The 57,025-nt window shown below is 56.2% G+C and carries 52 protein-coding genes and 1 riboswitch (2 of these 53 cut by a window edge); of the genes, 24 read left to right on the top strand and 28 right to left on the bottom strand.

Annotation, left to right across the window (positions count from 1 at the left end):
* Together eptA and yvcK are read right to left on the bottom strand one after the other, a co-directional pair.
* Positions 1–534, bottom strand: partial view of a phosphoethanolamine transferase EptA gene (gene eptA, locus ACH1XZ_RS09890; protein ID WP_395595403.1) — the start only. 1,098 nt of this gene lie to the left of the window's left edge; 534 of the gene's 1,632 nt are visible here — the first part of the coding sequence; its start codon is at positions 532–534; its stop codon lies off the left edge, out of view.
* A gap of 59 nt (positions 535–593) precedes the next feature.
* Positions 594–1,517 carry a uridine diphosphate-N-acetylglucosamine-binding protein YvcK gene (yvcK, locus tag ACH1XZ_RS09885; RefSeq protein WP_035892239.1) on the bottom strand — a complete coding sequence of 308 codons (924 nt, stop codon included), beginning with the start codon at positions 1,515–1,517 and terminating at the stop codon, positions 594–596.
* Positions 1,518–1,757: 240 nt separating this feature from the next.
* Positions 1,758–1,894: riboswitch (molybdenum cofactor riboswitch) on the top strand.
* On the opposite strand from yvcK, the gene moaA reads away from it, so the two are divergent.
* From moaA to ACH1XZ_RS09850, 7 genes are all read left to right on the top strand, one after another.
* The gene (gene moaA, locus ACH1XZ_RS09880) at positions 1,882–2,871 is read left to right on the top strand and encodes a GTP 3',8-cyclase MoaA (protein WP_333500148.1); all 990 of its coding nucleotides are present in this window, start codon (positions 1,882–1,884) and stop codon (positions 2,869–2,871) included. Its footprint overlaps the riboswitch before it by 13 nt.
* Before the next feature lie 22 nt (positions 2,872–2,893).
* A complete protein-coding gene (gene moaB / locus ACH1XZ_RS09875; protein WP_035892242.1) occupies positions 2,894–3,406 on the top strand; it encodes a molybdenum cofactor biosynthesis protein B in 513 nt (170 codons plus the stop codon).
* 3 nt (positions 3,407–3,409) lie between these two features.
* Positions 3,410–3,895: a cyclic pyranopterin monophosphate synthase MoaC gene (gene moaC, locus ACH1XZ_RS09870; protein ID WP_395595402.1), complete on the top strand. Its 486-nt coding sequence runs from the start codon at positions 3,410–3,412 to the stop codon at positions 3,893–3,895.
* Positions 3,888–4,133: a molybdopterin synthase sulfur carrier subunit gene (moaD, locus tag ACH1XZ_RS09865; RefSeq protein WP_395595401.1), complete on the top strand. Its 246-nt coding sequence runs from the start codon at positions 3,888–3,890 to the stop codon at positions 4,131–4,133. The genes moaC and moaD overlap by 8 nt, the downstream gene beginning before the upstream one ends.
* A 1-nt stretch (position 4,134) precedes the next feature.
* A complete protein-coding gene (gene moaE / locus ACH1XZ_RS09860) occupies positions 4,135–4,587 on the top strand; it encodes a molybdopterin synthase catalytic subunit MoaE (protein WP_035892247.1) in 453 nt (150 codons plus the stop codon).
* Positions 4,588–4,640: 53 nt separating this feature from the next.
* On the top strand, positions 4,641–5,345 hold the full coding sequence (locus ACH1XZ_RS09855; RefSeq protein WP_395595400.1) for a Bax inhibitor-1/YccA family protein: 705 nt from the start codon (positions 4,641–4,643) through the stop codon (positions 5,343–5,345).
* Positions 5,346–5,654: 309 nt separating this feature from the next.
* On the top strand, positions 5,655–6,065 hold the full coding sequence (locus ACH1XZ_RS09850) for a YbhQ family protein (RefSeq protein ID WP_395595399.1): 411 nt from the start codon (positions 5,655–5,657) through the stop codon (positions 6,063–6,065).
* Here the strand turns inward: ACH1XZ_RS09850 and ACH1XZ_RS09845 are convergent.
* The 5 genes from ACH1XZ_RS09845 to cecR form a co-directional block, all read right to left on the bottom strand.
* Entirely contained in the window at positions 6,027–7,133 is a 1,107-nt protein-coding gene (locus tag ACH1XZ_RS09845; protein WP_395595398.1) for an ABC transporter permease, read from the bottom strand. The two genes, ACH1XZ_RS09850 and ACH1XZ_RS09845, sit on opposite strands and share 39 nt — an antisense overlap.
* 99 nt (positions 7,134–7,232) lie before the next feature.
* Entirely contained in the window at positions 7,233–8,366 is a 1,134-nt protein-coding gene (locus ACH1XZ_RS09840; protein WP_395595397.1) for an ABC transporter permease, read from the bottom strand.
* Positions 8,356–10,095, bottom strand: coding sequence for an ATP-binding cassette domain-containing protein (locus ACH1XZ_RS09835; protein WP_395595396.1), 1,740 nt, complete (start codon positions 10,093–10,095; stop codon positions 8,356–8,358). The genes ACH1XZ_RS09840 and ACH1XZ_RS09835 overlap by 11 nt, the downstream gene beginning before the upstream one ends.
* Complete coding sequence (hlyD, locus tag ACH1XZ_RS09830; protein WP_395595395.1) at positions 10,088–11,083, bottom strand: secretion protein HlyD; 996 nt, start codon at positions 11,081–11,083, stop codon at positions 10,088–10,090. The genes ACH1XZ_RS09835 and hlyD overlap by 8 nt, the downstream gene beginning before the upstream one ends.
* Positions 11,080–11,757, bottom strand: a complete 678-nt coding sequence (gene cecR, locus ACH1XZ_RS09825; RefSeq protein WP_395595394.1) for a transcriptional regulator CecR — start codon at positions 11,755–11,757, stop codon at positions 11,080–11,082. Before cecR ends, hlyD begins: the two co-directional genes overlap by 4 nt.
* A gap of 229 nt (positions 11,758–11,986) precedes the next feature.
* Here cecR and rhlE point away from each other — a divergent pair, with 229 nt between their 5' ends.
* The 3 genes from rhlE (at position 11,987) to ybiB (ending at position 16,660) form a co-directional block, all read left to right on the top strand.
* The gene (gene rhlE, locus ACH1XZ_RS09820) at positions 11,987–13,366 is read left to right on the top strand and encodes an ATP-dependent RNA helicase RhlE (protein ID WP_395595393.1); all 1,380 of its coding nucleotides are present in this window, start codon (positions 11,987–11,989) and stop codon (positions 13,364–13,366) included.
* A gap of 96 nt (positions 13,367–13,462) precedes the next feature.
* Positions 13,463–15,616, top strand: coding sequence for an ATP-dependent DNA helicase DinG (dinG, locus tag ACH1XZ_RS09815; RefSeq protein WP_395595392.1), 2,154 nt, complete (start codon positions 13,463–13,465; stop codon positions 15,614–15,616).
* A gap of 75 nt (positions 15,617–15,691) precedes the next feature.
* Positions 15,692–16,660: a DNA-binding protein YbiB gene (gene ybiB / locus ACH1XZ_RS09810; protein WP_395595391.1), complete on the top strand. Its 969-nt coding sequence runs from the start codon at positions 15,692–15,694 to the stop codon at positions 16,658–16,660.
* A 215-nt stretch (positions 16,661–16,875) separates the two neighbouring features.
* On the opposite strand, the gene ybiJ is transcribed toward ybiB, so the two are convergent.
* The 3 genes from ybiJ to ACH1XZ_RS09795 form a co-directional block, all read right to left on the bottom strand.
* Positions 16,876–17,136, bottom strand: a complete 261-nt coding sequence (ybiJ, locus tag ACH1XZ_RS09805; protein ID WP_395595390.1) for a DUF1471 family protein YbiJ — start codon at positions 17,134–17,136, stop codon at positions 16,876–16,878.
* Positions 17,137–17,591: 455 nt separating this feature from the next.
* Positions 17,592–18,269 (bottom strand): PKHD-type hydroxylase YbiX, encoded by a 678-nt coding sequence (gene ybiX / locus ACH1XZ_RS09800; protein ID WP_395595389.1) that lies wholly within the window; start codon positions 18,267–18,269, stop codon positions 17,592–17,594.
* A gap of 46 nt (positions 18,270–18,315) precedes the next feature.
* Positions 18,316–20,598, bottom strand: coding sequence for a catecholate siderophore receptor Fiu (locus ACH1XZ_RS09795; protein ID WP_395595388.1), 2,283 nt, complete (start codon positions 20,596–20,598; stop codon positions 18,316–18,318).
* Positions 20,599–21,023: 425 nt separating this feature from the next.
* Here ACH1XZ_RS09795 and ACH1XZ_RS09790 point away from each other — a divergent pair, with 425 nt between their 5' ends.
* Positions 21,024–21,515 carry an REP-associated tyrosine transposase gene (locus ACH1XZ_RS09790; protein ID WP_395595387.1) on the top strand — a complete coding sequence of 164 codons (492 nt, stop codon included), beginning with the start codon at positions 21,024–21,026 and terminating at the stop codon, positions 21,513–21,515.
* 92 nt (positions 21,516–21,607) lie between these two features.
* On the opposite strand, the gene ACH1XZ_RS09785 is transcribed toward ACH1XZ_RS09790, so the two are convergent.
* Positions 21,608–22,222, bottom strand: coding sequence for a flavin reductase family protein (locus ACH1XZ_RS09785; RefSeq protein ID WP_395595386.1), 615 nt, complete (start codon positions 22,220–22,222; stop codon positions 21,608–21,610).
* Between the two features lie 96 nt (positions 22,223–22,318).
* Here ACH1XZ_RS09785 and rlmF point away from each other — a divergent pair, with 96 nt between their 5' ends.
* Entirely contained in the window at positions 22,319–23,245 is a 927-nt protein-coding gene (rlmF, locus tag ACH1XZ_RS09780; protein WP_395595385.1) for a 23S rRNA (adenine(1618)-N(6))-methyltransferase RlmF, read from the top strand.
* A gap of 41 nt (positions 23,246–23,286) precedes the next feature.
* Here rlmF and glnQ read toward each other — a convergent pair whose 3' ends face one another.
* From glnQ to rhtA, 5 genes are all read right to left on the bottom strand, one after another.
* Positions 23,287–24,009: a glutamine ABC transporter ATP-binding protein GlnQ gene (gene glnQ / locus ACH1XZ_RS09775; RefSeq protein WP_395595384.1), complete on the bottom strand. Its 723-nt coding sequence runs from the start codon at positions 24,007–24,009 to the stop codon at positions 23,287–23,289.
* Complete coding sequence (glnP, locus tag ACH1XZ_RS09770) at positions 24,006–24,665, bottom strand: glutamine ABC transporter permease GlnP (RefSeq protein WP_035892271.1); 660 nt, start codon at positions 24,663–24,665, stop codon at positions 24,006–24,008. Before glnP ends, glnQ begins: the two co-directional genes overlap by 4 nt.
* Positions 24,666–24,786: 121 nt before the next feature.
* Entirely contained in the window at positions 24,787–25,533 is a 747-nt protein-coding gene (gene glnH / locus ACH1XZ_RS09765) for a glutamine ABC transporter substrate-binding protein GlnH (RefSeq protein ID WP_395595383.1), read from the bottom strand.
* A 363-nt stretch (positions 25,534–25,896) separates the two neighbouring features.
* Positions 25,897–26,400, bottom strand: coding sequence for a DNA starvation/stationary phase protection protein Dps (gene dps, locus ACH1XZ_RS09760; protein ID WP_123651747.1), 504 nt, complete (start codon positions 26,398–26,400; stop codon positions 25,897–25,899).
* A gap of 291 nt (positions 26,401–26,691) precedes the next feature.
* A complete protein-coding gene (rhtA, locus tag ACH1XZ_RS09755) occupies positions 26,692–27,579 on the bottom strand; it encodes a threonine/homoserine exporter RhtA (RefSeq protein WP_395595382.1) in 888 nt (295 codons plus the stop codon).
* 356 nt (positions 27,580–27,935) lie between these two features.
* Between rhtA and ompX the strand changes: the two genes are divergently transcribed.
* Complete coding sequence (gene ompX, locus ACH1XZ_RS09750) at positions 27,936–28,445, top strand: outer membrane protein OmpX (protein ID WP_395595381.1); 510 nt, start codon at positions 27,936–27,938, stop codon at positions 28,443–28,445.
* Positions 28,446–28,507: 62 nt separating this feature from the next.
* Here the strand turns inward: ompX and ACH1XZ_RS09745 are convergent, their stop codons facing one another.
* From ACH1XZ_RS09745 to mntS, 3 genes are all read right to left on the bottom strand, one after another.
* Positions 28,508–29,461, bottom strand: coding sequence for a nickel/cobalt transporter (locus ACH1XZ_RS09745; protein WP_395595585.1), 954 nt, complete (start codon positions 29,459–29,461; stop codon positions 28,508–28,510).
* Between the two features lie 117 nt (positions 29,462–29,578).
* Entirely contained in the window at positions 29,579–31,159 is a 1,581-nt protein-coding gene (locus tag ACH1XZ_RS09740) for a phosphoethanolamine transferase (RefSeq protein ID WP_395595380.1), read from the bottom strand.
* 256 nt (positions 31,160–31,415) lie between these two features.
* Positions 31,416–31,541: a manganase accumulation protein MntS gene (gene mntS / locus ACH1XZ_RS09735; protein WP_185666683.1), complete on the bottom strand. Its 126-nt coding sequence runs from the start codon at positions 31,539–31,541 to the stop codon at positions 31,416–31,418.
* Positions 31,542–31,722: 181 nt separating this feature from the next.
* Between mntS and mntR the strand changes: the two genes are divergently transcribed.
* The 4 genes from mntR to ACH1XZ_RS09715 all read left to right on the top strand — a co-directional run bounded on the left by mntR (position 31,723) and on the right by ACH1XZ_RS09715 (position 35,647).
* Positions 31,723–32,196 (top strand): manganese-binding transcriptional regulator MntR, encoded by a 474-nt coding sequence (gene mntR, locus ACH1XZ_RS09730; protein WP_035892280.1) that lies wholly within the window; start codon positions 31,723–31,725, stop codon positions 32,194–32,196.
* A complete protein-coding gene (locus tag ACH1XZ_RS09725; protein WP_395595379.1) occupies positions 32,193–33,311 on the top strand; it encodes an anion transporter in 1,119 nt (372 codons plus the stop codon). Before mntR ends, ACH1XZ_RS09725 begins: the two co-directional genes overlap by 4 nt.
* A 227-nt stretch (positions 33,312–33,538) precedes the next feature.
* Positions 33,539–34,915 carry a glycoside hydrolase family 1 protein gene (locus tag ACH1XZ_RS09720; RefSeq protein ID WP_395595378.1) on the top strand — a complete coding sequence of 459 codons (1,377 nt, stop codon included), beginning with the start codon at positions 33,539–33,541 and terminating at the stop codon, positions 34,913–34,915.
* A gap of 15 nt (positions 34,916–34,930) precedes the next feature.
* Entirely contained in the window at positions 34,931–35,647 is a 717-nt protein-coding gene (locus tag ACH1XZ_RS09715) for a GntR family transcriptional regulator (protein ID WP_395595377.1), read from the top strand.
* Between the two features lie 64 nt (positions 35,648–35,711).
* On the opposite strand, the gene ldtB is transcribed toward ACH1XZ_RS09715, so the two are convergent.
* The gene (gene ldtB / locus ACH1XZ_RS09710) at positions 35,712–36,632 is read right to left on the bottom strand and encodes a L,D-transpeptidase (protein ID WP_395595584.1); all 921 of its coding nucleotides are present in this window, start codon (positions 36,630–36,632) and stop codon (positions 35,712–35,714) included.
* 218 nt (positions 36,633–36,850) lie between these two features.
* On the opposite strand from ldtB, the gene ACH1XZ_RS09705 reads away from it, so the two are divergent.
* Positions 36,851–38,443, top strand: a complete 1,593-nt coding sequence (locus tag ACH1XZ_RS09705; protein WP_395595376.1) for an ABC-F family ATPase — start codon at positions 36,851–36,853, stop codon at positions 38,441–38,443.
* Positions 38,444–38,549: 106 nt separating this feature from the next.
* Here ACH1XZ_RS09705 and ACH1XZ_RS09700 read toward each other — a convergent pair whose 3' ends face one another.
* Both ACH1XZ_RS09700 and ACH1XZ_RS09695 read right to left on the bottom strand, forming a co-directional pair.
* Positions 38,550–40,910: a glycoside hydrolase family 31 protein gene (locus tag ACH1XZ_RS09700; RefSeq protein WP_395595375.1), complete on the bottom strand. Its 2,361-nt coding sequence runs from the start codon at positions 40,908–40,910 to the stop codon at positions 38,550–38,552.
* 14 nt (positions 40,911–40,924) lie between these two features.
* Positions 40,925–42,226, bottom strand: a complete 1,302-nt coding sequence (locus ACH1XZ_RS09695; protein ID WP_395595374.1) for an MFS transporter — start codon at positions 42,224–42,226, stop codon at positions 40,925–40,927.
* Between the two features lie 300 nt (positions 42,227–42,526).
* On the opposite strand from ACH1XZ_RS09695, the gene ACH1XZ_RS09690 reads away from it, so the two are divergent.
* The gene (locus tag ACH1XZ_RS09690; RefSeq protein ID WP_395595373.1) at positions 42,527–43,630 is read left to right on the top strand and encodes a LacI family DNA-binding transcriptional regulator; all 1,104 of its coding nucleotides are present in this window, start codon (positions 42,527–42,529) and stop codon (positions 43,628–43,630) included.
* Here ACH1XZ_RS09690 and ACH1XZ_RS09685 read toward each other — a convergent pair.
* The 4 genes from ACH1XZ_RS09685 to ACH1XZ_RS09670 all read right to left on the bottom strand — a co-directional run bounded on the left by ACH1XZ_RS09685 (position 43,597) and on the right by ACH1XZ_RS09670 (position 49,447).
* A complete protein-coding gene (locus ACH1XZ_RS09685) occupies positions 43,597–44,862 on the bottom strand; it encodes a DUF1479 domain-containing protein (RefSeq protein ID WP_395595372.1) in 1,266 nt (421 codons plus the stop codon). The genes ACH1XZ_RS09690 and ACH1XZ_RS09685 overlap by 34 nt on opposite strands.
* 211 nt (positions 44,863–45,073) lie before the next feature.
* Complete coding sequence (locus tag ACH1XZ_RS09680) at positions 45,074–45,883, bottom strand: Cof-type HAD-IIB family hydrolase (RefSeq protein WP_395595371.1); 810 nt, start codon at positions 45,881–45,883, stop codon at positions 45,074–45,076.
* 224 nt (positions 45,884–46,107) lie between these two features.
* On the bottom strand, positions 46,108–48,540 hold the full coding sequence (locus ACH1XZ_RS09675) for a formate C-acetyltransferase/glycerol dehydratase family glycyl radical enzyme (RefSeq protein ID WP_395595370.1): 2,433 nt from the start codon (positions 48,538–48,540) through the stop codon (positions 46,108–46,110).
* A 4-nt stretch (positions 48,541–48,544) separates the two neighbouring features.
* On the bottom strand, positions 48,545–49,447 hold the full coding sequence (locus tag ACH1XZ_RS09670; RefSeq protein ID WP_395595369.1) for a glycyl-radical enzyme activating protein: 903 nt from the start codon (positions 49,445–49,447) through the stop codon (positions 48,545–48,547).
* Positions 49,448–49,580: 133 nt separating this feature from the next.
* On the opposite strand from ACH1XZ_RS09670, the gene fsa reads away from it, so the two are divergent.
* Positions 49,581–50,243 carry a fructose-6-phosphate aldolase gene (fsa, locus tag ACH1XZ_RS09665; RefSeq protein WP_395595368.1) on the top strand — a complete coding sequence of 221 codons (663 nt, stop codon included), beginning with the start codon at positions 49,581–49,583 and terminating at the stop codon, positions 50,241–50,243.
* Positions 50,244–50,339: 96 nt separating this feature from the next.
* On the opposite strand, the gene moeB is transcribed toward fsa, so the two are convergent.
* Both moeB and moeA read right to left on the bottom strand, forming a co-directional pair.
* Complete coding sequence (gene moeB, locus ACH1XZ_RS09660; protein WP_395595367.1) at positions 50,340–51,101, bottom strand: molybdopterin-synthase adenylyltransferase MoeB; 762 nt, start codon at positions 51,099–51,101, stop codon at positions 50,340–50,342.
* The gene (gene moeA / locus ACH1XZ_RS09655; protein ID WP_395595366.1) at positions 51,101–52,336 is read right to left on the bottom strand and encodes a molybdopterin molybdotransferase MoeA; all 1,236 of its coding nucleotides are present in this window, start codon (positions 52,334–52,336) and stop codon (positions 51,101–51,103) included. Before moeA ends, moeB begins: the two co-directional genes overlap by 1 nt.
* A gap of 178 nt (positions 52,337–52,514) precedes the next feature.
* On the opposite strand from moeA, the gene iaaA reads away from it, so the two are divergent.
* The 4 genes in view from iaaA to gsiC are tightly spaced (at most 52 nt apart) and all read left to right on the top strand, a layout consistent with a single transcriptional unit that may run on beyond the window.
* Positions 52,515–53,456, top strand: coding sequence for a beta-aspartyl-peptidase (gene iaaA, locus ACH1XZ_RS09650; RefSeq protein ID WP_395595365.1), 942 nt, complete (start codon positions 52,515–52,517; stop codon positions 53,454–53,456).
* 11 nt (positions 53,457–53,467) lie between these two features.
* Positions 53,468–55,327, top strand: a complete 1,860-nt coding sequence (gene gsiA, locus ACH1XZ_RS09645; RefSeq protein WP_395595364.1) for a glutathione ABC transporter ATP-binding protein GsiA — start codon at positions 53,468–53,470, stop codon at positions 55,325–55,327.
* Between the two features lie 23 nt (positions 55,328–55,350).
* On the top strand, positions 55,351–56,889 hold the full coding sequence (gene gsiB, locus ACH1XZ_RS09640; protein ID WP_395595363.1) for a glutathione ABC transporter substrate-binding protein GsiB: 1,539 nt from the start codon (positions 55,351–55,353) through the stop codon (positions 56,887–56,889).
* Between the two features lie 52 nt (positions 56,890–56,941).
* A protein-coding gene (gene gsiC, locus ACH1XZ_RS09635) for a glutathione ABC transporter permease GsiC (protein WP_395595362.1) crosses the window boundary here: on the top strand, positions 56,942–57,025 show its start. It continues 837 nt past the right edge of the window; only the first 84 of its 921 coding nucleotides appear in the window; the start codon lies at positions 56,942–56,944; its stop codon lies off the right edge, out of view.

The raw sequence follows: 57,025 nt of genomic DNA, 5'->3' as shown, positions 1-57,025 counted from the left end.
ATCTTTATAGAACAGGCCAGCGACCAGGAGGATTAACAACGCCGATATGACCACGGTGCCTGCTCGCATTATGGTGCCGCGCCATACGCTTGCTGCGGGCTTAATTTTGAACCACCAGGCCAGCGCAATGGCGAGCAGGGCGGTAAAAGCAAACACCATAATCATCTGCCCGGAAAGCAGCGCGTAGCTTTCCGCAGGCGTGGTATCGAGAATATTGGTGATCATCGAACGGTCAACAATAATGCCGAAGTTCATCATGAAATACTGCGCGCTGGCGCTGAGCAAAATAAACAGCGTGGCGGCGACTTTCTCTAAGCGAATCACCGAAGCTAGGGCCAGCAAAATGGCCATTACCGCGAAGGCCACCATCGGCATGGACAGGAAAACCAGCGCGTTGTGAAGGCCATCGACCGGCAGCAGGGTATAGGCCTGGCGATAGAACGCGATGTTCAGCGCCAGAGCGATATACAGCGAAAACAGGATGATATAGGTCAGTCGGCTGACGACAGGCCGTTGACGAAACAGGCGAAGCATAACGTTGAATCCAGGGAAATTGATGTTCGCTATGCTGCCCGACGTTTTTTAAGACAACCTTAAGATTTTAATGAAACTCGACCAAAGGCCTGAAGCGCTTCTTCTAACGCGGCGCGCAAAAGGTGGCGATCGTGGCGATAAGGAATATCGCTTGCCTCCAGCGGTTGCTGAATCACCAGCTTGCCCTCGGTGCCACAGACTTCTGTCTTCGGACCGACAATCACGGCATCGATAACCGGCTTGCCAATATAGTGTTCCAACAGCGCAAGGCGATCGCCAAGCGTTAAATGGCCAGCAGGGCTGTGCTCGCGGCCCAGATTTTCGATATAGACCATCTGTGCAGGGGTACGCCGCAGCGCCTGCGCAATTTCAGGTAGCAGTAAAATAGGCAGCAGACTGGTATAAAAGCTGCCCGGCCCAATGAGAATCAAATCGGCTTCGGCAATGGCCTGCACGGCCTCCCGGGTGGCCGATACCGACGGCGTGAGCATAAGCTCCTGCGGTGGCAGGGCGAGTTGATCAATATTCACTTCGCCGTAGATTTCATGCCCCTCGCTGTCGATAGCCATTAAATCGACCGGCTGCTCGGACATGGGTATCAGTGAAGCCTCAACTTTAAGCAGATTTCTTATTAAATTGATGGCTTCTAAAGGCCGGACGCTCAGGTGATCCAATGCCTTTAACATCAGATTTCCGAGGTTATGACCAGAAAGTTCACCATTACCGCCAAAACGATACTCAAACATTGTTGAAGCGACGCTTGGTTCGGTAATTAACTGGTTGAGGCAGTTGCGCATATCGCCCCAGGCAATGCCGCCTTCAGAACGGCGAATACGCCCGGTAGAGCCGCCGTTATCGGTGGTGGTGACGATACCGGTCAGGCGAGAACCGAGCGATGACAGGGAGGACATCACGCGTCCAAGACCGTGCCCGCCGCCCAGCGCTACAACGCGGTCGAGATCGGCAAAAGTGCGATTGCGCATACAACTTCCTTATGACTGAAAAACCTGCTTACATTAGCCTAACTACCTCTAAAAGACGATGCTCCACCCCCATCAAAATGACGTATATCAATGCAAAAACGTGATTTTTACGTATTCTGTAGGGAAATTGCACGATAGGCTCGCTATATATAACTTTATACAGCGAAAGCGAAAATGGCGAAACTGTTATTCTCGCGCTACTATTCGGCATAACATGGTTCAGTCACCCTGCCTTGCAGGTTGAACAACACACTCTAGCCTCTGCGCCTAAGTTGAAAAATACGGCGCTTTGGCCGCAACGGCAAACGCTGTTGCCAGGGCGAAGGAAGAAATGATCTCGCCTCCCGTATTTGGAAAGGTGTCTATGGCTTCACAACTCACTGATGCGTATGCACGCAGCTTCTACTATCTGCGTCTTTCGATTACCGACGTGTGCAACTTTCGCTGCACCTACTGCCTGCCAAACGGCTACCAGCCAAATGGGGTCACCAACAACGGCTTTCTGTCTCTCGACGAAATTCGCCGGGTGACGCGCGCCTTTTCGGCGTTGGGTACGGAGAAAGTGCGTCTGACGGGCGGCGAGCCATCGCTGCGTCGTGACTTCACCGACGTTATCGCCGCAGTGAGAGAGAATGCCGCCATCCGCCAGATTGCCGTGACCACCAACGGTTATCGTATGGCGCGTGACGTGGCGGGCTGGCGTGATGCTGGCTTAACCGCGATAAACGTCAGCGTCGACAGTCTGGACGCGCGTCAGTTTCATGCCATCACTGGCCAGGATAAATTCCGCCAGGTAATGGACGGCATCGATGCCGCTTTTACCGCGGGCTTTGAAAAAGTGAAGGTCAACACCGTGCTGATGCGCGATGTGAACCATCACCAGCTCGACACCTTTCTGGCGTGGATCAAACCGCGCCGCATTCAACTCCGCTTTATTGAACTGATGGAAACCGGCGAAAGCAGCGAGCTATTCCGCAAACACCATATCTCTGGCATGGTGCTACGCGATCAACTGCTCAAGCGTGGCTGGATCCATCAAATCCGTCAACGCAGCGACGGCCCGGCGCAGGTCTTCTGTCACCCCGACTACGAAGGGGAAATCGGCTTAATTATGCCGTATGAAAAAGACTTCTGCGCCAGCTGTAATCGTCTGCGCGTATCGTCCATTGGGAAGCTGCATCTGTGCCTGTTTGGCGACGGCGGCGTTGATCTGCGTGAACTGCTGGCGGATGACGCCCAGCAGCAGGCGCTGGAAGCGCGTATTGCCGAAGCGTTAACCCACAAAAAGCAGACCCACTTCCTGCATCAGGGCAATACCGGAATCACGCAGAATTTGTCCTATATTGGTGGATAATTCCAAATCAAGGAGCACGTAAATGAGTCAGGTGAGCGCTGAATTTATCCCGACACGCATTGCTATTCTTACTATTTCCAACCGTCGCGGCGAAGAAGATGACACCTCCGGTCACTTCCTGCGCGACTCCGCCCAGGAAGCCGGGCATCAGATAGTCGACAAGGCTATCGTCAAAGAGAACCGCTATCAGATTCGCGCCCAGGTTTCAGCCTGGATTGCCCGCGACGACGTACAGGTGGTGCTGATTACCGGCGGTACCGGTCTGACCGATGGCGACCAGGCCCCGGAAGCGCTGCTGCCGCTGTTTGACCGTGAAATTGAAGGTTTTGGCGAAGTGTTCCGCATGCTTTCCTTTGAAGAGATTGGCACCGCCACGCTGCAGTCTCGCGCCGTCGCTGGTATGGCAAACCGCACGCTGATTTTCGCGATGCCGGGTTCCACCAAAGCCTGTCGTACCGCATGGGACAACATTATTGCCCCACAGCTGGATGCTCGTACGCGTCCGTGTAACTTCCACCCTCATCTGAAGAAATAAACGATGTCGCAACTGACCCATATCAACGCGGCGGGTGAAGCCCACATGGTGGATGTCTCCGCCAAGGCGGAAACCGTTCGCGAAGCGCGCGCTGAAGCGTTTGTTACCATGCAGCCGGAAACTCTGGCGATGATTATCGAAGGCAGCCACCATAAAGGTGACGTGTTCGCCACGGCGCGTATCGCCGGGATTCAGGCGGCTAAGCGCACCTGGGATCTTATCCCGCTGTGCCACCCGCTGATGCTGAGCAAGGTTGAAGTTAATCTGCAGGCCGAGCCGGAACACAGTCGCGTGCGTATTGAATCGCTGTGCCGCCTGACCGGGAAAACCGGCGTCGAAATGGAAGCGCTTACGGCCGCTTCAGTTGCCGCGCTGACGATTTACGACATGTGTAAAGCGGTGCAAAAAGATATGGTCATTGGCCCGGTTCGTCTGCTGGCGAAAAGCGGCGGCAAATCGGGCGATTTCAAGGCGGATTCCTATGATTAATGTGCTGTTTTTTGCTCAGGTCCGCGAGCTGGTGGGCACTGACTCGCTGGCGCTAGCCCCTGAGTTTTCAACGGTTGAAGCCGTTCGCCAGCATCTGGCGGCGCAAGAAGGGCGCTGGTCGCTGGCGCTGGAAGAGGGCAAGCTGCTGGCGGCGGTCAATCAGACGCTGGTGAGCTTTGACCATCCGGTCGCAGACGGTGACGAAGTGGCGTTTTTCCCACCGGTAACGGGAGGCTAAGATGAGCGAGACCCGAATTATCGTTCGCCACGAACGCTTCAGCGTTGGTGACGAATACCCGTGGCTTGCCGAGCGGGATGAAGACGGCGCGGTTGTCACTTTTACCGGCAAGGTGCGTAACCATAACCTGGGCGATAGCGTCAAAGCGCTGACCCTGGAACACTATCCGGGCATGACCGAAAAAGCGCTGGCCGAAATCGTTGATGCCGCGCGCGAACGCTGGCCGCTTGGCCGCGTGACGGTCATTCACCGTATTGGTGAAATGTGGCCCGGTGAAGAGATTGTGTTCGTTGGCGTCACCAGCGCGCACCGCAGCAGCGCGTTTGACGCTGGCGAATTTATCATGGATTACCTGAAAACCCGCGCGCCGTTCTGGAAGCGTGAAGCCACGCCGGAAGGCGAGCGCTGGGTGGAAGCCCGCGACAGCGATAAACACGCTGCCGAGCGCTGGTAAGCCGTGGATGTGATACGCTTAGCATAAGTCCTACTCACACTCAGGAGAAAGTCATGGAACGATTCCCTCGATCCGATTCGATTGTGCAGGCGCGTAGCGGTCTGCAAACCTATATGGCGCAGGTATATGGTTGGATGACCTGCGGGTTGCTGCTGACGGCGTTTATCGCCTGGTATGCGGCTAACACTCCCGCGGTAATGATGTTCGTCTTTTCCAGCAAAATTACCTTCTTTGGTCTGATCATCGCACAGTTGGCGTTGGTGTTTGTGCTCTCGGGCATGGTACAGCGTTTGAGCGCAGGCATGGCGACGACGCTGTTTATGCTCTACTCAGCGCTCACCGGGCTGACGCTATCGAGTATTTTCCTCGTCTATACCTATTCATCGATTGCCAGCACCTTCGTAGTGACCGGCGGGATGTTCGGTATCATGAGCCTGTACGGCTACACCACGAAGCGTGACCTGAGCGGCTTTGGCAACATGCTGTTTATGGCGCTGATTGGTATCGTGCTGGCATCGCTGGTGAACTTCTGGCTGAAAAGCGATGCGCTGATGTGGGCCATTACCTACATCGGGGTGATTGTGTTCGTTGGCCTGACCGCCTACGACACCCAGAAGCTGAAAAATATCGGTGAGCAGATTGACGTTCGCGATTCGTCGAACCTGCGCAAATACGCCATTCTTGGCGCGCTGACGCTGTATCTCGACTTCATCAACCTGTTCCTGATGCTGCTGCGTATTTTCGGCAACCGCCGCTAACGTCGCATTGAACGTGTAGGCCGGATAAGGCGTTTACGCCGCCATCCGGCAATGCGCGTCGGTGGCCTGATGGCGCTGCGCTTATCAGGCCTACAGGCGCGAATTGGTAGCCCGGCCGAGCGCAGCGACGCCGGGAATATCACCTAATCCCCTGCATTTTCCTCTTCGTTAAATGAATGTTTAGGCACAATTCCTCACTCTGTTGGTGAAAATAGTGACAACAGCGTCACAAAAAGCACCACTATTACGGAATTTTCCGTAGACTTGAGTACTCTGAATAAGCGAATAAAATTCTTCAGGAGAGAAGCCATGAAGTGGCAACAACGAATTCGTGTCGCAACAGGACTCAGTTGCTGGCAGATTATGTTGCATTTGCTGGTCGTCGCCGCACTGGTGATGGGCTGGATGGGCGGCGCGCTGGTACGCGTAGGCCTGGGGCTCTGCGTGCTGTATGCCGTGACCGTCGTATTGATGCTGGCGCTGCAGCGCCACCCTGAGCAGCGCTGGCGCGCCTTCGCCGACGTGCTCGAAGAGTTAACCACCACCTGGTATTTTGGTGCAGCGATGATTGTCGTCTGGCTGCTGTCACGCGTGCTGCACAATAACTACCTGCTGGCGCTGGCCGCTCTGGTCATCCTTGCGGGTCCGGCCGTGTTCTCGCTGCTGGTAAAAGAGAAAGCCTCAGGCGATCTTGCGGCGAAACATCGCGTACGCCACTGAGCCTGTCGTGGCCGCTATAAACAGTAGCGGCCACAAACTCCCCCAGATAATCGACAAACTCGCATCCTTCAAATAGATTTGCTTGGTGATATCGGTAAAGTGCCGAATCGGATTTATCCACGTCAGATGCTGCAACCACACCGGCATATTCTCCACCGGCGACACGTAACCCGACAGCAGAATGGCGGGCATCATAAAGACGAACACCCCAATAAACGCCTGCTGCTGCGTTGAACACAGCGACGAGATAAGCAGCCCGAAGCCCACCAGAGACAGCCCGTAAATCACCATCGTAAAGTAGAACAGCGCCAGCGACCCGGCGAACGGAATTTGATAGGCCCATATCCCGATAGCCAGCACGATGCTTGCCTGAAAGGTGGCGACAATCAGCGCGGGCACCGCCTTGCCGATAAAAATTTGCCAGGTGGCAAGCGGGGAGACCAGCAACTGGTCGAGCGTCCCTTGCTCGCGTTCACGCGCCACCGACAGCGAGGTAACGATCATCACCCCGATGGTGGTGATCATGGCGATAAGCGACGGCACCACGAACCATTTGTAATCGAGATTAGGGTTGTACCAGTTGCGCACCACCAGTTCGCTATTGTTCGGCTTCGCTTTGCCTTCCAGCAGCTCCTGCTGATAGTTTTTGACGATCTGCTGTAAGTAGTTGGCGGCAATCTGAGCGCTGTTCGAGTTACGCCCGTCGAGCAAGAGTTGCATTGGTGCGGTCTGGAAGGTATCGAGATTACGGGAGAAATCAGCCGGGAAGCGCACCAGCAGCAGCGCCTTTTGAGTGTCGATAGTCGGCTGGATCTCCTGCGGGCTTTGCAGCAGCAAAACGTGGGTAAAGGCTTTGGCGCGGGCGAAGCGTTGAGTCAGCTCCACCGAATGCTTGCCGTTATCTTCGTTATAGACGGCGATGGTGGCGTTAGTCACCTCAAGCGTGGCGGCAAAAGGGAACAGCAGCACCTGAATCAGCACCGGCATTATCAGAATGGCGCGCGTCTGCGGCTCGCGCAGCAGCGACTGTAGCTCTTTGCGGATTAGCGTCCATAAGCGGTAAAACATAGTGCCGTCCTCATGTCGGGTGGCGCTGCGCTTACCCGACCTACCAGGCTAGTAGGACCGGTAAGCGCAGCTCCACCGGGCAATATGCGAGCACGAAAATTAATCTAACCGACGTTTGGTTTTCATCCACGTCAGGCCAATAAACATCACTGCCGAAGCAATCAAAAACAGCGTATTGACCATCAGCACCACCGGAATATTCCCCGCCAGAAACAGGCTTTGCAGCGTGCTGACGAAATAACGCGCCGGAATGATATAGGTCACCACGCGAATCGCCGCCGGCATACTGTCTATCTGGAAAATAAACCCGGACAGCATAATCGACGGCAGAAACGCGGCGTTTAGCGCCACCTGGGCGGCGTTAAACTGGTTGCGAGTGATGGTCGAAATCAAAAGCCCCATCCCCAGCGTGCTGAGCAAAAACAGGCTGGTGATGAAAAACAGAATCACCAGCGAGCCGCGATAGGGCACGCCGAGCACAAACACCGACACCAGCATACAGAGCAGCATCGCCAGCATGCCGAGGAAGTAGTAGGGGATAAGCTTACACAGCAGCAGCTCGACGCGGGTGACTTCGGTGGAGAGCAGCGCCTCCATGGTGCCGCGCTCCCACTCGCGGGCGATCACCAGCGAGGTCAGAATCGCGCCGATCACCGTCATAATGATGGTTATCGCCCCCGGAATAATAAAGTGCTGGCTGATGGCCGCCGGGTTAAACCAGTAGCGGGTCTGCACGTCGATTAACGGTTCGAAGCTCTGGCCGTTATCTTCCGCGCGCTGTTTCTGCCACAATTGCCAGATACCCTCGACGTAACCCTGCACAAAGTTGGCGGTGTTGGGCTCGCTGCCGTCGGTGATGACCTGAATCGGCGCATCGTTGCCCGGCCGGACCATATTTTTGTCGAAGTCGACCGGCACCACCACCAGGCCGCGAATGCGCCCGGCCTGCATCATCTCAATCAGCTGCTGGCGGTTGTCGCTGATCGTGGCGTCGATATAGGGCGAGCCGGTGAGGGTATGGGTAAAATCCAGCGCCTCTTTGCTTTGCTGTTCAAGCAGCACGCCGACCCGCAGCTTGCTGGAGTCGAGGTTGATGCCGTAGCCAAAAATAAACAGCAGCATCAGCGGGATCACCACCGCAATCAGCCAGCTGCTGGGATCGCGGACGATCTGCCGCGTCTCCTTCACGCACAGCGCGCGCACGCGCCGCCACGATAGCCCTTTAGCGCTCATCGGCATGCTCCTTATCCCAGTCGTGGATGAGGGTGATAAACGCCTGCTCCATGGTCGGGTCGGGCTGTTGTTCATCGGCGGCTTTGGCTTTTAAATCGTCCGGCGTGCCGCTGGCAATCAGCTTGCCGCGATAGACCAGGCCGATACGGTCGCAGTACTCCGCTTCATCCATAAAGTGGGTCGTCACCATCACAGTGACTCCTTTTTCCACCATGCTGTTGATGTGCAGCCAGAATTCACGGCGAGTAATAGGATCAACGCCGGAGGTGGGTTCATCGAGGAACAGAATATCCGGCTCATGCATCAGCGAGCAGGCCAGCGCCAGACGTTGCTTAAAGCCCAGCGGCAGCGCATCGGTAGTATGGCGAGCGATAGCCTTCAGGCCGAACGCCTCGCTCATGCGCTCAATTTTATCGTTCTGCACCCGCCCGCGCAGGCCATATACACCGGAAAAGAAACGGAGGTTCTGCTCGACGGTCAGGTTGCCGTAGAGAGAAAATTTCTGCGCCATATAGCCTAAATGCTGGCGCGCTTTGCCCGAACCGGTTTTCAGATCCATATCCAGCACCAGCGCGTTGCCGGAGGTGGGCACCAGCAGGCCGCACATCATCTTGAAGGTGGTGGATTTCCCCGCGCCGTTGGGCCCGAGCAGGCCGAAAATCTCGCCGCGCTTGACCGCGAAGTTGACGTGGTCGGTGGCGGCGAAATCGCCGAATTTCTTGGTGAGCTCTCGGGCTTCTATAACCGTCTCATCCGCTGAACCATCAACGGTATGCAGAATGGCGCCCAGCGGAGATTCCGAGGTGCCCGCGCCGCCGAGCAGGTCAATAAACGCATCTTCAAAGCGCGGCGTGGTCTCTTCAATCTCCAGCTCCGGCATTCCCGGCGCGCGTTTGAGATCGTCCGCCGTTGCCGATTTTTTCAGGATAACCCGCACCGAGCGGCCCTGAATCATGCCGTCGCTGACTATCTCCTGTTTCAGCGCGTGTTGTAGCAGTCGGCGGTTGTTCTCTACCGGGCTATGCATTAAAAAGCTGCGCCCGGCCATGGTGCGGGTGAGGGCGGTAGGTTCGCCCTGATAGAGCAGCTCGCCTTCGTTCATCAGCAGCACGTCCTGGCACTGTTCGGCTTCATCAAGATAGGAAGTGCTCCAGAGGATCAGCATCCCATCGCCCGCCAGTTCGTGCACCATCTGCCACAGCTCGCGGCGGGAGATGGGGTCAACGCCGACGCCGGGCTCATCGAGCAGCAGCACCTTCGGTTCGCCAACCAGCGTACAGGCGAGCCCCAGTTTCTGCTTCATGCCGCCGGAGAGCTTACCGGCCAGACGTGAGGTAAACGGGCCGAGCGCGGTAAATTCCAGCAGGCGAGCAAAGGTTTTCTCGCGCGCCTCGCCGGTGACGCTGCGCAGGTCGGCATAGAGGTTGAGGTTCTCCATCACCGTGAGGTCTTCGTAAAGGCCGAACTTCTGCGGCATATAGCCCATCACCGAGTGCAGGGCGCTATCGTCACGAATCGGGTCGAGCCCCAGCACGTCGGCGCTGCCGTCGTCAGGTTTCAATAAACCCGCCAGCATGCGCATCAGGGTCGTTTTCCCTGCGCCGTCCGGGCCGACCAGCCCGGTGACATAGCCGGCGTTAATCGTGCAGTCCAGCTTCGCCACCGCCGGTTTATTCATGCCGGCGAACTGTTTAACCAGCCCGTGCAGCTGAATCTGCTGTTTACTCATGGCGCGACTCATCGCCAAAGCGCAGGGTGACCGGCATCCCCTGACGCAAGCTATCGTCGGCATCGGTCACGATAATGCGCAGACGGTAGACAAGGTCGGTACGCAGGTCGGGCGTTTCAACGGTTTTCGGGGTGAATTCTGCGGTAGGCGACACAAAGCCAATTTTACCGTGATACGGCTTATCCGGGCGGCCATCGGTATAGAGCAGAATTTCGCGCCCCGGCTGCGCCTGGCTGAGATTTTTTTCATCTACGTAGGCACGCACCCAGACCGGGCGGGTCAAGGAAAGCGTCAGCACCGTGCTGCCTGCGCTGAGCATGCTGCCCGGCTCCACGGCGCGGGTGAGCAGCGTACCGTCAGAAGGGGCGGTGAGCACGGTGTCCTGCAAGTCCAGCGTCGATTGCGCCAGCTGGGCTTCGGCCTGTTCCAGATTGGCTTTGGCCTGGGCAATTTCCTGCGGACGGTTACCGGCGCGGTACTGGCTTAACTTATCCTGCGCGGATTTCAGCGTTGCCAGCGCCTGGTCACGGGAAGATTTCGCATTTTCCAGGTCGTTAGCCGACAACAGCCGTTTACTCCACAGCCCCTGCTGGCGCTGCAAGAAACTCTGCGCGTAGTCATAAGCGGCCTGCGCCTGTTTGACGGCCGCTGCCGCCTGGGCAATCTCTTCGGCCCGGTAGCCCGCCATCATCAGGTCGTACTGCGCCTGCGCGGTAGCAACGTTGGCCTTCGCCTGCATCAGCGCGTTTTCAAACGGCGCTTTATCCAGTTCGCCCAGCGTCTGCCCCTGTTTAATGGCATCCCCTTCATCCACCGTCAGCGATTGCAAACGGCCGCCGACGCGGAAGCTCATATTGACGGTGCGGATATCCACGTTGCCGTACAGAGTGAGCCCGTTGTTTTGCAGGCTCTGATACCACCACGTCCCACCGCCAATCACGGCGACGAGCGCCACGACGACCAGGATAAGGACAACCGGTTTTTTCATGAGGTCAGACTCCTTTGCGTTAATCCTTGCAGAATCAAATCGATGTGGCAGGTCACCACCTGAAAAATCTGTTCGGCCTTATCGGCGTCAAACTGCGACCAGCCGGTGCGCATCAGGATGGTTTCCCGCCCGAGGCGAAAGGCCAGCACTTCGCCAAGCAGCGCGTGGGTGTGGAGGATCATCTGCGTACTGTTGGCATCGCAGCCAGTATAGGCGGCAATCAGCCGGGTGAGGTGCGCGTGCAGCGGGGCGATGACCTGATCATGAATGCGTTGGTAGGCGGCGGTCGGTGAAAGCTGCTCGCGTGAGATAAATTTGCTGAGGTTCAGGGTATCGTCCTGGGTCAGCAGTAAGATCATGTTCTGGCAGGCGTTAAGAATCAGCGCGCGCATGGCTTCTCTGTCCGGTTTGGGCTGAGCAAAGAGCTGTTCTGCCGCTTCGGCGTGCGGGCGGAAGTTCTCGCCGATAAAGTCGGCAATCCACTGGGCGCAGGCCTGGTATAAATCTTCTTTTGAGCCAAAATAGTAGGTGATCGCCGCGATATTTTGCCCGGCCTGAGCGGCGATGTCTCGGGTGGTGGCATGCAGCCCGTATTCGCCAAACTGGGCGAGCCCCGCGGCAATCAGCTGGCTTTTGGCCTGTTCACCTTTGCTGGTTATTGGCGTTGCATTCATGGTGCCACCAAAAATTAATCAAACGATTGATTAAGATTATGCCGCGTTTTTAAACTTGTCCAGTCTGGTGAATAATCTTGTTTTCTCCCCCGGAGGGGATAATTTATGCGGTGCATCACAAAAACTGCTACACTCCGCCCCTTCATGACATTGTGGTTTTTGTCATTCCCCCGTTTTTTATCCCCTCGAAAACTACACCGCGTGCGGTCGGGGTGGGTGTGGAGTATTTATGTCTTTTGATTCCCTCGGACTGAACCCCGATATTCTGCGTGCCGTTGCCGAGCAGGGCTACCAGGAACCCACTCCTATTCAGCAGCAGGCGATTCCTGCTGTACTGCAGGGCCGTGACCTGATGGCCAGCGCGCAGACCGGTACCGGTAAAACTGCAGGCTTTACGCTGCCGCTGCTGCAACTGCTGGTGTCTCGCGAGCCGCACGTCAAAGGTCGTCGCCCGGTGCGCGCGCTGATCCTCACACCAACCCGTGAGCTGGCCGCCCAGATTGGCGAAAACGTCCGTGAATACAGCCGCTACCTGAACATCCGTTCGCTGGTGGTTTTCGGCGGCGTGAGCATTAACCCGCAGATGATGAAACTGCGCGGCGGCGTCGACGTACTGGTGGCAACGCCGGGCCGTCTGCTGGACCTTGAACATCAGAACGCCGTGAAGCTCGATCAAATTGAAATTCTGGTGCTGGACGAAGCGGACCGCATGCTGGATATGGGCTTTATCCACGATATTCGCCGCGTGCTGACCAAACTGCCAGCCAAGCGCCAGAACCTGCTGTTCTCCGCAACCTTCTCTGACGACATCAAAGCACTGGCTGAAAAGCTGCTGACCAACCCGCTGGAAATCGAAGTGGCGCGTCGCAATACTGCTTCCGAGCAGGTGACGCAGCACGTGCATATGGTGGATAAAAAGCGTAAGCGCGAGCTGTTGTCGCAGATGATTGGCCAGGGTAACTGGCAGCAGGTGCTGGTTTTCACCCGTACCAAACACGGTGCGAACCATCTGGCAGAGCAGTTAAACAAAGACGGTATCCGCAGTGCGGCAATTCACGGCAACAAATCGCAGGGTGCGCGTACGCGTGCGCTGGCTGATTTTAAATCCGGCGATATTCGCGTGCTGGTGGCAACCGACATCGCCGCGCGCGGCCTCGATATCGAAGAGCTGCCGCACGTGGTGAACTACGAGCTGCCAAACGTCCCGGAAGATTACGTGCACCGTATCGGTCGTACCGGCCGTGCGGCGGCCACCGGTGAAGCGCTGTCTCTGGTGTGTGTTGATGAACTCAAACTGCTTCGCGACATCGAACGTCTGCTGAAGAAAGAGATCCCGCGCATCGCCCTCGACGGCTATGACGTTGATCCGTCAATCAAAGCCGAGCCTATTCAGAACGGTCGCCAGCAGCGCGGCGGCGGTAATGGTGGCAACGGCGGTGGCCGTGGTCGCGGCCAGGGTCAAGGCCAGGGCGCGGGTCGCAGCCAGCAGCCGCCGCGTCGTAACGACGGCGGGGCGCCGAAAGCCAAGCCGCGCAGTGCGGAAGGTAAACCGGCTGGCGATAAGCCACGCCCGCCGCGTCGCCCGCGCAAACCTGCAGCAGCACAGTAAATTGCGAGCCCGGCCGAAAGCCGGGCTTTCTTTTTTGCGGCGGCGTACAGAAAATGCCACAATAGTGGCTGTTTATACAGTATCTCAGGTTTTCTCATGGCTTTGACCGCTGCGCTAAAAGCGCAAATCGCCGCCTGGTACAAGGCGCTCCAGGAACAGATCCCCGACTTTATCCCCCGCGCGCCGCAGCGGCAGATGATTGCGGACGTCGCCAAAACGCTGACCGGGGAAGAGGGGCGACACTTGGCCATTGAAGCGCCGACCGGCGTTGGGAAAACGCTCTCGTATCTGATCCCCGGCATAGCCATTGCTCGCGAAGAACAAAAAACGCTGGTGGTCAGTACCGCCAACGTCGCCTTGCAGGATCAGATCTACAGTAAAGACCTGCCGCTGCTGCGCAAAATCATTCCCGACCTGCGCTTTACCGCTGCCTTTGGCCGTGGGCGCTACGTCTGCCCGCGTAATCTGGCGGCGCTGGCCAGCACCGAGCCGAACCAGCAGGACCTGCTGGCGTTCCTCGACGATGAACTCACGCCAAACAATCAGGAAGAGCAGAAGCGCTGCGCAAAGCTTAAGGGCGACCTTGACGGCTATAAATGGGATGGCCTGCGCGATCATACCGATATCGCTATTGACGACGATCTGTGGCGTCGCCTGAGCACCGACAAAGCCAGCTGCCTGAACCGCAACTGTCATTACTATCGCGAATGCCCGTTCTTCGTCGCTCGTCGCGAAATTCAGGAGGCGGAAGTGGTCGTCGCCAACCACGCGCTGGTGATGGCCGCCATGGAGAGCGAAGCGGTGCTGCCGGAGCCGAAAAACCTGCTGCTGGTGCTGGATGAAGGCCACCACTTGCCTGACGTTGCCCGAGACGCGCTGGAGATGAGCGCGGAAATTACCGCGCCGTGGTATCGGTTGCAGCTCGATCTTTTCAGCAAGCTGGTGGCAACCTGCATGGAACAGTTCCGTCCGAAAACCACGCCGCCGCTGGCATTGCCGGAGCGGCTGAACGGCCACTGCGAAGAGCTGTACGAGCTGATTGCTTCACTCAATAATATTCTGAATCTCTATCTTCCCGTCACCCAGGAGGCTGAGCACCGCTTCCCGATGGGCGAATTGCCCGACGAGGTGATGGAGATTTGCCAGCGTCTGGCCAAGCTCACCGAGATGCTGCGCGGGCTCTCAGAACTTTTCTTAAACGATCTGAGTGAAAAAACCGGCAGCCACGATATCGTGCGGCTGCACCGCGTGATTTTGCAGATGAACCGCGCGCTGGGCATGTTTGAGTCCCAGAGCAAACTGTGGCGGCTGGCTTCGCTTGCTCAGGCGTCGGGCGCGCCGGTCACCAAGTGGGCGACGCGTGATATGCGCGATGGGCAGATGCACGTCTGGTTCCACTGCGTCGGTATTCGCGTGAGCGATCAGCTTGAACGCCTGCTGTGGCGGAGCGTGCCGCATATTGTCGTTACCTCTGCAACCCTGCGTTCACTGAACAGCTTCTCCCGCCTGCAGGAGATGAGCGGCCTGAAAGAGAAAGCGGGGGATCGCTTCGTCGCGCTGGATTCGCCGTTCAACCACGTCGAACAGGGTAAAATCGTTATTCCGCAGATGCAGTATGAACCGCTTATCGACAATGAAGAGCAGCATATTGCCGAGATGGCGGCCTATTTCCGCGAGCAGGTTGAGAGCAAAAAGCATCACGGTATGCTGGTGCTGTTTGCCAGCGGGCGCGCGATGCAGCGTTTCCTCGAGTACGTCACCGACCTGCGGCTGATGCTGTTAGTGCAGGGCGATCAGCCGCGTTACCGGCTGGTGGAGCTGCATCGTAAGCGGGTGGAAAACGGTGAGCGCAGCGTGCTGGTTGGCCTGCAATCTTTTGCTGAGGGTCTGGATCTGAAAGGTGACCTGCTCACCCAGGTGCATATCCACAAAATTGCCTTCCCGCCGATCGACAGCCCGGTGGTGATTACCGAAGGGGAGTGGCTGAAAAGCCTCAACCGCTATCCTTTTGAAGTGCAGAGCCTGCCTAGCGCCTCGTTTAACCTGATTCAGCAGGTTGGTCGCCTTATTCGTAGCCATAGCTGCTGGGGCGAAGTGGTTATCTACGATAAGCGGTTGTTGACCAAAAACTACGGTAAGCGTTTACTGAATGCGTTACCGGTTTTCCCGATTGAACGACCGGAAGTACCGGAAGTGAAGCTGAAAGCCCCCACGGCGAAACCCAAATCGCCACGCCGTAAAAAACGCTAACCCGGCGTGTAGGCCTGATGAGCGTAGCGCCATCAGGCGGCCGCTGTGCACCACGACGAGCAAAAGGAGCAGCACATGGATTATCGCAAAATCATCAAAGAAATCGGGCGCGGTAAAAATCACGCCCGTGACCTGGACCAGGGCACAGCGCGCAGTCTGTATAGCCACATGCTGGACGGTGAGGTGCCGGAACTGGAAATGGGTGCGATTTTGCTCTCCATGCGTATCAAAGGCGAAGGGGAGTCGGAGATGCTCGGCTTCTACGAGGCGATGCAGCAAAAGACGCTGCGCTTAACGCCGCCGGCCGGCAAGCCTATGCCTATCGTCATTCCGAGCTATAACGGCGCGCGTAAGCAGGCAAACCTGACGCCGTTGCTGGCGATGCTACTGCACAAACTGGGCTTCCCGGTGGTGGTGCACGGCGTCAGCGAAGACCCAACCCGCGTGATTACCGAAACGATTTTTGAACTGATGGGCGTAGAGGCGACTCGCCATGCGGGTCAGGCGCAGGCTAAGCTTGAAGGTCATCAGCCTGTCTATATTCCTGTTAGCGCGCTTTGTCCGCCGCTAGAGCGCCAGCTTAACTTCCGCTGGCAGCTAGGCGTGCGCAACAGTGCTCATACGCTGGCGAAACTAGCCACCCCCTTTGAAGAGAACGCCGCGCTGCGTCTGTCCAGCGTGTCGCATCCGGAATATGTGGTCAAAGTAGCGAAGTTCTTTGCGGATATTGGCGGGCGGGGGCTGTTAATGCACGGCACCGAAGGCGAAGTGTATGCCAACCCGCAGCGTTGCCCGCAAATAACGTTGATTGATAGCGAGGGCGCGCGAGTGGTCAATGCGCGCCAAAGCGAGCAGTCTGAAGCGGAAGTGGTGCTGCCGTCGAGCAAAGACCCGGAAGTGACCGCCCGCTGGATTGAGCGTTGCGTGGCGGGCGTTGAGCCGGTGCCGCATTCGCTGAAAATTCAGCTCGCGTGCTGCCTGCTGGCGACGGGTGAAGTGCAGAGTATTGAAGAAGGGCTGGCGCGCGTGGCGCAGTCGTATTGAACCGTAGTGCTTTCCCGGGGTCACTGCGTTCGCCCGAGCTACATTACCCGTAGCCCGGGCGAGGCGTTTACGCCGACCCCGGGAAAGCACCATCCCCCAAATTCCACGCAAAAAAAAGCCCGGCGTGGCGGCCGGGCAAGCAAGGGTATCAACAAGTTCAATGAGGGTTGGAGCACCCGCGAGAGGTCAAACTCACGGGGTAGTACTGAGGTTGGTTATTTGTAGATAACCGCGGTGCCGCTAACTTTGTTGTTGGTGTTAGCAGAGGTGATGCTGTAGCCGGTAGCGCCTGCATCAGCAGCTTTCTGCGCCAGTTTCGCTTCCAGGCCATCCAGGGTGTTTGCACCCTGTACAGATACCGCACCGATTTCATTCATTTTTTGCGCTTGTTCCTGAGTTACCGGTTGTGCAGCAAAAGCACCGAAAGACAGGGTAGAAAGGGCAATAGCAGCAACAGCATATTTAATCGTTTTCATCATTAATCTCTCGCAGGTGATGTTGTTCGGATGACGTTGTTTCCGTCGATGTGATAAGTATCACGCTTTTATTCGATGGAATAAATCGAAGAGAATTGATGTCCACAATCAAAAAAATTGAACAATTATTAATGTATTGATTATTAATAAAATATTCATGGTGTGAATGTGTTTGCGGGTGAAGTCAGGTTAGTAAAGAGATCTAGCGCACAATTTGCCACTTTTTTTGCTAAAAAGCGTGCTTGTAAAGATAATCGATTGCTCTGTATGTTCAGGTATAGATTTGTCATCAAAACTGGTAATGCCGTCTATTTGTAGCATTATATTCTTATTGATGCGAAGTGCGTAAACTTTTCTTGAGGTTTTGTATTCTGATGGAGGAGGCGTCGTCGGTTACCGCTTTGTTACCCTGGCTTCGCTTAACTCCATCATAAAATTTGAGAGATATTCTCAGCTTAAATTTCTGACCATTCCCGCAGAAGATTGTGATACAGATTGAGCAGTGAGAGGGCTTCTTCCGATTCGCCGTGGCGACGTTTTAAAGCCTGAATATTGCCGTCGAGTTCGAACAGCATGGCGCGGCGTTTATCGTCACGAATCATGGATTGGATCCACATAAATGAGGCGACGCGCACGCCTGATGTGACGGGCGTGACGCAGTGCAGGCTGCTGGAGGGGTAGAGGACCAAATCGCCTGCCGGGAGCTTCACCGCATGTTGCCCGTAGGTATCGTTAATGGTCAGCTCGCCGCCTTCATAGCTATCCGGTTCTGACAAGAACAATGTGGCGGAAAGATCGGTGCGCATCCAGCCGGTGTGTGGGTGCTGACGTACCGCGCCGTCGACGTGAAAACCGTAGGTTTCTTGCTGCTGATAGCGGTTGAACAGCGGGCTGGAAATGGTTTTTGGCAGTGCGGCGGCGAAGAACAGCGAGTGGCGATTAACCGCTTCCAGCACGCGTGCCTGTAGCCCGGCATAGCGTTCACTGCGGGTATCGACCTGTTGGTTTTGCTTAACCTGCGCACCCTGCGCGCCGACGGTTGCCCGGCCGTCTACCCACTCCGCTTGCTCCAGTTCACCGACAAGCTGGCGAACCTCTTCGGCGCTCAACACGCCAGGAATGCGGTACATCATGGGAATCTCTCCTTAAAAAAGTGGGGCTTGCGCCCCACGGTGATACTTAGAAGTGTACGTTAGCCGTCAACACAAAGGTTCTTGGCTCGCCCGGATGGTAGCGATAGCCGCTCTTATTGATCGAGGCAACATAGTTGGTATCAAACAGGTTGTAGGCGTTCAGCTGCAGGTCGAGCGTGCTGTTCACGCGGTAACCAATCTTAGCATCGGCAACCCAGTAGCTGTCGGTGGAGTCTGGCGTGCCGACGGCGCCGTCTTTGCCGCGATGCATGCTGCCAATGTAGCGAGCGCCTGCGCCGACGGATATCGCATCGGTGGCCTGGTACTGGCTCCACAGGGTGAAGGCATGCTCAGGAGTATACGGCAGTGATGAAGAGCCGTCTTGTGTCACCTCTGCACCCTGCTGGATGGTGGCGCGCTGCTGCGTGAAGCCGCCAATCACCTGCCATTCAGGGGTGATGTTCCCGGCAACGGAGAGCTCATAGCCTTCTACACGTTTGGTGCCATACTGCGAGTAAGTGCCATCGTCGTTGGCTTCAACGTCGTTTTCAATATCGGTACGGAACACCGCAGCAGACAGCAGCAGGCGTTTATCCAGCAGCTCCCATTTGGTACCGGCTTCGCTGGTTTTCGCTTTTTGCGGTTTGAAATCGGTACGGTTGGCGCTGCTACCGGTTCCGCCAGCGGCCAGTGCGAAGTTACTGCCGCCCGGAGGCTGCTGGGAGATGGCGTAGTTAACGTATACGTTGCCGTTCTGCGTCAGGTGGTACAGCGCCCCCGTTTTCCAGTTGACCAGGTTACCTGATTTGGTGGCATCAACGGTGGTGATAGGGGTGTTTTTGGCAACGCCCGCCGGACAGGCAATCGCGCCGCGACCCGTACCGCCACATAGTGAGGCGCTGTCATATTCGGTGTGATAGCTATCAAGACGGATGCCGCCGTTCAGCTCGAAATCACGGGTAATTTGCAGCGTATCGAACGCGTAAATACCAAAGGTATCGGTCTGACCGTTAGCATTCGCGCCGCTACGTTTCAGGCTGCCGATGTTGACGTTACTGTTCGGGTTATACAGATTCACCACCGGTGCCGTTATCGGGTAGACGCCGTAGTTGGTCTGCTGCTCGTGGGTAAACTCGACGCCGGTGCTGATATCGTGGCCGATAGCGCCGGTGTAGAACTTCGAGGTCAGATTGGTTTGGTTGGTCAGGATCTTGTTGCTGACGTCTTTGGTGTTGACGTTGCGCGTCCAGGTCCAGGTGCCGACATCATTAGGGTTTGGACGACCAATATTGTTTGCTCCCCCCATCACTGCTGTCATCAGATAGTCCTGCTTAATCTGCGACCAGCGGGTGGTGTTGCGGATGGTGGTGGTGTCGTTGAAGTCGTGCTCGAAACGCATCGTCGCCGTGTCGGTGGTAGAGTCGTCGTAGTCTGAGTTGGTGCCGTAGAAATTATGCGTATCGACTTTGCCTGAGCTATTCAGCGCTGATGTGGCGGCGTTTGGCGCGGAGTAGCCCGGGAGTCCTACCGTTGGCACACCGCCGTCCGGCGTGTTGTGCTGCGTAACGTGCAGATAGTTCAGGTACAGGCGGTTTTGCGTACCGAGGCCAAAGGCGATGGACGGCGCCACGCCATAGCGCTCGTTTTTCACGTTATCACGCCCTGCATCGTGAGTCTTTTCCCCCATCAGGTTTAAGCGTACGGCAGTGGTGTCGCCGATTGCTTCGTTCAGATCAAGCGTGCCGCGGCGATACCGCGCGCTGCCTACACTTGCTGAAGCATCTATACCAGAGTCCAGGCGCGGCTGCTTGCTGATCATGTTGATCGAGCCCGTCGGCGCGCTACGGCCATAGTCTGAACCAGACGGGCCCTTAATCACTTCTACCTGTTCAGTATTGAAGGTGTCACGCGTCACGCTGCCGATATCACGAATACCGTCGATGTAGATACTGTTCGACGTATCTGCACCGCGCATATAGATGGTATCGCCGGTTGACGAACTGCCGTTTTCACCCGCGAAGAAGGCCCCGACGCCCGGGACGTTTTTTAATGCGTCCGTCAGGTTAGTGGCACCCTGATCCTTTAGCACCTGCTCGGAAATCACCGTCACGGTACGCGTGGTGTCGGCAATCGGGCGGCTGAATTTAGGGTCGGCGGATTTCGTTGGGGCATACAGCGATGGGGCCTGTGCTTCGACGACTAGCGTATCACCCGGCGCTTTTTCCTTGGTTTGTTCCGCCTGCGCAGCAGGGGTCAGGCCAATGCATAATCCGGTAAAAAACGTGAGCGAACCAAAGCTACTGAACGGGGTAGTGCGATTTTTATCCATATCAATGAGTGTCTTATAATTTTTAAACGCGAAATTAAAGATGACAACAGGGAACGTCTTGCCCCCTTCGCCACTGCAGGTTGCTTTATCTTTTTTAAATGATGTTGATAATGATTGTGAGAAGCATTATCAAATCGCGTAACTTTTTATCACTCATTGAACTAAAAATAAATACATTGCTTTACAGTTTCTTCATTTTTTATACATAAAGATTACATGCTGGTCGGAGTGGTTCCCGGAGTCGCTGCGCCCGCGCGGGCTACGAACCTGCCGCCCCGTAGCCCGGACGAGGCGTGTACGCCGACTCCGGGAGAAACCCGGCGTTAAAATTTGCGTGCCGCTTTCCGCAAGCAAAACTGATGAAATGCGCCATATCGCGTTGGGGATTACCTTGCTGCGAGCGTCTTACGCAAGGAGCAATGACAATGGTTCGCTACCGTCGATCCACAATTCCTGGCAGTACTCTGTTCTTCACGACCAATCTGCGAAACCGCCGTAGCGACCTGCTTACCCGGCACATCGGTGCGCTACGGCAAGCGGTTACTGACGTTCAACGAGTACAACCCTTCATCATCAACGCCTGGGTGGTGCTGCCTGAGCATATGCACTGCATCTGGACGCTACCGCCGGATGATTCGGATTTTTCACAGCGCTGGCGGGCGCTCAAACGGCATTTCACCCAAGCGCTGAGAATGCGGAATATCTGGCAGCCTCGCTTCTGGGAGCACACCTTACGCGACGAAATGGACTACCGGCGGCACGTTGATTACTGCTACTTCAATCCGGTGAAGCATGGATGGGTGGCATCCGTACAAGAATGGCCATATTCCTCGTTTCATCGGGACGTGCGGCGTGGGCTGTATTCTGCTGATTGGGGAGGAAATATTGGGGAGGTGGACGCGGGAGAGAGGCGATGACGATTTTCCCGGAGTCGCTGCGCTCGTCCGGGCTACATATTACCCGTAGCCCGGGCGAGGCGTTTACGCCGACCCCGGGGGGTCAGTCAACCCTAACGCGCATCCGGGCGGATTAAATCAAACCGATGACGCTCATCGATGGTGTAATAGGCCGACGGACCTCCGGCGCGGAGCACCGGCTGGGCTTTGGCGGTTTGGTAGATACCGTTTTCCAGCAGCGAGTCGTCAATGTGGATGCCGACCACCTCGCCCAGCACCAGCCAGGTATCAACGGCGGTACCGTCCGCACCGGTCAGTTGGATGCATTGCGACAGACGGCACTCAAAGTTGACCGGGCTTTCGGCTACGCGGGGCGCATCCACCAGGCGGCTCGGTGCGGCTGTCAGCCCGGCGCGGGCAAACTCATCTTCACCGTGCGGCAGCGTAGCGGAGGTTTCGTTCATCGCGATGGCTAAATCACGTGTCGTCAGATTCCAGACAAACGCTTTGGTATCGACAATATTCTGCACGCTATCTTTCCAGCCGCTACTGGCGAAACCGATGATCGGTGGGCGATAGTTAAAGCAGTTAAAAAAGCTGTAGGGCGCAAGATTACGCCGCCCCTGCGGGTCGACAGAGGAAATCCAGCCGATAGGGCGTGGCCCGACGATGGCGTTGAGCGGGTCGTGAGGTAGCCCATGTCCGTGGGAAGGCTCATAAAAATACATAGCGCACCTGATATTTAGAAGCAGGAATCCAGACTCCCTTATTTACCGCACCGTCGTCAACGGGTATCTTACGCCGCATTACGACAGGAGAAAGTCATGAGTACCCAAAAACCGGGTTTACACCCGCGTAACCGTCATCATAGTCGCTACGATCTCGACGCGCTGTGCCAGGCCGTGCCCGCACTGCGCGATTTTATTACCCTCAGCCCGGCGGGCGAGCAGACCATCAACTTCGCCGATCCGCTGGCGGTGAAAACGCTGAACAAAGCGCTGCTGGCGCACTTTTATGCGGTTAAGGAGTGGGATATTCCGGAAGGTTTTCTCTGCCCGCCGGTACCGGGGCGCGCGGATTATATCCACCACCTGGGCGACCTGCTCAGCGATGAAAGCGGCAACGTGGTAAAAGGGGCCAACATTCTGGATATCGGCGTGGGCGCGAACTGTATTTATCCGCTGATTGGCGCGCACGAATACGGCTGGCGCTTTACCGGCAGCGAAACGCACCCGGAGGCGTTTGCCAGCGCACAGGCTATCCTGAGCGCGAATCCATCGCTGAACCGCATGATTCGTCTGCGTCGCCAGAAGGATACGACGGCGATGTTCAACGGCGTGATCCACAAAAACGAGCAGTATGATGCCACGCTGTGCAACCCGCCATTCCACGATTCGGCGGCCGCAGCGCGTGCGGGCAGCGAGCGTAAGCGTCGAAACTTGGGTCAGGACCGTGATGATGCGCTGAACTTTGGCGGCCAGCAGCAGGAGCTGTGGTGTGATGGCGGGGAAGTGGCTTTTATCAAACAGATGATCGCAGAGAGTAAAGGTTTTGCCCGTCAGGTGATGTGGTTTACATCGCTGGTGTCCAAAGGTGAAAATCTGCCGCCGCTGTACCGTGCATTAACCGACGTGGGTGCGGTAAAAGTGGTGAAAAAAGAGATGTCACAGGGTCAGAAGCAAAGTCGCTTTATCGCCTGGTCATTTATGGATGACGAACAGCGTCGTCGATTCCTTGCGCGCAAACGCTAAGAAAAACGCCGTTTACCCCGGGGGGATAAACGGCGTTAGCATCAGGAAACGTGCTGCAGGAACTCTTGCAGACGTTGGCTTGGTGGGTTCTTCACCAATTCCTGCGGGTTGCCATCTTCGGCAATCCGACCTTTATCAATAAAGATCAGGCGAGACGCCACTTTCTCAGCAAAGCCGATTTCGTGGGTCACGATAACCATCGTCATACCTTCTTCCGCCAGATCCTGCATCACCTTCAGCACCTCGTGGCGCAGCTCTGGGTCGAGCGCTGAGGTTGGCTCATCAAACAGCATCATCTTCGGTTTCACCGCCAGCGCACGGGCAATGGCCACGCGCTGCTGCTGGCCGCCGGAAAGCTCAGAAGGGTAGTGATGGGCGCGCTCGGCAAGGCCGACCTTCGCCAGCAGATCTTTCGCCAGCTTTTCTGCCTCATCTTTGTTCAGACCGCGCACGCGGGTTGGGCCGAACATCACGTTTTCCAGCGCCGTCAGATGCGGGAACAGATAGAACTGCTGGAACACCATACCCGCTTCCTGACGGATCAGGCGCTCGTCCACTTTCGGGTCGTTGACCTTCAGACCGTCGACGATCAGGTCACCGCTGGTTATCTCTTCCAGCTTGTTGATGCAGCGCAGCAGAGTTGATTTACCGGAGCCGGACGGCCCGATAATCACTACCACTTCACCCTGCTTGACGTTGAGATCGATGTTATGCAGCACCTGGGTTTGCCCAAAGTGCTTAGAGACGTTTTTAAATTCAATCACAGGATTTTCATCCTTCTTTCAAGAACGCGGAGCACGATGTTGAGTACCTGCGTGATAATGAGGTAGATAACGCCAACAGCGGTCCAGATTTCCAGCGCGCGGAAGTTCCCGGCGATAATTTCCTGACCGCTGCGGGTCAGCTCTGCGGCGCCGATAACGATAAACAGCGAGGTATCTTTGATACTGATGATGAGCTGGTTGCCGAGCGCGGGCAGCATGCGGCGCAGGGCCAGCGGCATAATCACGTGACGAATGGTTTCACGACGGGAAAGACCGAGCGCGAGACCGGCTTCGCTGAAACCTTTATGGATCGACAGCACCGAGCCACGGGTGATTTCGGCAATGTAGGCGCCGGAGTTGATCATGATAGTGATCACTGCTGCGGTGAAGGTGTCGATGCGAATATCCGGGAAGGCCATCGGCAGGGCGAAGTAAATATACATCACCTGCACGACGATCGGCGTACCGCGGATCACTTCAATGAATACGAGGGCAATGTGGTTAGCAATCCAGCCGCCATAGGTGCGGGCCAGCCCCGCCAGCAGACCGATAACAATACCGCCCGCCAGGCCAAGGATCGAAATCCACAGAGTCATTTTGGCGCCGTCCAACAAAATTGGAATGGCTGGCCAGATGACGCTCCAGTCAAACTGCATGATGTGTTCCTGTATACCGTGGTGGAAAATAAAAAATGAGTCAACGTGTGCTGACTAAAATCGTAGGCCCGGTAAGCGCAAGCGCCACCGGGCGTTACAGAGCCTAATAATTCAGGTTGGTTTATTTAGGTTCAGTACCGAACCATTTTTTGTAGATTTCGTTGTAGGTGCCGTTCTCACGCAGCGTTTTCAGCGCGCCGTTCACTTTGGTGCGCAGCTCGTCGTTGCCTTTAGAGAACGCAATACCGTACTGCTGCGCTTCCAGAGATTCGCCTACCGCTTTGAACTGACCGTTACCGGCCGTTTTGATGAAGTACAGAATGTTTGGCGTATCGTGCAGCACCGCGTCAGCGCGGTTAGTGCCTAATTCCATGTACGCGTTATCGATGTTCGGGAACTGACGCAGGTCTTTGGTTTTGATGTTGGCTTTCGCGTAATCAACAGAACCGGTACCGCTCTTCACGGCCACCACTTTGCCGTCGAGGTCTTTCACGCTTTTAATGTCGTTGTTGTTGGCTTTAACCATCACCAGCAGGCCGCTTTTGTAGTAGCCATCGGAGAAGTCGACCGCTTTTTTACGTTCGTCGGTAATGGTGATACCCGCCAGCGCCAGATCGATATTTTTGGTCTGCAGCGCAGGGATAATGCCGCTGAAGTCCATTGGCTTCAGGGTGTAATCCAGCTTCAGTTCTTTCGCAATCGCGGCCCACAGATCGATATCAAAGCCGACGTATTTGTCGCCTTGTTTGAATTCAAACGGAACGAACGCCGTGTCCGTTGCCACAACCAGTTTCTTGTCTGCGGCATGAGAAGAAACCGCGAAAGCCAGGGTGAGTGCAGCCAGTGAAACTTTAAACATAGACTTCATAGCATTTCCTTTTATATCCACGGGGCGATCCCCTGCGAGAACAATCGGCTTATGAAAGAATCGTGCCAACTTCACAATGCATTGTTTATTAACAAATAATGATTTTTACCCTGCACGATATTGGCAGGATAATTGTCCATATGCACCATGAGAGGGCACCAAAGTGGTGCGTGATATTGGTGTTGTTAAGTATGGTGTTTTTTAGCGCAAACGTAGGGGGTAAAACAATCTTTTATTAACGATTGTGTGAGGTGATTATTACAAATGATTTACTTTGGCGGGGTTTATGACCGTTGTTGTGCACTTTTTTGGTGCGATACCCTTCCTGCGGCAAGGCAGAAAGGGCATCAGATTCACTTATGGTTATTCAATATTTGCTTCAATGAACCACAGGAATTTATCCAGATCGCGGGAGGCCGCGGTGAAAATATCTGCGGTATCTTCATCTTTTGCTTCGCTAATCGCTTTGCGAACGTCGTTCGCCACAATGGCATAGCGTTCAGCCAGCGCTTTGAGGTGATCCTGCACGCTAGTGATATCCAGCGGATAGCTTTTCAGCGGAGTCTGAGCGTTGATGACCTGAGTGGTACCCAGTGCGATACCGCCCAGCTGCACGGCACGTTCTGCCATGGTATCGAGGTGATCGGTTAACGCGGTACGGAAGCCGTCGAGCATCTCATGTACGGCAATAAAGTTGGCACCGCGCATGTTCCAGTGCGCCTGTTTGGTAATCAATGACAGATCGATAAACTGCAGAACCTGACGATTGAGTAACGCAACGGTGGCCTGTTTTTCACTGTCCGGAACGTCGTTACGCGTATATAGAAGGTGGGCGTTTTTCGTTTTAACCAGTTTCGCAGTACTCATAGTCATATATCCTCTTGATTTATACACCGGTAAAGGCTGGTGTATTTCGTCCTCATGAATTAACGAAAACAAGTATAGCACCGTCACCGGGACGGTATTTTCTGATTCTGCCTATAGGTATGATAGTGATGATGATGCTTGCATTTAAAGTCAATTAAAAACAATTAGTTATGAATTTATTGCGATAGGATTATATTTTTGTGGCGGTTTTTATTGATATTAAATAAGAAATTATGCAGTTTGAAGAAGTTATTATGCATAGTGGCGCGCACTATGCATAATATAAGAAAATTAGCCGACATCGATCTCTTTAATTTTACTTTCCTGGCGCATTGTCAGCGTTGAACCCATTGAAGCAGCAATAATAGCGCCTAGCGCTAACGTCTGGCTGCCGGTCAGCATTTCACCGAGAAAAACCATCCCGGAGAGCGCCGCCAGCGCTGGCTCCATGCTCATTAATGTCCCGAAGGTTCGGGTAGGTAAACGCGTGAGGGCGATCATCTCCAGTGAGTAAGGCAGCGCCGTCGAGAGGACGGCAATAGCCAGCCCCAGCGGTAATATTGACCAGTGCCACAGCGCGTCCGTGGCCTGGAAAGCGCCCAGCGGTACAAAGACGATTGCCGCAATCAGTGAGCCCATCGCCACCGTCGCCGGGCCGTGCTCTTCACCGGCGCGTCGCCCGCTCAGGATATAAACCGCCCAGCCAGCCCCGGCTCCCAGTGCCAGCAGCGCGCCGGTCAAGTCGACGTGCGCGACGTCCTGCCCGAGGGGGAGCAGGAACCACAAACCGACGACCGCCAGAACCACCCAGATAAAATCGACCGCGCGGCGAGATGAAAAGAGGGCGACGGCCAGCGGACCGGTAAATTCCAGCGCCACCGCAATGCCCAGCGGAATGCGCTGCAATGACAAATAGAAGAGATAGTTCATGGCGCCCAGCGACAGTCCATAGAACAGCAACGGTAGCCGCTGTGCTTTGGCAACGCGAAGCCGCCAGGGTTTGAACACCACGACGAGAATTAGCGTTCCGAGCGCCAGACGAAGCGCAGTAACGCCAGGGGCGCCAATAAGTGGAAACAATGATTTAGCCAGCGATGCTCCGCTCTGGATAGAGACCATTGAGATAAGAATAACGAGTATGGGTAACCATGAAGGTACCTTGCGGGGCGAACCAGGCATCTTTTTCCTGTCAGTTTTTGTCAAAAGAGGTAAAACCGGCAGTGTAATTGAAATAGTCGGCTACGGTTGAGGGATTGTTGAAAAAAAAGTGTCATGGAAGAGGTAGAATTTCTTTAGTCGAGGATATTTTGACCTGCCAAACTAGGAATAATCTGGAAAATTTAACCTGAATTTTACCGACGTAGAGATAAGACTTAAGGTAAAAACATTCGGTTAATGAATGGGATAGCGATGAATGGAAACAAAGTGTTACATCATTAATGCCCTTAGACAGCGTTAGGTCGAAAGAGTTTCTTAACAATTTTTGATATATTTAAAACTTAGGACTTATTAGAAGCACATTTGAGGTGGTTATTATGAAAAAAATCGCATGTCTTTCAGCACTGGCCGCTGTACTGGCTTTCTCCGCAGGTACTGCTGTAGCTGCAACTTCTACCGTTACTGGTGGTTACGCTCAGAGCGATATGCAGGGCGTTGCTAACAAAGCGGGCGGTTTCAACTTGAAATACCGCTACGAAGCAGACAACAGCCCACTGGGTGTGATCAGCTCCTTCACCTATACTGAAAAAAGTGACACCCAGAACGGCGTGTACACCAAAGGTCAGTACTACGGCATCACTGCTGGTCCAGCTTACCGCATCAACGACTGGGCTAGCATCTATGGCGTAGTTGGTCTGGGCTATGGTAAAGCACAGGGTAACAACTTCCCTGAAACCAACAGCACCAGCGACTACGGTTTCTCCTACGGTGCCGGTCTGCAGTTCAACCCAATCGAGAACGTAGCTCTGGACGTATCCTACGAGCAGTCTCGTATTCGTAGCGTTGACGTTGGTACCTGGATCATCGGTGCAGGTTACCGCTTCTAATCACTTCGGTGATGTAAAAAGGGGTCTTAATGGCCCCTTTTTTAATGCCTTTTTTTCGTGAATTAACAGCCTGCCGCGATGTAGTCGCCGTTGGCGCTGATGGGAATCACCGTTAAAAACAGGACGGTAGCAAAGAGCATCAGCAGTACCCCTCCAGCAATTTTGACCGCCGGCATCACCCATCCGTGTCCTCCCGTGCCGCCAAAAAAGGCGACCGTCCTCTCACGCGCGTAGCGTACGGCAAGTGAGAGCCCAAGAATCGACAGGGCGGTACCAAGCGCCATTGTCATTACTGCCGCAATCCCCCAACTGACAATACCGAGCGCATTGGCGAACATCAGAATCATAATCGCACCGCTGCATGGCCGGGCGCCGATCGCCAGAATCACACCCAACCGTGTTTTCCAGTCGCTTTCAGCAAGCGTAGCGCCTACGCCATGATTTCCACAGCCGCACTGTTCGTCGTGTTGATGCAGTGGTTTGAGTGATGAGATGACCCGTTTGCGCGGACGCAGGCTTTTCAAGGCCTGATAGATAACAAACAGCCCAAATGCGCCAATCATCACCGCGCTGATCTTCTCGACGTACCAGCGGCTGGTACTGAGGTCGCCTGAGGCCAGGTTGAAGCCGACGGCCAGGATAAAGACAAAAAGAATAGCGCTCACGCCCTGCATCAGACTGCCAACAAACGGCACCACGCGCGCGGCCAGCAGGCTTTCTTTGTTGGTGCTCAGATAGGTGGTGACGATAAATTTGCCATGCCCTGGCCCAATGGCATGCAGTACGCCGTAGAAAAAAGCCCCGGTAAGTAACCAAAGACCGCCGCTGTATTCGTGGTTGTTTAACTGTAGCAGGTACATCACCAGGTAGCGGTGCAGGGTGATTTGCGTCGCCAGACACCACTGAATAAACGCGTTCCAGTGGGTATGTAAGCTGAACACGGTGGCGAGCAGAAGCAGTAACATTAGCCCTGCGGTGGGAATTCGCCAGTCACGGGTAAGACGTTGTGCAATCATCATCAGGCTCGTGGTGAGAAGTCTTAAGATGAGTATAGTAATGCAACGTTGGGCGGGTTTGCTATCCGTCTACCTGATTAGGGGGTAAACGGATAGCTAATGTGCTAAAGGGATAAGTTAGCTTTTGGGATCAAACAGATCGGTTTTCAGCGAGTCGTAATCCACTTTCTGTAACTGGAAGTTGGTGATAAAGACTTTTCCGGCTTTTTGCGACGAGATAAAACGGTACTTGGGGACGATCTCTTGCGTCTGGATCCCGGTCCACTGGGAGAAGAAGCTCAGGAAGTCGTTAGCAGAACGGCGTGCCTTAATGACGTTGTGCTTTTTGTCATCGCTGGACAGCACCATAAACGGCACCTGGAAGTTCTGCTGATACTTATCGTCATGCGCCAGATACTGCACCGCTTTCCCACGCTCTTTAAAAGCCAGACCATGGTCGGAGAAATAGACCATCGAGAAGCTATCGGTATTCCGGCGCAGCTGATCGTACAGCTGGCTGAGCAGGCTGTCGGTTTGCGTCATGGTGTAAAGGTAGCATGAGGTCTCTTTAGACTGCACGAACTGCGCATATTTGCCCTGGGTGCGGTCACACGCCTGCGGGTGTGAGCCCATCAGGTGCAGGACAATCAGCTGCGGCTGGCTGCGGGCGGTAGACAGTACCTGCGCGGTCATTTTCAGCAGCGCTTCGTCGCGGGTATTTTTGTCCGCTTCGAAATCACCGCTTTTCAGGAAGTGCACTTCATCGGCGCGCTTGGCAATACTGGCAATGGCGGTATCGTACTCGCCAATTTGCCCCTGGTTTGAGAACCACCAGGTCTGGAACCCCGCGCGGTTGGCGAGGGTAACGAAGTTATCCTGATATAGCGGTTTGCCGTCAACCACGCGGTTCAGGGTCAGCCCCAGCGATTTTTGCGTGGAACCACTGGCGGCGATGTAGTTGGTAAACAAATTGCCATTGACCGAGCTGGCGAATGGAGTGTTGTCCCAATGGCCGCCAAACGCTCCCAGCGCATCACGGCGTGCGCTTTCACCAATCACCACCACATAGGTGTGATATTTCGGCTTCACGGCGAGCACGTTCCAGGTATCTTTCATATTGGAAAGCTCAGCCATGCGCTGCTGCTCGTCAATCACCTCGTTGTTGTTAACGATGATGTCTTTAACGAAGCGGAAAGCCGGATAGCCGCTATCTCTCAGTTTAAATCCCCAGCCAGTCAGTTGGTTTTGAATCGGCTGAACGAAGAACACGCCGATGCAGAACAGCAGACACAGCGTTTCCATCACGCCCCAGCGCCCGCTATCGGTTTCTTTACGACGTACGGCAATCACGCCGAGCACGAAAATAAACAGGCCAACCAGGTAGCTATACCACGGGAAGATGGTGAAGATTTCCGTCGACTCTTCGACGTTGGTGGAGTGAAGCGCCAGCAGGGTGTTGAAGTTCGGCGCGCCGTAGGCCTGGCTGAACGGGAAATAGAGTGCGCCGACCAGAGAATAAACCCCCAGAATGACCTTCTGCGCTTTCGGCAAGGTGCGCCATAGCAGGTGTAGCACGCCGGTAAAGGCCACCGCATACAGCAGGCTAAACGGATAACCCAACGCCAGGTTAATCAGGATCGATTGTAAAAAATAAAATCCCGTCCATGGGCTTAGGGCAAGCCCACGCGCAGCGAGAGTTTCTTTCAGGGTCAGGTTCATAGATAGCAACTATAAAAACGCCATGTGCATCCCCTGGCGTCAAGGGGTATTTATTGGCCAGACAGTGCGAGAAAAGGTGTTGCAGAGGTCGGGGCTGCAAGAAGATAAAGCGTGCGTATAGTTGGGTCAACTACTCATAACGAATTGTTTTGGGAGGGAGATTGCAAAACCAGAAAATAGTCGGGGTTTTGGGACGCAAAAAGTCAGTCTGCCACCGAATTGTGACGGAAAAATGAAGCGGCGATGCGCTCGCCGCTTAGCGGGACGGAGTGTCCTGTTGCGGTTTGTTGTTGAACAGGTCGCACAGCATACCAATCAACATTAACCGGACTTTAAAAGGAGAGTGACTAAACACGCTGATACACCTCTTGAATTCGTTCATGGTTCCTCCTGCGATTTGACTCGTCATTCCGTGATGAGCGTTTGCATTACGTACAGATATAGCACAGGCTATATTTTATAGCTATGGCTAAAACGTTAATTTTTTGTACTCGGGTCACAATCCATTACAATGGGCTCACTTGATATGACGCGTTCAGGCGTCACACAGATGAGGAAGTGCTATGAGCCGCCGCGCAGGTACGCCAACAACAAAAAAAGCGACGCAGCTGGTGAACGTTGAGGAACACGTCGAAGGGTTCCGTCAGGTGCGAGAAGCGCATCGTCGGGAGCTGATTGACGACTATGTTGAGCTGATTTCGGATTTGATCCGCGAAGTAGGGGAAGCGCGACAGGTGGACATGGCCGCCCGTCTTGGGGTATCGCAGCCGACGGTGGCTAAAATGCTTAAACGCCTGGCAGGCGTCGGGTTGATTGAACAGATTCCGTGGCGCGGCGTGTTTCTGACACCGGAAGGGGAAAAGCTGGCGCAGGAGAGCCGCGAGCGTCATCAGGTGGTGGAAAACTTTCTGCTGGTGCTGGGCGTCAGCGCCGATACGGCCCGTCGCGACGCGGAGGGCATTGAACATCATGTCAGCGAAGAGACGCTCGATATGTTCCGTCAGTTTACCCAGAAGCACGGGCAACACGCTGAATGAACCTCCCTTTTATACGGTCGCTCGCCCGCGACCGTTTTTTGCACCTGCTGATTCTCGTCGGCATTCTGCTGAGCTTTTTCGTTCCCTTCATTCCGTCACGCTGGCCAGCGGCCATTGACTGGCACACCATCATTACCCTGAGCGGCCTGATGCTGCTGACCAAAGGGGTAGAGCAGAGCGGCTATTTTGATGTCCTTGGGCGCAAAATGGCGCGCCGCTTCGCCAGCGAACGGCAGCTGGCGCTGTTTATGGTGCTGGCGGCGGCATTGCTCTCAACGTTTCTGACCAACGACGTGGCGCTGTTTATCGTGGTGCCGCTGACCTTAACGCTGAAAAAATGGTGCGCGTTGCCGATTAACCGGCTGATCATTTTCGAGGCGCTGGCGGTCAACGCCGGGTCGCTGTTAACGCCTATCGGCAACCCGCAGAACATTTTGCTGTGGGGGCGCTCAGGGCTCTCATTCCCGGCGTTTACCCTGCAAATGCTGCCGTTGGCGCTGGCGATGATGGTCTCGCTGCTGGTGCTGTGCTGGTTTTGCTTCCCGGCGAAAAAATTACAGTTTCAGAGCAGCGATATCACGCCGTCCTGGCAGCCGCGCCTGGTGTGGGGCTGCCTGGCGTTCTACCTCGTCTTCCTTACCGCGCTCGAAATGAAGCAGGAGCTATGGGGTCTGGTGATTGTGGCCGTTGGTTTTCTGCTGCTGGCTAGGCGCGTAGTATTCGGCGTGGACTGGACGCTGCTGCTGGTGTTTATGGCGATGTTTATCGATGTCCATCTGCTCACCCAGCTTCCGGCGCTGCATCAGGTGTTAAGCGGTGTGAGCGGGTTGTCTGACGGGCCGTTGTGGCTGACGGCGATTGGGCTGTCGCAGGTCATTAGTAACGTTCCATCGACTATTCTGCTGCTCAACTACGTGCCGCCGTCGCTGCTGCTGGCGTGGGCGGTGAACGTGGGTGGCTTTGGGCTGCTGCCCGGCTCGCTGGCAAACCTGATTGCCCTGCGTATGGCGGCGGACCGACGCATTTGGTGGCGCTTCCATCTGTACTCTATTCCGATGCTGCTGTGGGCTGCGGCGGTGGGGTACGGGCTGCTCACCCTCGTCAACCGCTTGTAACCTCTTGCTGGTTCATGTAGGCCTGATAAGCATAGCGCCATCAGGCAGTCCGGCGCAGATTGCCGGATGGCGGCGCTGCCTTATCCGGCCTACATAATCGATCCCTATCTTCAGGGAAAACCCTCTCCGACTCACAAAAAACGATCTCCAGGGTTGCGCGTTTTTTCATCTTTGCGTTATATGACTAGTCATGAAATTTAAATGACTAGTCATATAGGAGCCGAACCATGAAACCATCACTGCCCGCCAACTTCCTCTGGGGCAACTCTGTTTCCAGCATGCAGACCGAAGGCGCCTGGAATGAAGGCGGTAAGGGGATGTCGGTCTACGATATTCGCGAACCGAAAGCGTTCGCCTCTGACTGGAAGGTGGCGACCGATTCTTATCATCGCTATGAAGAAGATTTTGACTTAATGAAAGACCTGGGCATGAACTGCTACCGCTTCCAGATTGCCTGGAGCCGCGTGTGCCCAACCGGCGATGGTGAGTTCAACGAAGAGGGCATTGCCTTTTACGACCGTTTTATCGATGCGCTGATTGAACGCGGCATTGAGCCGATGATCTGCCTCTACCACTTCGATATGCCGCTGGCGATGGCGGAAAAATACAATGGTTTTACCGACCGTCGCGTGATGGACGCGTTTATCCGCTACGGCAAAAAAGTGATCGACTGCTTCGGCGACAAGGTGACCTGGTGGCTGACCTTTAACGAGCAGAACCTCTACCATATGCCGGAAACGTTCCTGATCTCCGGCTATATGCGCGGCGACAAAACCCTGCGCGAGCTTTATGAAATTCAGCACCACGTCATGATGGCCCACGCGCACCTCACCAACTACCTGCACGACACCAAACCGGGCAAGCTGATGGGCGGCATGCTGGCGCACGCTCAGGTTTATCCGGCCACCTGTAAGCCGCGCGATGTCTTCTGCGCTCAGCTGCTTGATGAATTCTTCAACCAGAACCTGCTGCGCGTCTTTGCGGGCGAGGGCTACAGCCCGGAAGTGATGCACTTTGTTAAGCAGTCTGGCTTTGACGACATCTACCGTGAGGAAGACCTGGCGGTGCTGGCGACCATGAAAAACGACTACATGGCCTTCAGCTACTACGCTAGCCGCACCCTCAATAGCGATGCTATCCCGGAAGGCACGGCGGTGAACAACTATATGCTGTTTGGCGACACGCCGAACCCGTATCTGAAAGCCACGGAGTGGAACTGGCAGATAGACCCCCTCGGTTTTCGCAGTATTATTACCCGCTATTACAATGACTGGCGCCTGCCGGTGTTCCCGATTGAGAACGGCATTGGGGTGATTGAATCCTGGGACGGCGAAAATATCATCGAGGATGACTATCGCATTGCCTATCATCGCGACCATATCAACGCCATGAAAGCGGCGATATTTGAAGATGGCGCTGAGGTCATTGGCTATCTCGGCTGGGGGCTGATTGATATTCTGAGCTCGCAGGGGGATATGCGTAAACGTTACGGCGTGGTCTACGTCAACCGTGAAAACCATGATTTAAAAGACCTGAAGCGTGTACCGAAGAAAAGCTATGAATGGCTGAAAAAAGCGATTCACAGCAACGGCGAAGAGATGTAACAACAGGAGCGGGTAATGGCGGCGAAATACATCGCGATAGCGCGGGAAATTAAAAAACGGATTATCAGTCGGCAGTATTCCGCCTCTGAACCATTACCCGACCAGTTTGCGCTGGCGGCGGAGTTCGGTACCAGCCGGATGACAATCCAGCAGGCCATGCGCCAGCTGATTGTCGAAGGGCTGGTGTATACCCGCCAGGGGCAGGGCACGTTTGTGCGCAAGAATTTCCTGCAACTTTCCCAGTGGGATGTTCCCGGCGCGGACTACTCCGGGGCGACCGAAACCTGGGAGCATCTTGGCACCGTGGAGAGCCAGGTCATTCGCTTTGAGCTGCGCTTTCCGACGGAAAAAGAGCAGGCTTCGCTGCTTGTCAACGCCGATGCGCCGGTCTATGACTTTGTGCGCCTGCGCCTACTCAACGGCGAACCACTGTCGTTGGATATGACCGTAATGCCGGTGTCGCTGGTGCCGGGATTGAGCAAAACGCACCTTGAAAGCTCGGTATTTCGCTATGTGCAGGAAAACCTGGGTCTGAAGATGATGGGATCGTATCGGGTGGTGCGGGCAATTAAACCGGATGCGCTCGATCAGCAGTATTTAAGCTGCGAACCCGGTGACCCGGTGCTGGAGGTGGAACAGGTTATCTATCTGGATGACGGCACGCCGCTGGAGTACGCGCACTGCCACTATCGCTACGACCATGGCGGCATCGTGATAGTCAATAATGGATAAAAAAATGGCGGGTGATTAACCCGCCATTTTTATGTTGTCGCCCGAACGCAGTGCGTTCGATTGATTAGTTCAGACGAACTGGCATACCGGAACGGTTTTTAACCGCCTGGTCAACGATGCTCTGGTCAACGTCAGCCTGGCTGGTCACGCTCTGCACGGCTTTAGTCAGCACAACCGGAACGGTTTCGCCGCCTTCAAACTGCGCTTCGGTGGTAGACAGCGGGTTGTGAACTTCCATGAAGCGGCTACCGTCTGGTTCGGTGGTCACTTTCACAGGCTCATCAATGAACTGTACGCGAGTACCGACCGGCACGTTCTGGAACAGGAACTTAATGTCTTCGTTACGCAGACGTACGCAGCCGTGGCTGACGCGCAGGCCGATACCGAAGTTAGCGTTGGTGCCGTGGATAGCGTACAGACGGCCAATATACAGCGCGTACAGACCCATCGGGTTATCCGGGCCAGCTGGAACGACGGCTGGCAGCGGGTTACCGGCTGCGGCATATTCGGCGTGCATTTTCGCCGTTGGGGTCCAGGTTGGGCCCGCTTTTTTACGTTCTACCTTGGTGGTCCAGTTGATAGGCGTATCTTTGCCCAACTGACCGATACCGATTGGCAGCACGATCACGGTGTTGGTGCCCTTCGGATAGTAGTACAGACGCATTTCTGCGCTGTTGATGACGATACCTTCATGCACGGTGTCCGGCAGGATCAGCTGCTGAGGAATGTTCAGCACGCTACCGCCTTTCGGCAGGTAGGTATCCACGCCAGGGTTAGCTTCCAGCATGTTAGACAGACCCATCTGGTACTGGGCCGCGAAGTATTCCAGCGGTTGCTTATTGTCTTCAGGGATCGTGATGACCTGATTCTGACCGACAATGCGGCTACCGTCGGTTGGCAGCGGATACGTAACCGCCGATGCCGTATTACAGAAGCCTACGACAGCAAGCGCCGCAGCGAAAAGCGTAGTTAATTTCATGTTCATGTTGTGCGAGGTATCAGTGCCATTACAGCGGTTGTTTGAGAATTCAGACTGTTGGTAGGAGCGCATTATATGTGCATTCCTTGTCGCAGGGAATTCGGATGTGTACGAAATCACATTTTTTTCACTTGAGTTACAGTTTAGTCACTGGCGAAGGCGGGCGCTTTTTATTCGGAATTGTGGCAGAATAGGCGGTTTGTCACATTCTTCAGGATACTCCCGTGTTAGTTACCAGCAACGTTACCATGCAGTTCGGCAGTAAGCCGCTGTTCGAAAATATCTCCGTCAAATTTGGCGGCGGCAACCGTTACGGCCTGATTGGCGCAAACGGGAGCGGCAAATCTACCTTTATGAAAATCCTCGGCGGCGACTTAGAGCCGACGCTGGGCAACGTTTCCCTCGATCCGAACGAACGTATCGGTAAGCTGCGTCAGGATCAGTTCGCCTTCGAAGAGTACTCCGTACTCGACACCGTGATCATGGGTCACGGCGAACTGTGGGAAGTGAAGCAAGAACGCGACCGTATCTACGGTCTGGCTGAAATGAGCGAAGAAGACGGCTACAAAGTGGCTGACCTCGAAGTGCTTTACGGCGAAATGGACGGTTACTCTGCGGAATCTCGTGCAGGCGAACTGCTGCTGGGCGTGGGTATTCCGCTGGAGCAGCACTACGGCCTGATGAGCGAAGTGGCGCCGGGTTGGAAACTGCGTGTGCTGTTGGCGCAGGCGCTGTTCTCTAACCCAGACATTCTGCTGCTCGATGAACCGACGAACAACCTGGACATCGACACCATCCGCTGGCTTGAGCAGACGCTAAACGAACGCGACAGCACCATGATCATCATTTCGCACGACCGTCACTTCCTGAACATGGTCTGCACCCACATGGCCGACCTCGACTACGGTGAACTGCGCGTGTACGCCGGTAACTACGACGAATACATGACCGCAGCCACCCAGGCGCGCGAACGGCTGCTGGCCGACAACGCCAAGAAAAAAGCGCAGATTGCGGACCTGCAATCCTTCGTTAGCCGCTTTAGCGCCAACGCCTCTAAATCTCGTCAGGCGACCTCTCGTGCCCGTCAGATTGACAAAATCAAGCTCGACGAAGTGAAGGCCTCCAGCCGTCAGAACCCGTTCATCCGTTTCGAACAGGACAAGAAACTGTTCCGTAACGCACTGGAAGTCGAAGCGCTGACCAAAGGCTTTGATAACGGCCCGCTGTTTAAAAACTTCAACCTGATGATGGAAGTGGGCGAGAAGATCGCCATTATCGGCGCTAACGGCGTGGGTAAATCCACCATGCTGAAAACCCTGGTCGGTGAACTGACGCCGGACAGCGGTACGGTGAAATGGTCTGAGAACGCCAGCATTGGTTACTACGCCCAGGATCACGCCGAAGATTTCGATAACGATCTGTCCGTGTTTGACTGGATGAGCCAGTGGAAACAGGAAGGTGACGACGAGCAGGTGGTGCGCGGCTTCCTTGGTCGTCTGCTGTTCAGCCAGGACGATATCAAGAAGCCTGCGAAGGTGCTGTCCGGTGGTGAGAAAGGCCGCATGCTGTTCGGTAAGCTGATGATGCAGAAACCAAACATTCTGGTGATGGATGAACCAACCAACCACCTGGATATGGAATCGATCGAATCACTGAACATGGCGCTGGAAATGTATCAGGGCACCCTGATCTTCGTTTCCCACGACCGTGAGTTCGTGAGCTCGCTGGCGACCCGCGTGATTGAAATTACGCCTGAGCGCGTGGTGGACTTCAGCGGCAACTACGAAGATTACCTGCGCAGCAAAGGCGTGGAGTAATCTTTTCGTCGGCGCCATCCCGGCGTCGCGATGCTCGGCCGGGCTACAATAAACGTAGCCCGGCCGAGGCGTTTACGCCGACGCCGGGGACTCTCCGGCGCTGGTATTACTGCCATTCATTTCCTTCTTTTCCGTTAATCAACAGCCGACGTTTTTCCCCTTCCGGCATCGTCACCTTCAGCGCCTTCCACGCCGGACGATAATCGCCGCGCGCGTTGACCTTCAGGTCAATGGTACTGCCGGTGCAGACCATCTCCCACTCCAGCCACAGCGCATTGCCCTGCTGGTATCCCCACGACTCGCCGTCATCTTCAAACAGCAGGCCAGACGTGCTGCCTACGCCTTTCACCGGGTACAACTTCAGCTCGCGCTGCGTATCCTCGGCGGCGTTAACAAAGGTAATGCGCTCGCTCATTGGAATACCGGCCCCGGCGCGAACCAGCAGCGGCAGCTTCTCCAGCGGCGCATCGAGGGTTATCCATTGGCCGCCGCTGAACCACTCGCTGGTGTAAAAATCGTACCAGCCGGTCTCGTTGTCCGGCAGCCAGACGCGGCGCTCGCGCTCGCCCGCTTCCACGACGCTGGCGACCAGAATATCGCGCCCCAGCAGAAAATCGTCGCATTCGGCAAACGTCTGTTCATCGTGCTCGTGGTCGAGGAACGTCGGGCGCAGCATCGGTTCATCGTCGGCATGTGCCTGCCACAGCAGAGTGTAGAAGTACGGCAGCAGACGGTAACGCAGTTCAATGGCGCTGCGGATAGCTGGGGTAATGGCGGGATACATCCACGGTTCGTTGACGGTATGGTCATCGTTCCAGGAGTGGATGGTAAAGCGTGGGTGCATCACGCCGTTTTGCACCCAGCGCACGAACAGTTCCGGGTCTGGTTTATCGCCGGAGAAGCCGCCCACGTCATGCCCGAGGTTGTAGAGGCCAGACAGGCTCATACCCAGCCCCATGCGGGTGTTGTAGCGCAGGGTATCCCAGTTGGTGCGGTTATCGCCGCTCCAGGTCTGCACGTAGCGCTGCATCCCGGCGCAGCCGGAACGGGAAATCAGGTACGGACGCTTGTTCGGCGCAAAGCGCTGCTGGGCTTCCATTGAGGCGCGAATCATCAGCAGCGGCATCACCGGGCGAATATGCTTGATAGCAATCTCTTTGCCAAAGCCGTGGCAGCGTGCCTCGCCGTCCCAGACTTCAAACTCGTTGTTATCGTTCCAGGTCGAGTCGATACCCATTTCCAGAAGCTGGTTGGTCACGCCATTCTGCCACCAGGCCACGGTCTGCGGGTTAGTGAAGTCGAGGTGCGAGCCTTCGTCGTCCCAGAAGCTGGAACGCTCAGGACCGTCGCTTTCGGAATCGCGAATAAACAGCGCCTGTTCCGCCACCTCGCCGTAGCGCGGGTGATCCTGCAACAGGCACGGCTTAATGTTCGCCGCCAGATGCAGCCCGGCGTCGTGGAACGCCTGGCTCATCACCTTCGGCTGTGGCACTTTGTCGTAGTTCCAGTTGAAAACGTAGCGCTTGCCGTTAATCGAGGTGTAGCCGGAAGAGAGCTGGAACGAATCGCATGGAATCGCATGCTCGTCGCACAGACGAATAAAGTTCATCAGCTGATTCTGCGCGTCCGGCGCGTCGGTGTAGTGCATGGTGGAACCGCTGTAGCCGAGGCTCCATTTTGGCCCAAACAGCGTTTTACCGGTCAGGCGGACGAAGGCTTTGGTCACGTCGAGCACGCGCTCGCCGGTAAACAGGTAGTAGTCGATATCCCCGGCCTCGGCCTGCCAGCGGCGATAGGCGGTGTGGTAGTTATCAATTTCGTTGCCGAGATCCAGCCAGCAGCTGCTGAGGTTGTCGTAAAACAGCCCGAAGCTCACGTCGTCGCGGCGGGTGATGGTAAACGGAATATGTTTATACAGTGGGTCGGTGCTGACCGCGTTATAGCCCATCGCGTCGAGGTTGCGCATCTCATAGCGTTTGCCGGTGCGCTGCAGGTCACCCGCTTTATCTCCCAAGCCATAAAAGCGCTCATCCTTACGGCGGCTCTGATAGTGCGCCACACCGTCGCCGTGAGCGTTAACCAGATAGGCGCTGGTCGGGCGGTCGTTGACCAGCGGCTGCCACTCACCCTCAGCGTTACGGTAGTGCCACTCAATCCACAGCGGCTGGTGGACGGTAGCGCGCAGAGATTCGGTCGACACCGTCACGGTGTCGTCCTGCTGGAGCAGCGTCCAGGCCGGCAGGGTAAAACCACTGAGATCCTCACGGCTACGACCTTCCCACGGCACATCCTGCGATGGCGCGATACTCCAGGTGCGGTCCAGCGCCAGCTCGCCTTTGCGTTTTAACAGCACGCGGAACAGATTCTCTTCCAGCACGTACAGGCACAGCGTGTGCTGGCCGTCGACCAGCAGCTCGACGTGATGGGTTGACTGTTTTTGCAGGGTCCAGTTTTTCAGCGTTTTCATATCTACATCCACTCTCAGGCGCGTTTTGCGCGACGTTCAGCAATAAAAGAAACCAGGAAGATAGCGCCAATCAGGTCGAAGAAGCCCATGGCAATAAACAGCGGGTTGAAGCCGATTTTGTCGGCGGTCACCCCGATAATCAGGGAAAAAATGAAGCTCGCGATCCACGCCGCGGAACCGCGCATGCCGTTTACGGTCGCCATCTGGCCTTTATCAAAAGACTCCACCACCAGGGCGCTCAGCATGCAGGAGATGATCTGGTGGCCGAAGCCGCCAATCGACATCAGCACCACGGCGACGATAGGATCTTTGGTCAGTGCGACCACGGCGAGTGACACCATCAGAAACGCGCCGGTCACGGAGCTTGCCACGGTGGAGTTGACGCGTGAGCAGCCAAACAGGCGTACATACAGGCGGGTTAAGTAACCGCTGGCGACGCTACCGAGGTCGGCGGCGAGGAACGGTAGCCAGGCGAACAGGGCGATCTGCTTGAGATCCATGTTGTACTGTTTGGCGAAGTAGAGCGGCATCCAGAAGCTGAAGACTGCCCAGGCCGGTTCGGCCATAAACGCCGGAATGGCGATACCGTAGAAGCGTTTGTTTTTGCCAACGGTTTTCAGCGCGGTGAGGAACGGCAGTTTGACCGGCGGCGCTTCGTTATCCTGGCGGATATAGTCCAGCTCGGTCTTGCCCAGGTTCGGGTGCTTGTCCGGGTTATGATAGAACACCCACCACAGCACCACCCACGCTGCCGCCAGCACGCCGGTAAACATAAACGCGCCCTGCCAGCCGAAGGAGGCGTGGGCAAAGTAGATGATCGGCGGCGCCAGCATCGCGCCGATAGAAAAGCCTACGCCCGCCCATCCTGCCGCGACCGGGCGCTCGGATTTTGGGAACCACTCGCCGATTGTTTTGGCGTTTGCCGGCGTCGCCGCCGCTTCCGCACCGCCCATAAAGAAGCGCAGCAGCGCCAGATGTATCCAGTTACCCGCCCCCGCATGCAGCAGACAGGCCAGCGCCCATAGGCTGGCGCAAATCATAAAGCCCAGCTTGAGGCCAATCACATCAATCAGCCAGCCACACAGCGGCTGGAACAGGGTGTAGGCAATCTGGAATGCCCCGACTATCCACGAATACTGTTCGGTGGTGATCCCAAGGCTGGTTTTCAGCTCCGGGGCCAGAATGCCCAGTGAGTTACGGGTGATGTAGTTAACGGTCACGCCAAGTAAAAAGAGGACCAGCATCCACCAGCGCAGGTTTTTCACTACGCGGCGTGTTTTGCTGACGGCCATATCATTATTGATACCCTGGCTCATAGGGTTCTCCACAGGATGATGTAGGGGACGGTGCGCCAACTGCGTGGGGGAGTTGTCACACCACTTTTATTAAGGTTTTGATTGTTATCATTTTTGTTTTTATTCACTTCCACCGTTCTTGTATGGAAGTTGTTCTACCAATTCACAGTAGGAGACAATAAAAGCGGGGGAAAGCGGGTTTTGTGCACGTTTTTTCATAACTGGCTGATATAGATTACGTACAAGCATTCAAAGCCCGTCAGTACGCGGTTTTTATGTCATGAAAATTCTTTCATTTCTGAATTAGAGGCGGATCACATAATGGAAAAGAAGCTAAAAATCGCGGAAATTGCCGCGCGAACCGGGCTCTCCGCCAGCACCGTTTCGCGGGTTTTGGCAGGCAAGGCCAACACCAGCGACCGCGCTCGGGAAAAAGTGCTGGCCTGCGCCCGTGAGTTGGGGGTGATGGATGGCATGGCGGCGGGCCGCATGCTGCTGAATAACCTGATAGTTTTTGCGCCGCCGCGGGCGTTTGATGAGCGTTCGGATATCTTCTACTACCGCGTGATTCAGAGCATCAGCAAGGCGTTGGCGCCGCACGAAGTCCGCCTGCGCTATTGCCCGCTGGACGAAAATGACAGCGACCCCGCGCTGTTTCTCTCGCGTATGAACGAAGCGGAGACACAGGCTGCGGTTCTGCTGGGTATCGACGATCCGCATATTCACGATCTGGCGGCCGATCTCGGTAAACCCTGCGTGCTGATCAACTGCCGCGACGATCGTATGCGATTACCCGCTATCGCGCCGGATCACCGCACGATCGGCGCGTTTGCCGCCCGTTATCTGTTTGAAATGGGCCATCGCGAGGTGATGAACGTGATGTGTCTGCGCCGCTATACCATGGAGCAGCGGCTGGCGGGCATTAAAGAATCGTGGCGACAGCACAACCTCGTTTTTCAACACGAGCGTGATTTACTCAACATTGGCAGTTTTAGCGCCAAAGGGGCGGAAGAGAAAGTAGGCGCGTGGCTCGACGCGCTGGGCAGTCGCCCGATGCCGACGGCGTTTCTGGTTGGCGGTGATTTTATGGCGGCGGGCACCATCAATGCGCTGCGTCAGCGCGGGCTGCGTGTGCCGCAGGATGTTTCGGTGATGAGCATTGACGGTTTTAACCTGGCGGCGATTGAAGATGTGCCGTTAACGGCAGTTCATGTCCCGCGCGATGAGCTGGGCGTTGAGGCGGTACAGATGCTGCAACAGCGGCTCATTCGCCCGGATGCGCCGGTTGGCTCTCTGCTGCTGCACGGGCGGCTGGCGGTGCGGGAATCGGTCAGGCGGGTGCGCCCTGGAAAAGGGCACACCGCCGTAGAGCGAGAAGGGCTGTACGATAATCAGCCGTCGATCCCGAGCGCTCGCTTGCCGTGAATATTGAGGTCGGCAAGGGTGAAGCGTCCTTGCCAGTCGGCTTCGTAGTCTTCACGCGGGAAGTCGCCCGGCGAGGCACCTCGCTCCAGCGCAGCCTTCACCTTATGGGCGTAGGCGAGGTTTTTCGCGCACATCGGTGCCGCCGGAATATACATCACGTTGCCCCAGCCTTGCTGATTCTCAACTGGTGCCACCGAGTGAATCACGTCGCAGTGCCACCATACGGAATCTCCGGCCTCAATGGCGGGAATGGCGGTCAGCGCGCTGATTAACAGCGGGTGCCACTTCTCGGAAATCGGCAGTACTTTGCCCGGCGCGACGCCGCAGAGTTCGTCCTCCGGCACGTCATCCAGCAGCGGACGCAGCAGCACGTAGGCCATCGCTTCTGGAATCGGTACCACGTGCAGCAATCCCTGATCGGGAATCATATCGGAGAGCGCGGTCCAGCCCTGGAAGGTGCGGAATACCGAGCATTTGGTGGTGTTATCGACAGTGTACTCTTCCACATCGGTGCGGTGCGCGGCGTTCCACGGGTCGTATTGTTCAATATTGCCATTAAACACGCTGGCAAACACCTGCTGATAGGCCGGCAGCAGCCAGCGTTCCAGCGCGCCGGAATCAGTATGTGCGCCCAGACCTTTCGAGGTGGTGCCCGGCGGGCGGCGACGAATACGGTCCGGGTAGATAACGCTGATGTCCGGGTTAAACCACTGCTTACCTTCGCTTGAAACCTGCCACAGGCGGTTTAAGAACGACTGCGCCTGCGCCATTTCCGGGCTCTGGCGAGCCTGCATTTGCGCCTGTGACCAGTAGATAGGGTAAATCTCCGGGCGTGAGGCATCCAGCGAACCGAAGAAGGTGTCGCCTGGGCCTTTGTAGACGTCATCAAAGTGGTTGAGGTCGAGGTAGTCGAGCATCGAACGATCCCAGGCCAGCGCCTGTTCGCGAGGGAAATGACCTTTGATTACCGCACAGCCGCGGCGCTTCACTTCTGCGCGAGTGGCATCCGTGATTTTCCCGGCGGCGAGATCGGCATAGGGGATTTCCGGCCATACCGGCTGACCCTGAGCCTTCAGCACGTTAATTTCCGCCACGCGGGCTTCAATGGTGGCGCTCAGACGGTCAAATACCGCCTGCACATCGCCAATCTGTGCGCGCAGCGCCTGTTTCATCTGGCGAATAGCTGCTTTTGGGTCAGCGGGCAGCGTTTCGTGGGTAAAGGACATTGTCATATCAACCTCGCAACCTTTCATTCGAAAGTGAAATTCATTACAGGTGATACTTTAAGTTAAAATAAAGTTAATGCAAGTTTAAATTCTTGCGTTCAATCACGAAGGTAAAGAAAGATGAATAGGTAGGCCGGATAAGGCAACGCCGCCATCCGGCAATGTGCTCGGAGGCGCCTGATGGCGCTGCGCTTATCAGGCCTACAAAGGGGGAGAATTAGAAAGGTGCGGAACCGTCCAGCACGGCCTGAATCACATTCAGCGCGCCGTCGTGGTTGTTATCGTCGGTCTGGTAGTCGGCGATAGCTTTAATGCTCTCGCCCGCGTTGCCCATCGCGAAGGCGTACTTCACCAGCTTGAGCATTTCGGCGTCGTTGCCGCTGTCGCCAATCGCTACGCACTGCTGCGGCGAAAGCTGCCAGCGCTTCAGCAGGCGGCTGATGCCGTTGGCTTTGTGCAGGCCAGGAATGATGAGATCGACAAAGCCGAAGCCGCTGGTGACGGGCTTCATAATGCCATCAAGAGAGACGTGCAGCTTATCAATCAGCTCAGGAATATCGCTGTCCGGCAGGTTCAGCGAGAATTTGAACATCTTGTCGTCGACGTCGTGGAAGTTCGCCACGCGCTTTAAGCGGTAGTAGTGTTTGGACATCAGTTCGACCAGCGCCTCTGGCGCGCTCTCGCTGATGTAGGCGCTCTCCAGACCGCAGGCGACGAAGTACATCTGCGGGTCTTTCAGCAGTTCACCAATGACTACCTGATACTCATGCTTTGTCAGCTCACCGTGGAAAAGCTGCTGCCCGTGCTCGTACACCAGCGCGCCGTTTTCGGCGACAAAAGAGATGCGGTCCCGGATTTCAGGGAAGAAGGTAATCAGTTGGTAATACTGGTTGCCGCTGGCAACGACGAATTCAATGCCACGTTCTTGAAGCTGTTCAAACTGCGCCAGAAACCTCGAACGGTCGTAGGTCTTGGCGTCATTAAGAAAAGTTCCGTCCATGTCTGTGACGATAACTTTAACGGTCATGCGGGATGCTCCTGGGGTAACTTCGGCCAGAAACAATTTAATTACAATGTGAGCTAAAGCACAAATTTATTTCATTCGAAAGAGAAGTGGCGGGGGAGTTGTGCGCGTTGGACCCTCACCCCGGCCCTCTCCCTGGAAGGGAGAGGGAGAATTCACAAACGGTGCCGATCGGTTCCCTCTCCCCTGTGGGGAGAGGGTTAGGGTGAGGGGGAAAACGCACCGACCTACAGCGTATGCTCCGTACGCGCAATAATATCGTCCTGCGCATCCGGCGACAGCGCGGTAAAGAACGCCGAATAGCCCGCTACGCGCACCACTAAATCACGATACTGATCCGGATGTTTCTTGGCTTCCAGCAGCGTTTCGCGCGACACGATGTTGTACTGAATATGCCAGCCTTTATGCACCTCGAAGAAGGTACGCAGCAGCGCCATCAGCTTCTGTTTATCGCTTTCGTTCTCAAGCGTTGCCGGGTTCAGCTTCTGGTTTAACAGCACGCCGCCAAGAATCGCTGAAGTCGGCAGTTTACCCACGGAGCTAATCACCGCCGTTGGGCCGAGGTGGTCGGTACCGCTTGCCGGGCTGGCGCCTTCGGCAAGCGGAGTTTTGGCCTTACGACCGTCCGGCGTTGCCATGGTCTGCGCGCCAAACGGCACGTTGGCCGAGATAGAAGATGTGCCAGCATAGTAGTTGCCGCCAATCGGGCCACGACCGTAGCGCGGGTTGTGATACTGCTTCAGCTCGTCGATATAGGTCTGGTAGGCGCGAGCCAGCAGGGTGTCGACGCTGTCATCATCATTGCCGTACTTCGGCGCGCCGTTGATCAAACGCTGACGCAGCTGCTCGTGGGTCAGACCGTCGTAGTCTTCCGCCAGCGCTTTTGCCAGCTCCTGCTGACCAATCAGCCCCTGATCGAAGACCAGCTTTTTCACCGCAGCCAGGCTATTGCCGAGGTTGGCGATGCCCACCTGCAGGCCGGAAACCCAGTCGTATTTTGCGCCGCCCTGTTTGATGCTTTTCGCCCGTTCAATGCAGTCGTCAACCAGCGCCGAGCACAGAATATCGTGCACGTTCTCTTCCAGCATGGTGTCGACCACGTACTCAATCTCAATCGATTTACGGGTGTAGTAGCGAATCTGGGTATCCCAGTCGGCCAGCATCTGCTCGAAGTTGGCGAAGTTGCCCTGCGACAGCGCGTGATCTTGTGGCAAGAACACCTTGCCGCTGGTGGCATCGCGGCCGCCTTCCATCGCCGCCAGCATCACGCGGGCAAAGTTGATAAAGCTCATGCCGGTGCAGCGGTAGCCCCATTTGCCGCCGACGGCGGTTTCGATGCAGCCGATGGCCGCATAGTCGTAGGCATCTTCCGGTTCGACGCCGAGCTTAATGAATTCCGGGATAACGATTTCATCGTTGTTGAACGCCGGCATGCCGAAGCCGCAGCGAATCACCTGCACGCAGGCGTCGAGGAAGTCGTTGCTCATGCCCGCGTGGTAGCGCACGCTCAGGTTTGGCTGGGTGGAGCGCAGACGGCCACAGGATTCGAGGATGGCATAGGAGAGCGGGTTCACCGCGTCCTGTGCTTCACCGTTCACTAACTTCTGACCGCCGATGGTCACGTTCTGATACAGCGGGCTTCCGGCGGAAGCCTTAGAGTGCGAGCCGGAGCGAATCTTGTTCACTTCCAGTAGCTTCAGCCAGCAGCTGTGCAGCAGCTCGATGGCATGTTCGCGGTCCAGCGTTTGTTCCAGCTCAACGTCGCGACGGTAGTACGGGTAGAGATACTGGTCCATGCGGGCAAACGACACCGAGTGGCCGTTGGACTCAATTTGCAGAATCAGCTGGATGAAGTAGCACAGCTGCAGCGCCTGCCAGAAGGTTTTTGGCGGCTCATGGGCAATGACGTCGCAGTTTTCCGCCATTGCTAGCAGCTCATCGCGACGGCTTGTGCGCGTCTCTTCGGCAGCCATTTTGCGCGCCAGTTCCGCGAAACGTTCGATGTGCAGGCTTACCGCGTCCAGCACGATATCAATGGCTTTCAGGAACTGGTCGCCGTGCAGATCTTCCAGTACGGTCAGGTTGATGCGGGTGCGGCGCTCGGCCACCTTAGCGCGCATCCCGTTGAGGCCTTTTTCCAACAGCAGCGGGAAGTTCACCGCCAGGTGGGCATCGCCGGAGGTCATGTTGCCTTCGGCTTTGATAATGCCGGTTGCCAGCAGCGCTTTTTGTTCGTCGGTGAACATGCCGTAGCAGCGGTCCTGTACGGTCTGGCCGCGCCACCATGGGCACACTTCGTGCAGTACGCGTTTGTTCTCTTCGCTTACCGCAAAGCCCGCGCCTGGGCGATCGGCCAGGTCGTCGATCTCTTTTTCAATCCAGCTAACGGTGTATTCCGGGAAGATAGGCGCGGCGCGCACTTCGCTGGCCTGGTTGCCGATAATCAGTTCGTCGTGCTTGATCCAGATAGTCCGTTCCGCGAGGTGATGCGCCAGCGCCAGCGCGCGGCGTACCGGAATCGGCTTGTCGAGATGCTGCTGATAGGCTTCGGTATAGTGACGCGCACGTTCGGTGCACACCGGCGGCTTCACGATATGCACCAGCGCGTTTTTGTGGGCCTGAATGCGGTCGGTCAGTTTATCGAGTTTCAGAGTGGTCATCGTTTTATCCTCGTAGTGTCGCTGTTAACCCTTTTTCACCGGCATACTGTTGAGCAAAATCCAGCAGCTCAGGGTCATTCAGCGGCTTATCGGGTGCGAAGTAGGGAAGGCCGAGCAGGGCATATTTATTGATGCCGAGCGTGTGGTAAGGCAGAAAATGGATCTCGCGCACGCCGGGCATTTCATCGGCGGCAAAATCGGTAATCGCTTTAATCGAGGTTTCGTCGGCGTTAAAGCCCTGAATCAGCGGCACGCGCAGCGTGACCTGTTTTCCCGCGGCGGCCAGGCGTTTCAGGTTGTCGAGCACGCGTTTTGCCGAGCCGTCAGTCCATTGTTTAAAGCGCGCTTCATCGACGTGTTTGAGGTCAGCCAGGAACAGGTCGATATAGGGCAGCGCAGGCTCGAGGTAGCGCCACGGCACGTGCAGACAGGTTTCAACGGCGGTGTGAATCCCCTGGTCGTGCGCGCTTTTTAGCAGCACAAGCGCCAGTTCCGGGTTCATAAACGGTTCGCCGCCGGACAGGGTCATGCCGCCGCCGCTGCGCTCGTAAAACGGTTTATCGCGCAGCACGGTGGCCATTATGTCGTCGGCGCTTTTCTCTTCCCCGCAGACGGTTAACGCCTGGGTTGGGCAGCAGGTGGTCAGTGTGGCAAGGTGGGCGTCATCCAGCTTTTCCCGATGGATAACCAGCCCGTTAAGCGCACGTTCAATGACCGACGGCGCGGCTTTCTGGCACAGGTCACAGCCGTCGAGGCACAGACGCGGGTCGAACAGCAAATCCTGCTCGCGGGAACGGCTCTCGGGGTTCTGGCACCAACGGCAGCCGAGCGAGCATCCTTTCAGGAAGACGACGGTGCGGATGCCTGGACCATCGTGGGTGGAATAGCGCTGAATATTGAAAATCATATGCTGCCCTCATCTTTCGTATAAAGATTAAAATACTTTCGAATGAAAGCTATCTTGATATGGGTCAACTTAAGAAGAGGTTTTGCTGTGGTAATGTTATTCCATGCTCAATATCACGGTTTAAGGACACATCATGGAACTCTATCTCGACACCTCCGACGTCGCCGCAGTGAAGAAGCTGGCACGCGTTTTCCCGCTGGCGGGCGTGACCACAAACCCAAGCATCGTGGCGGCAGGTAAAACGCCGCTGGACGCGCTGCTGCCGGAACTGCTGGATGCCATGGGCGGTAAAGGCCGTCTGTTTGCTCAGGTGATGGCGACCACGGCGGATGGCATGGTGGCGGACGCACTGAAGCTGCGGGCGATTATTCCGGATCTGGTCGTAAAAGTGCCGGTGACGGCGGAAGGCCTGGCGGCGATTAAGCTGCTGAAAGCGGAAGGCATTCCAACACTCGGTACCGCCGTGTACGGTGCAGCGCAGGGGCTGCTGTCGGCGCTGGCGGGGGCTGAGTATGTCGCGCCTTACGTCAACCGCGTGGATGCCCAGGGCGGCAACGGTATTCAGACAGTGTGTGAATTGCAGGACCTGCTGACTCTGCACGCGCCGCAGTCAAAAGTGCTGGCTGCGAGCTTTAAAACGCCACGCCAGGCGCTGGACTGCTTGTTGGCAGGCTGCCAGTCGATCACGCTGCCGCTTGATGTGGCGCAGCAGTTGATTAGCTATCCGGCGGTCGATGCGGCGGTGGCGAAATTTGAGCAGGACTGGCAGACGGCGTTTGGACGTACGTCGCTGTAACGCCTATCCGCGGCGTCGCATACGCTCGGCCGGGCTACGATGGGTTCGCCGATCGGTTCCCTCTCCCCATTGGGGAGAGGGTTAGGGTGAGGGGCGTTACGCCAAAGTCTGCCCACACACCTCACACGTCGGGCTACGCATCAGCTTCATCTCTCTGAACTGGCAGCGCATCGCGTCATACATCACAATTTTCCCTGCCGCAGGCACCCCGTAATGGGTCAGTACTTTAATCGCTTCCATTGCCTGCATTGCGCCAATCACGCCAACCAACGGCGACATCACGCCAGCTTCCACACAGGTTAACGCGTTCTCGCCGAACAGACGGCTCAGGCAGCGGTAGCACGGCTCGCCCTCCTGATACGTAAAGACGCTGATCTGACCTTCCATACGAATCGCCGCCCCGGACACCAGCGGGATTTTGTGCTGGAAACAGCCCGCGTTGAGCTGATTGCGAATGGACACGTTATCGGTGCAGTCGAGCACCAGATCGTGTTCGGCAATCTGCGCCCACAGCGCCGCGTCTTCCAGCATCGCATTCAGCGTATTCAGCTTAACGTGCGGATTAATGCGCGCCAGCGCCTCGCGCGCGGAGTCCACCTTCGGCTGACCGATGGTGGCATCGCTGTGCAGCGTCTGGCGCTGTAGGTTGGAGAGCGAAACGGTATCGAAATCGAGCAGCGTTAGTTCACCCACGCCTGCGGCAGCGAGGTACTGCGCCGCTGCGCAGCCCAGCCCCCCGAGGCCGACGACCAGCACGCGGGCCGCTTTCAGCCGCTCCTGCCCGTCAAAATCGAAGTCGCGCAGAATGATTTGCCGGTTATAGCGCAGCATCTCCGCGTCGCTAAGCTCCGCTGCCATTACAGGCCTCCCAGCAGATGGTTAAACGGCTCTACCTCTACCCATTCGCCCGGCTCAACGTGACCGCGCTCGCGCTCCAGTACGATAAAGCAGTTGCCCTGGCTGAATGAACTGAAGATATGGGAACCCTGATGACCGGTGGTAGAAACGGTCAGCTCGCCGTTTTCATTACGGGCCAGCAGACCGCGCTGGAAGTCGAGGCGGCCCGGCGATTTTTTCAGCCGGTCGGTGGTACGTACGCGCAGACGTGGCGCTTGCGTTGCCACGCTACCGGCGCTGAGCTTGGCCAGCAGCGGCTGCACCAGTTGATAGAAGGTCAGGGCGGCGGAGACCGGGTTGCCCGGCAGACCGCAGAACCAGCTGTGGTTGAGCTTCCCAAAGGCGAACGGTTTGCCCGGCTTGATGGCGAGCTTCCAGAAGCTGATTTCACCCAGCTCATCGAGGATGGTTTTGGTGTAGTCGGCTTCACCAACGGAAACGCCGCCGGAGCTTATCACCACGTCGGCCTGCTCGTCCGCCTGGATAAAGGTCTGGCGAAGTTGTTCAGGATCGTCGCGAATGATGCCAAGGTTAATCACCTCGCAGCCCAACTGTTCCAGCATCAAATGCACCGCCAGACGGTTGGTGTCATAGATTTGCCCGTCGCCCAGCGGCTGGCCCGGCAGCTGCAGCTCATCACCGGTGGAGAACAGCGCGACGCGAATTTTACGCACCACGTCCACCTCGGCAATGCCGAGCGACGCCAGCACCGGCAGTTCGGCGACGGTTAAACGGGTTCCGGCCGGGAACACCACCGCACCGTTGGCGATGTCTTCACCGCGACGGCGAATGTTCTGGTTGGCTTTCACTTTGGCGGTAAAACGAATGCCGTCGTCGGTTTGCTCGGTTTCTTCCTGCATCACCACCGCATCGCAACCCGCGGGTACCGGCGCGCCGGTCATAATGCGAATACAGGTACCGGCAGGCCACTCTCCGTGGAAGGGTTGTCCGGCAAAGGCTTTACCTGCCACCGCAAGCGGTGCCTGTGCCGCGAGGTCAGCGAGACGTACCGCGTAGCCATCCATCGCCGAGTTATCAAAACCCGGTACGTCCAACGGGGAGACGATATCGCTCGCGGTAATGCGACCAAAAGCCTTCAGCAGCGGTACCGACTCGCTTTCATTCAGCGGGGTAATCTGGTTAAGCATTTGGCTCAGCGCGGTATCAAGCGGTATCAGTCCGGCGGTAAAATCCATGGGTAAACTCCTGCGGGAAACGTTCGAATGCGCACATTATGGCAGAAAAGCCTTATCGACAGTATGCCACCTGTGGTGTACCTCACGACGCGGGACGCTATTTCTATATTCAAAATTGATATAGGAACAGAGACACTATAATGATATTTATAAAGAAAATGAGGTAAGGGATCGCTCAATGGGCAAGGCAGTGATTGCAATACACGGTGGCGCAGGCGCAATTAGCCGCAGCCAGCTATCGGCAGAAAAAGAACAACATTACGTCACGGCGCTTTCCGATATCGTGGAAAGCGTACAAAAAATGCTCGAATCTGGCGCGAGCGCGCTGGATGCGGTCACCGAAGCGGTACGTCAGCTTGAAGAGTGTCCGCTGTTTAACGCCGGGATTGGCGCGGTGTTTACCTCAGACGAAACGCATGAGCTGGACGCCTGCGTGATGGACGGTTACTCGCTGCAGGCGGGCGCCGTTGCCGGGGTAAAACATCTGCGCAACCCGGTGCTGGCAGCCAGAAGCGTGCTGGAAAACAGTCCGCACGTGATGCTGATTGGCGAGGGGGCGGAAGCCTTTGCGCAGTCGCAGGGTATGGAGCTGGTGAATAACTCACTGTTCTCCACCGACGAGCGCTTCCAGCAGCTACTGGTGGCGCGCAGCAACGGCGATTTTATTCTCGACCACGATGCCGCGCCGCTGGATGAACAGCAAAAGATGGGCACAGTTGGCGCGGTAGCCCTGGATCTCAACGGCAACCTGGCGGCGGCCACCTCGACCGGCGGGATGACCAATAAACTGCCGGGCCGGGTAGGCGATACCCCGCTGGTGGGCGCTGGCTGTTATGCCAACAATGCCAGCGTGGCGGTCTCTTGCACCGGCACGGGCGAAGTTTTTATCCGTACGCTCGCGGCGTACGATATTGCCGCGTTGATGGAGTACGGCAACCTGAGTCTTTATGAGGCCTGCGAGCGCGTGGTGATGGAAAAACTGCCCGCGCTTGGCGGTAGCGGTGGCCTCATCGCCATCGACCGCGAAGGCAATGTGGTGCTGCCGTTTAACAGCGAGGGCATGTACCGCGCCTGGGCTTATGCCGGCGATACGCCGACGATTGGTATCTATAAGGAATAGAAGGAGTCACCGTGCCGCATTCCGCTGAGCTTGATAACGCGCAGGTGCTGAGCGTTGATAACCTGAACGTGACCTTTCGTCAGGACGGGCAGCCCGTGCGCGCCGTGCATCAGCTCTCATTTCATCTTAATCGCGGCGAAACGCTGGCGATTGTCGGGGAATCCGGCTCGGGAAAATCGGTCACGGCGCTCTCATTAATGCGCCTGCTGGAGCAGTCCGGCAGCCAGGTAAGCATTGATAGCCTGCTGCTGCGCCGCCGCAATCGGGAAGTGATTGATCTTCAGGAGCAGACGTCGGCGCAAATGCGCAGCGTGCGCGGTGCCGACATCGCCATGATTTTCCAGGAGCCGATGACCTCGCTGAACCCGGTGTTCACCATCGGCGAACAGATAGCCGAGTCGATTCGCCTGCATCAGGGGCTTGGGCGCGAAGAGGCGCTGGCCGAGGCGAAGAAAATGCTCGATAAGGTGCGGATTCCGGAAGCCCAGTCCATGCTGTCGCGCTACCCGCATCAGCTTTCCGGCGGGATGCGCCAGCGAGTGATGATTGCGATGGCGCTGTCGTGTCGCCCGGCGGTACTGATTGCTGACGAGCCGACCACCGCGCTGGACGTGACCATTCAGGCGCAGATCCTGCAACTTATCGACGTGCTGCAAAAAGAGATGTCGATGGGGGTGATTTTCATCACTCACGATATGGGCGTGGTGGCGGAAATTGCCGACCGGGTACTGGTGATGCATCAGGGTGAAGTGGTTGAAAGCGGGCTGGTGGACGAGATCTTTACCGCGCCGCAGCACCCGTACACGCGCCGTTTGCTGGCTGCCGTCCCGCGTCTCGGCGCAATGCGCGGCAGCGACTATCCTAAAAGCTTCCCGGATTTCACTACACCGGAAAGTGAACCGCAGCAGCAAGACACCGTTGTTGAGGGTAAGCCAATCCTCAAGGTGCGCAACCTGGTGGCGCGTTTTCCGCTGCGCGGCGGCATTCTGAACCGCATCACCCGTGAAGTGCACGCGGTAGAGAACGTCAGCTTTGATTTATGGCCGGGGGAGACGCTGGCACTGGTAGGCGAGTCCGGCTGCGGTAAGTCGACTACCGGGCGGGCACTGCTGCGGCTGGTCGAGTCGCAAAGCGGCACCATTACCTTTAACGGCGAGCGCATTGATACGCTCTCAGCTCATCAGCTTCAGCCGCTGCGCCGTGATATTCAGTTTATCTTCCAGGACCCGTACGCCTCGCTCGACCCACGCCACACCGTGGGCTTCTCGATTATGGAGCCGCTGCGCATTCACGGCGCGTTGAAAGGCGAGGCGCTACAGCAGCGAGTGGAGTGGCTATTGCAGCGCGTGGGCCTGCAACCTGAGCACGCGTGGCGCTACCCGCACGAGTTTTCCGGCGGCCAGCGGCAGCGTATCTGCATCGCGCGTGCGCTGGCGCTGAACCCGAAGGTGGTGATCGCCGATGAGTCGGTCTCGGCGCTGGACGTCTCGATTCGCGCGCAAATCATCAACCTGTTGCTCTCATTGCAGCGGGAGATGGGCATCGCGTTTCTGTTTATTTCGCATGATATGGCGGTGGTGGAGCGCATCAGCCACCGTGTGGCGGTGATGTATCGCGGGCGCATCGTGGAAATTGGCCCGCGCCGCGCGGTGTTTGAAAACCCGCAGCATCCGTACACGCGCAAGCTGCTCTCCGCCGTTCCGGTGGCGGACCCGGCGCATCGGCGGCCGCAGCGCGTGCTGCTGTCGGACGAACTGCCGGGCAATATCTATAAACGGGGTGAAGAAGTCGAACCCATTCATTTGCAGCAGGTTGCACCGGGGCACTATGTGGCCCGTGAACCGGCAAGCAGTGCGCTAATAAATCGATAATAAAACCATAGGCAGGGGACAACATGACACAACGCGTTTCACGTAAATGGCTGGTCGCACTGGGCGTGGCTTCCGCGCTGGCGGCTTCTCCCGCGTTCGCGGCAAAAGATGTGGTCGTGGCGGTAGGCTCCAACTTCACCACGCTTGATCCGTATGACGCCAACGACACGCTGTCGCAGGCGGTGGCGAAATCGTTCTATCAGGGGCTGTTTGGCCTCGATAAAGAGATGAAGCTGCAAAACGTACTGGCTGAGAGCTATACCGTTTCTGACGACGGCAAGGTCTACACGCTTAAGCTGCGTCAGGGGGTGAAATTCCAGGATGGCACCGATTTTAACGCCGAAGCGGTGAAGATTAACCTCGATCGCGCCAGCAACCCGGATAGCCACCTCAAGCGCTATAACCTGTACAAAAATATCGATAAAACCGAGGTCGTTGATGACCATACGGTGAAGGTGACCTTAAAGCAGCCGTTCTCGGCGTTTATCAATATTCTCGCCCACCCGGCGACGGCGATGATTTCGCCTGCGGCGCTGAAGAAATACGGCAACGAGATTGGCTTCCATCCGGTGGGGACCGGGCCGTATAAGCTCGACACCTGGAATCAGACCGATTTCGTGAAGGTCAGTAAATTTGCCGGCTACTGGCAGCAAGGGCTGCCGAAGCTGGATTCCATTACCTGGCGTCCGGTGGTCGACAACAACACCCGCGCGGCGATGCTGCAAACCGGCGAAGCGCAGTTTGCCTTCCCCATTCCTTACGAGCAGGCGGCGCTGCTGGCTAAAAACAGCCAGCTTGAGCTGGTGGCGAGCCCATCCATCATGCAGCGCTACATCAGCATGAACGTGACGCAAAAGCCGTTCGATAACCCGAAGGTGCGCGAGGCGATTAACTACGCCATTAACCGTCAGGCGCTGGTGAAAGTGGCCTTTGCGGGCTATGCCACCCCGGCAACAGGCGTGGTACCGCCGTCTATCGCCTACTCGACGCAGTATCAGCCGTGGCCGTACGACCCGGCAAAAGCCAAAGCGCTGCTGAAAGAAGCAGGCTACCCGAACGGCTTTAGCACCACGCTGTGGTCGTCGCACAACCACAGTACCGCGCAGAAGGTGCTGCAGTTTACCCAACAGCAGTTAGCGCAAATCGGTATTAAGGCGCAGGTGACGGCGATGGATGCCGGTCAGCGTGCGGCGGAAGTGGAAGCGAAAGGGCAGAAAGAGAGCGGGGTGAGAATGTTCTACACCGGCTGGTCCGCCTCGACGGGCGAAGCCGACTGGGCGCTATCGCCGCTGTTTGCTTCCTCGAACTGGCCGCCAACCCAGTTTAACACCGCGTTCTACAGCAACCCGCAGGTGGATAAAGACCTGACGGCGGCGCTGCAAACCACGGATGCGAAAGAAAAAGCGCGGCTCTATAAAGAGGCCCAGGATACTATCTGGAAAGAGTCGCCGTGGGTGCCGCTGGTGGTAGAAAAACTGGTATCGGCGCACAGCAAGTCATTGACCGGGTTCTATATTATGCCGGACACGGGCTTTAGCTTTGACGATGCGGATTTGAAGTAAGCGAGGTCTCCCTGCGTTATGATGGCGCAGGGAGCTTACGGCAAGGAGAGTCATGCTCAACTATGTTATCAAACGCCTGCTCGGCCTGATCCCGACGCTGTTTATCGTGGCGGTGCTGGTGTTTTTATTTGTCCAT

The sequence above is a fragment of the Kluyvera chengduensis genome, from assembly GCF_044197065.1.
Classification (GTDB): domain Bacteria; phylum Pseudomonadota; class Gammaproteobacteria; order Enterobacterales; family Enterobacteriaceae; genus Kluyvera; species Kluyvera ascorbata_C.
The sequence above is the reverse complement of the archived record's forward strand: the minus strand, read 5'-3'. Positions and strand labels throughout refer to the sequence as shown.

Bases quoted from the DNA above. Each gene is read 5' to 3' on its own strand.
- yvcK (WP_035892239.1), bottom strand. From the start codon at position 1,517: ATGCGCAATCGCACTTTTGCCGATCTCGACCGCGTTGTAGCGCTGGGC.
- moaA (WP_333500148.1), top strand. From the start codon at position 1,882: ATGGCTTCACAACTCACTGATGCGTATGCACGCAGCTTCTACTATCTG.
- moaB (WP_035892242.1), top strand. From the start codon at position 2,894: ATGAGTCAGGTGAGCGCTGAATTTATCCCGACACGCATTGCTATTCTT.
- moaC (WP_395595402.1), top strand. From the start codon at position 3,410: ATGTCGCAACTGACCCATATCAACGCGGCGGGTGAAGCCCACATGGTG.
- moaD (WP_395595401.1), top strand. From the start codon at position 3,888: ATGATTAATGTGCTGTTTTTTGCTCAGGTCCGCGAGCTGGTGGGCACT.
- moaE (WP_035892247.1), top strand. From the start codon at position 4,135: ATGAGCGAGACCCGAATTATCGTTCGCCACGAACGCTTCAGCGTTGGT.
- ACH1XZ_RS09855 (WP_395595400.1), top strand. From the start codon at position 4,641: ATGGAACGATTCCCTCGATCCGATTCGATTGTGCAGGCGCGTAGCGGT.
- ACH1XZ_RS09850 (WP_395595399.1), top strand. From the start codon at position 5,655: ATGAAGTGGCAACAACGAATTCGTGTCGCAACAGGACTCAGTTGCTGG.
- ACH1XZ_RS09845 (WP_395595398.1), bottom strand. From the start codon at position 7,133: ATGTTTTACCGCTTATGGACGCTAATCCGCAAAGAGCTACAGTCGCTG.
- ACH1XZ_RS09840 (WP_395595397.1), bottom strand. From the start codon at position 8,366: ATGAGCGCTAAAGGGCTATCGTGGCGGCGCGTGCGCGCGCTGTGCGTG.
- ACH1XZ_RS09835 (WP_395595396.1), bottom strand. From the start codon at position 10,095: ATGAGTAAACAGCAGATTCAGCTGCACGGGCTGGTTAAACAGTTCGCC.
- hlyD (WP_395595395.1), bottom strand. From the start codon at position 11,083: ATGAAAAAACCGGTTGTCCTTATCCTGGTCGTCGTGGCGCTCGTCGCC.
- cecR (WP_395595394.1), bottom strand. From the start codon at position 11,757: ATGAATGCAACGCCAATAACCAGCAAAGGTGAACAGGCCAAAAGCCAG.
- rhlE (WP_395595393.1), top strand. From the start codon at position 11,987: ATGTCTTTTGATTCCCTCGGACTGAACCCCGATATTCTGCGTGCCGTT.
- dinG (WP_395595392.1), top strand. From the start codon at position 13,463: ATGGCTTTGACCGCTGCGCTAAAAGCGCAAATCGCCGCCTGGTACAAG.
- ybiB (WP_395595391.1), top strand. From the start codon at position 15,692: ATGGATTATCGCAAAATCATCAAAGAAATCGGGCGCGGTAAAAATCAC.
- ybiJ (WP_395595390.1), bottom strand. From the start codon at position 17,136: ATGAAAACGATTAAATATGCTGTTGCTGCTATTGCCCTTTCTACCCTG.
- ybiX (WP_395595389.1), bottom strand. From the start codon at position 18,269: ATGATGTACCGCATTCCTGGCGTGTTGAGCGCCGAAGAGGTTCGCCAG.
- ACH1XZ_RS09795 (WP_395595388.1), bottom strand. From the start codon at position 20,598: ATGGATAAAAATCGCACTACCCCGTTCAGTAGCTTTGGTTCGCTCACG.
- ACH1XZ_RS09790 (WP_395595387.1), top strand. From the start codon at position 21,024: ATGGTTCGCTACCGTCGATCCACAATTCCTGGCAGTACTCTGTTCTTC.
- ACH1XZ_RS09785 (WP_395595386.1), bottom strand. From the start codon at position 22,222: ATGTATTTTTATGAGCCTTCCCACGGACATGGGCTACCTCACGACCCG.
- rlmF (WP_395595385.1), top strand. From the start codon at position 22,319: ATGAGTACCCAAAAACCGGGTTTACACCCGCGTAACCGTCATCATAGT.
- glnP (WP_035892271.1), bottom strand. From the start codon at position 24,665: ATGCAGTTTGACTGGAGCGTCATCTGGCCAGCCATTCCAATTTTGTTG.
- glnH (WP_395595383.1), bottom strand. From the start codon at position 25,533: ATGAAGTCTATGTTTAAAGTTTCACTGGCTGCACTCACCCTGGCTTTC.
- dps (WP_123651747.1), bottom strand. From the start codon at position 26,400: ATGAGTACTGCGAAACTGGTTAAAACGAAAAACGCCCACCTTCTATAT.
- rhtA (WP_395595382.1), bottom strand. From the start codon at position 27,579: ATGCCTGGTTCGCCCCGCAAGGTACCTTCATGGTTACCCATACTCGTT.
- ompX (WP_395595381.1), top strand. From the start codon at position 27,936: ATGAAAAAAATCGCATGTCTTTCAGCACTGGCCGCTGTACTGGCTTTC.
- ACH1XZ_RS09745 (WP_395595585.1), bottom strand. From the start codon at position 29,461: ATGATTGCACAACGTCTTACCCGTGACTGGCGAATTCCCACCGCAGGG.
- ACH1XZ_RS09740 (WP_395595380.1), bottom strand. From the start codon at position 31,159: ATGAACCTGACCCTGAAAGAAACTCTCGCTGCGCGTGGGCTTGCCCTA.
- mntS (WP_185666683.1), bottom strand. From the start codon at position 31,541: ATGAACGAATTCAAGAGGTGTATCAGCGTGTTTAGTCACTCTCCTTTT.
- mntR (WP_035892280.1), top strand. From the start codon at position 31,723: ATGAGCCGCCGCGCAGGTACGCCAACAACAAAAAAAGCGACGCAGCTG.
- ACH1XZ_RS09725 (WP_395595379.1), top strand. From the start codon at position 32,193: ATGAACCTCCCTTTTATACGGTCGCTCGCCCGCGACCGTTTTTTGCAC.
- ACH1XZ_RS09720 (WP_395595378.1), top strand. From the start codon at position 33,539: ATGAAACCATCACTGCCCGCCAACTTCCTCTGGGGCAACTCTGTTTCC.
- ACH1XZ_RS09715 (WP_395595377.1), top strand. From the start codon at position 34,931: ATGGCGGCGAAATACATCGCGATAGCGCGGGAAATTAAAAAACGGATT.
- ldtB (WP_395595584.1), bottom strand. From the start codon at position 36,632: ATGAACATGAAATTAACTACGCTTTTCGCTGCGGCGCTTGCTGTCGTA.
- ACH1XZ_RS09700 (WP_395595375.1), bottom strand. From the start codon at position 40,910: ATGAAAACGCTGAAAAACTGGACCCTGCAAAAACAGTCAACCCATCAC.
- ACH1XZ_RS09695 (WP_395595374.1), bottom strand. From the start codon at position 42,226: ATGAGCCAGGGTATCAATAATGATATGGCCGTCAGCAAAACACGCCGC.
- ACH1XZ_RS09690 (WP_395595373.1), top strand. From the start codon at position 42,527: ATGGAAAAGAAGCTAAAAATCGCGGAAATTGCCGCGCGAACCGGGCTC.
- ACH1XZ_RS09685 (WP_395595372.1), bottom strand. From the start codon at position 44,862: ATGACAATGTCCTTTACCCACGAAACGCTGCCCGCTGACCCAAAAGCA.
- ACH1XZ_RS09680 (WP_395595371.1), bottom strand. From the start codon at position 45,883: ATGACCGTTAAAGTTATCGTCACAGACATGGACGGAACTTTTCTTAAT.
- ACH1XZ_RS09675 (WP_395595370.1), bottom strand. From the start codon at position 48,540: ATGACCACTCTGAAACTCGATAAACTGACCGACCGCATTCAGGCCCAC.
- ACH1XZ_RS09670 (WP_395595369.1), bottom strand. From the start codon at position 49,447: ATGATTTTCAATATTCAGCGCTATTCCACCCACGATGGTCCAGGCATC.
- fsa (WP_395595368.1), top strand. From the start codon at position 49,581: ATGGAACTCTATCTCGACACCTCCGACGTCGCCGCAGTGAAGAAGCTG.
- moeB (WP_395595367.1), bottom strand. From the start codon at position 51,101: ATGGCAGCGGAGCTTAGCGACGCGGAGATGCTGCGCTATAACCGGCAA.
- moeA (WP_395595366.1), bottom strand. From the start codon at position 52,336: ATGGATTTTACCGCCGGACTGATACCGCTTGATACCGCGCTGAGCCAA.
- iaaA (WP_395595365.1), top strand. From the start codon at position 52,515: ATGGGCAAGGCAGTGATTGCAATACACGGTGGCGCAGGCGCAATTAGC.
- gsiB (WP_395595363.1), top strand. From the start codon at position 55,351: ATGACACAACGCGTTTCACGTAAATGGCTGGTCGCACTGGGCGTGGCT.